This is a genomic window from Alcaligenes sp. (assembly GCF_050255915.1).
Lineage (GTDB): Bacteria > Pseudomonadota > Gammaproteobacteria > Burkholderiales > Burkholderiaceae_B > Alcaligenes > Alcaligenes aquatilis.
In genome coordinates this window covers 115,344-171,654 of sequence record NZ_JBFWIQ010000004.1, presented here as the reverse complement: position 1 = coordinate 171,654, position 56,311 = coordinate 115,344, and the positions used below count along the sequence as shown (strand labels likewise).

Annotated in this window: 57 protein-coding genes and 1 other RNA gene (2 of these 58 only partly in view); 19 read left to right on the top strand and 39 right to left on the bottom strand. The window is 55.4% G+C overall.

What is annotated here, in order from left to right; genetic code table 11:
• Window positions 1-177, bottom strand: partial view of a 1,2-phenylacetyl-CoA epoxidase subunit PaaA gene (gene paaA / locus AB7E06_RS06730; protein ID WP_094197106.1) — the start only. 816 nt of this gene lie to the left of the window's left edge; the window shows 177 of its 993 coding nt (coding positions 1-177); its start codon is at window positions 175-177; the stop codon falls past the left edge of the window.
• Between the two features lie 288 nt (window positions 178-465).
• A complete protein-coding gene (orn, locus tag AB7E06_RS06725) occupies window positions 466-1,011 on the bottom strand; it encodes an oligoribonuclease (RefSeq protein ID WP_094197107.1) in 546 nt (181 codons plus the stop codon).
• A 43-nt stretch (window positions 1,012-1,054) separates the two neighbouring features.
• On the opposite strand from orn, the gene AB7E06_RS06720 reads away from it, so the two are divergent.
• Both AB7E06_RS06720 and rsgA read left to right on the top strand, forming a co-directional pair.
• Complete coding sequence (locus tag AB7E06_RS06720; protein WP_321266947.1) at window positions 1,055-2,302, top strand: M48 family metallopeptidase; 1,248 nt, start codon at window positions 1,055-1,057, stop codon at window positions 2,300-2,302.
• Window positions 2,299-3,198 (top strand): ribosome small subunit-dependent GTPase A, encoded by a 900-nt coding sequence (rsgA, locus tag AB7E06_RS06715; protein WP_321266945.1) that lies wholly within the window; start codon window positions 2,299-2,301, stop codon window positions 3,196-3,198. Before AB7E06_RS06720 ends, rsgA begins: the two co-directional genes overlap by 4 nt.
• Before the next feature lie 87 nt (window positions 3,199-3,285).
• Here rsgA and AB7E06_RS06710 read toward each other — a convergent pair whose 3' ends face one another.
• Together AB7E06_RS06710 and rplS are read right to left on the bottom strand one after the other, a co-directional pair.
• Complete coding sequence (locus AB7E06_RS06710) at window positions 3,286-3,957, bottom strand: NUDIX hydrolase (protein WP_094198382.1); 672 nt, start codon at window positions 3,955-3,957, stop codon at window positions 3,286-3,288.
• 152 nt (window positions 3,958-4,109) lie between these two features.
• Complete coding sequence (rplS, locus tag AB7E06_RS06705; protein ID WP_094197110.1) at window positions 4,110-4,484, bottom strand: 50S ribosomal protein L19; 375 nt, start codon at window positions 4,482-4,484, stop codon at window positions 4,110-4,112.
• A 271-nt stretch (window positions 4,485-4,755) separates the two neighbouring features.
• Between rplS and AB7E06_RS06700 the strand changes: the two genes are divergently transcribed.
• Together AB7E06_RS06700 and AB7E06_RS06695 are read left to right on the top strand one after the other, a co-directional pair.
• Entirely contained in the window at window positions 4,756-5,031 is a 276-nt protein-coding gene (locus tag AB7E06_RS06700; RefSeq protein ID WP_162496894.1) for a biotin--protein ligase, read from the top strand.
• Window positions 5,028-5,798 carry a lipoate--protein ligase family protein gene (locus AB7E06_RS06695; RefSeq protein WP_162496895.1) on the top strand — a complete coding sequence of 257 codons (771 nt, stop codon included), beginning with the start codon at window positions 5,028-5,030 and terminating at the stop codon, window positions 5,796-5,798. The genes AB7E06_RS06700 and AB7E06_RS06695 overlap by 4 nt, the downstream gene beginning before the upstream one ends.
• 33 nt (window positions 5,799-5,831) lie before the next feature.
• Here the strand turns inward: AB7E06_RS06695 and AB7E06_RS06690 are convergent, their stop codons facing one another.
• The 6 genes from AB7E06_RS06690 to AB7E06_RS06665 form a co-directional block, all read right to left on the bottom strand.
• The gene (locus AB7E06_RS06690; protein ID WP_094197111.1) at window positions 5,832-6,026 is read right to left on the bottom strand and encodes a hypothetical protein; all 195 of its coding nucleotides are present in this window, start codon (window positions 6,024-6,026) and stop codon (window positions 5,832-5,834) included.
• Window positions 6,027-6,326: 300 nt separating this feature from the next.
• Window positions 6,327-6,968 carry a peroxiredoxin gene (locus AB7E06_RS06685; RefSeq protein ID WP_094197112.1) on the bottom strand — a complete coding sequence of 214 codons (642 nt, stop codon included), beginning with the start codon at window positions 6,966-6,968 and terminating at the stop codon, window positions 6,327-6,329.
• Between the two features lie 185 nt (window positions 6,969-7,153).
• A complete protein-coding gene (locus tag AB7E06_RS06680) occupies window positions 7,154-8,971 on the bottom strand; it encodes an acyl-CoA dehydrogenase (protein WP_427955833.1) in 1,818 nt (605 codons plus the stop codon).
• A 108-nt stretch (window positions 8,972-9,079) separates the two neighbouring features.
• Complete coding sequence (locus AB7E06_RS06675; protein WP_086060209.1) at window positions 9,080-10,009, bottom strand: electron transfer flavoprotein subunit alpha/FixB family protein; 930 nt, start codon at window positions 10,007-10,009, stop codon at window positions 9,080-9,082.
• Window positions 10,010-10,759, bottom strand: a complete 750-nt coding sequence (locus AB7E06_RS06670; RefSeq protein WP_094197115.1) for an electron transfer flavoprotein subunit beta/FixA family protein — start codon at window positions 10,757-10,759, stop codon at window positions 10,010-10,012.
• A gap of 85 nt (window positions 10,760-10,844) precedes the next feature.
• On the bottom strand, window positions 10,845-11,768 hold the full coding sequence (locus tag AB7E06_RS06665; protein WP_162496896.1) for a histone deacetylase family protein: 924 nt from the start codon (window positions 11,766-11,768) through the stop codon (window positions 10,845-10,847).
• Window positions 11,769-11,779: 11 nt separating this feature from the next.
• Here AB7E06_RS06665 and mltB point away from each other — a divergent pair, with 11 nt between their 5' ends.
• Window positions 11,780-12,973 (top strand): lytic murein transglycosylase B, encoded by a 1,194-nt coding sequence (gene mltB / locus AB7E06_RS06660; RefSeq protein WP_094197116.1) that lies wholly within the window; start codon window positions 11,780-11,782, stop codon window positions 12,971-12,973.
• Here mltB and cysM read toward each other — a convergent pair.
• The 14 genes from cysM to gyrA all read right to left on the bottom strand — a co-directional run bounded on the left by cysM (window position 12,970) and on the right by gyrA (window position 28,359).
• Window positions 12,970-13,875 carry a cysteine synthase CysM gene (gene cysM / locus AB7E06_RS06655; protein WP_094197117.1) on the bottom strand — a complete coding sequence of 302 codons (906 nt, stop codon included), beginning with the start codon at window positions 13,873-13,875 and terminating at the stop codon, window positions 12,970-12,972. The two genes, mltB and cysM, sit on opposite strands and share 4 nt — an antisense overlap.
• 99 nt (window positions 13,876-13,974) lie before the next feature.
• Window positions 13,975-14,361 (bottom strand): ComEA family DNA-binding protein, encoded by a 387-nt coding sequence (locus AB7E06_RS06650; protein WP_230017806.1) that lies wholly within the window; start codon window positions 14,359-14,361, stop codon window positions 13,975-13,977.
• Window positions 14,362-14,477: 116 nt separating this feature from the next.
• On the bottom strand, window positions 14,478-15,476 hold the full coding sequence (rfaD, locus tag AB7E06_RS06645; protein ID WP_094197119.1) for an ADP-glyceromanno-heptose 6-epimerase: 999 nt from the start codon (window positions 15,474-15,476) through the stop codon (window positions 14,478-14,480).
• Window positions 15,473-16,402: a D-glycero-beta-D-manno-heptose-7-phosphate kinase gene (gene rfaE1 / locus AB7E06_RS06640; protein WP_094197120.1), complete on the bottom strand. Its 930-nt coding sequence runs from the start codon at window positions 16,400-16,402 to the stop codon at window positions 15,473-15,475. The genes rfaD and rfaE1 overlap by 4 nt, the downstream gene beginning before the upstream one ends.
• Window positions 16,399-17,646, bottom strand: a complete 1,248-nt coding sequence (lapB, locus tag AB7E06_RS06635) for a lipopolysaccharide assembly protein LapB (protein WP_108727675.1) — start codon at window positions 17,644-17,646, stop codon at window positions 16,399-16,401. The genes rfaE1 and lapB overlap by 4 nt, the downstream gene beginning before the upstream one ends.
• A gap of 16 nt (window positions 17,647-17,662) precedes the next feature.
• Window positions 17,663-17,995 carry a lipopolysaccharide assembly protein LapA domain-containing protein gene (locus tag AB7E06_RS06630; protein WP_094197122.1) on the bottom strand — a complete coding sequence of 111 codons (333 nt, stop codon included), beginning with the start codon at window positions 17,993-17,995 and terminating at the stop codon, window positions 17,663-17,665.
• Between the two features lie 114 nt (window positions 17,996-18,109).
• Complete coding sequence (locus AB7E06_RS06625) at window positions 18,110-18,469, bottom strand: integration host factor subunit beta (protein ID WP_026482971.1); 360 nt, start codon at window positions 18,467-18,469, stop codon at window positions 18,110-18,112.
• 5 nt (window positions 18,470-18,474) lie between these two features.
• The gene (gene rpsA, locus AB7E06_RS06620) at window positions 18,475-20,193 is read right to left on the bottom strand and encodes a 30S ribosomal protein S1 (protein ID WP_022983279.1); all 1,719 of its coding nucleotides are present in this window, start codon (window positions 20,191-20,193) and stop codon (window positions 18,475-18,477) included.
• Between the two features lie 84 nt (window positions 20,194-20,277).
• Window positions 20,278-20,955: a (d)CMP kinase gene (gene cmk, locus AB7E06_RS06615; RefSeq protein WP_427955822.1), complete on the bottom strand. Its 678-nt coding sequence runs from the start codon at window positions 20,953-20,955 to the stop codon at window positions 20,278-20,280.
• On the bottom strand, window positions 20,952-22,274 hold the full coding sequence (gene aroA, locus AB7E06_RS06610) for a 3-phosphoshikimate 1-carboxyvinyltransferase (protein WP_094197124.1): 1,323 nt from the start codon (window positions 22,272-22,274) through the stop codon (window positions 20,952-20,954). The genes cmk and aroA overlap by 4 nt, the downstream gene beginning before the upstream one ends.
• Entirely contained in the window at window positions 22,271-23,155 is an 885-nt protein-coding gene (locus AB7E06_RS06605; RefSeq protein ID WP_427956021.1) for a prephenate dehydrogenase, read from the bottom strand. The genes aroA and AB7E06_RS06605 overlap by 4 nt, the downstream gene beginning before the upstream one ends.
• Before the next feature lie 326 nt (window positions 23,156-23,481).
• On the bottom strand, window positions 23,482-24,573 hold the full coding sequence (gene pheA / locus AB7E06_RS06600) for a prephenate dehydratase (RefSeq protein WP_094197126.1): 1,092 nt from the start codon (window positions 24,571-24,573) through the stop codon (window positions 23,482-23,484).
• Window positions 24,566-25,675 carry a 3-phosphoserine/phosphohydroxythreonine transaminase gene (gene serC, locus AB7E06_RS06595; RefSeq protein ID WP_094197127.1) on the bottom strand — a complete coding sequence of 370 codons (1,110 nt, stop codon included), beginning with the start codon at window positions 25,673-25,675 and terminating at the stop codon, window positions 24,566-24,568. The genes pheA and serC overlap by 8 nt, the downstream gene beginning before the upstream one ends.
• Entirely contained in the window at window positions 25,675-28,359 is a 2,685-nt protein-coding gene (gyrA, locus tag AB7E06_RS06590) for a DNA gyrase subunit A (RefSeq protein ID WP_094197128.1), read from the bottom strand. The genes serC and gyrA overlap by 1 nt, the downstream gene beginning before the upstream one ends.
• 440 nt (window positions 28,360-28,799) lie before the next feature.
• On the opposite strand from gyrA, the gene ompA reads away from it, so the two are divergent.
• From ompA to gph, 3 genes are all read left to right on the top strand, one after another.
• Window positions 28,800-29,396 carry an outer membrane protein OmpA gene (gene ompA, locus AB7E06_RS06585; protein WP_094197129.1) on the top strand — a complete coding sequence of 199 codons (597 nt, stop codon included), beginning with the start codon at window positions 28,800-28,802 and terminating at the stop codon, window positions 29,394-29,396.
• An 83-nt stretch (window positions 29,397-29,479) separates the two neighbouring features.
• Window positions 29,480-30,202, top strand: coding sequence for a bifunctional 2-polyprenyl-6-hydroxyphenol methylase/3-demethylubiquinol 3-O-methyltransferase UbiG (gene ubiG, locus AB7E06_RS06580; RefSeq protein ID WP_094197130.1), 723 nt, complete (start codon window positions 29,480-29,482; stop codon window positions 30,200-30,202).
• Between the two features lie 6 nt (window positions 30,203-30,208).
• Window positions 30,209-30,904, top strand: coding sequence for a phosphoglycolate phosphatase (gene gph, locus AB7E06_RS06575; protein WP_094197131.1), 696 nt, complete (start codon window positions 30,209-30,211; stop codon window positions 30,902-30,904).
• 6 nt (window positions 30,905-30,910) lie between these two features.
• Here gph and AB7E06_RS06570 read toward each other — a convergent pair whose 3' ends face one another.
• Window positions 30,911-31,777, bottom strand: coding sequence for a LysR family transcriptional regulator (locus AB7E06_RS06570; RefSeq protein ID WP_094197132.1), 867 nt, complete (start codon window positions 31,775-31,777; stop codon window positions 30,911-30,913).
• Between the two features lie 84 nt (window positions 31,778-31,861).
• Here AB7E06_RS06570 and AB7E06_RS06565 point away from each other — a divergent pair, with 84 nt between their 5' ends.
• Window positions 31,862-33,403 (top strand): MFS transporter, encoded by a 1,542-nt coding sequence (locus tag AB7E06_RS06565; protein ID WP_427955814.1) that lies wholly within the window; start codon window positions 31,862-31,864, stop codon window positions 33,401-33,403.
• Here the strand turns inward: AB7E06_RS06565 and fdxA are convergent.
• Together fdxA and AB7E06_RS06555 are read right to left on the bottom strand one after the other, a co-directional pair.
• Entirely contained in the window at window positions 33,400-33,732 is a 333-nt protein-coding gene (gene fdxA, locus AB7E06_RS06560) for a ferredoxin FdxA (RefSeq protein WP_094197133.1), read from the bottom strand. The two genes, AB7E06_RS06565 and fdxA, sit on opposite strands and share 4 nt — an antisense overlap.
• A 138-nt stretch (window positions 33,733-33,870) precedes the next feature.
• Window positions 33,871-34,944 (bottom strand): linear amide C-N hydrolase, encoded by a 1,074-nt coding sequence (locus AB7E06_RS06555; RefSeq protein ID WP_094197134.1) that lies wholly within the window; start codon window positions 34,942-34,944, stop codon window positions 33,871-33,873.
• Window positions 34,945-35,179: 235 nt separating this feature from the next.
• On the opposite strand from AB7E06_RS06555, the gene AB7E06_RS06550 reads away from it, so the two are divergent.
• A complete protein-coding gene (locus tag AB7E06_RS06550; protein ID WP_230017799.1) occupies window positions 35,180-37,192 on the top strand; it encodes a ligand-gated channel protein in 2,013 nt (670 codons plus the stop codon).
• Window positions 37,193-37,264: 72 nt separating this feature from the next.
• Here AB7E06_RS06550 and AB7E06_RS06545 read toward each other — a convergent pair whose 3' ends face one another.
• A complete protein-coding gene (locus tag AB7E06_RS06545) occupies window positions 37,265-37,594 on the bottom strand; it encodes a hypothetical protein (protein WP_094197136.1) in 330 nt (109 codons plus the stop codon).
• A 110-nt stretch (window positions 37,595-37,704) separates the two neighbouring features.
• On the opposite strand from AB7E06_RS06545, the gene AB7E06_RS06540 reads away from it, so the two are divergent.
• A complete protein-coding gene (locus tag AB7E06_RS06540) occupies window positions 37,705-38,511 on the top strand; it encodes a hypothetical protein (protein ID WP_427955809.1) in 807 nt (268 codons plus the stop codon).
• A 44-nt stretch (window positions 38,512-38,555) separates the two neighbouring features.
• Here AB7E06_RS06540 and AB7E06_RS06535 read toward each other — a convergent pair whose 3' ends face one another.
• Window positions 38,556-40,631, bottom strand: coding sequence for a catalase (locus tag AB7E06_RS06535; protein ID WP_427955806.1), 2,076 nt, complete (start codon window positions 40,629-40,631; stop codon window positions 38,556-38,558).
• A 523-nt stretch (window positions 40,632-41,154) separates the two neighbouring features.
• Here AB7E06_RS06535 and AB7E06_RS06530 point away from each other — a divergent pair.
• Complete coding sequence (locus tag AB7E06_RS06530) at window positions 41,155-42,279, top strand: metallophosphoesterase (protein ID WP_094197139.1); 1,125 nt, start codon at window positions 41,155-41,157, stop codon at window positions 42,277-42,279.
• A 22-nt stretch (window positions 42,280-42,301) separates the two neighbouring features.
• On the opposite strand, the gene AB7E06_RS06525 is transcribed toward AB7E06_RS06530, so the two are convergent.
• Window positions 42,302-43,078 (bottom strand): HEAT repeat domain-containing protein, encoded by a 777-nt coding sequence (locus AB7E06_RS06525; RefSeq protein WP_094197140.1) that lies wholly within the window; start codon window positions 43,076-43,078, stop codon window positions 42,302-42,304.
• Entirely contained in the window at window positions 43,075-43,563 is a 489-nt protein-coding gene (locus tag AB7E06_RS06520) for a MarR family winged helix-turn-helix transcriptional regulator (RefSeq protein WP_123049737.1), read from the bottom strand. Before AB7E06_RS06520 ends, AB7E06_RS06525 begins: the two co-directional genes overlap by 4 nt.
• Window positions 43,564-43,899: 336 nt before the next feature.
• Between AB7E06_RS06520 and AB7E06_RS06515 the strand changes: the two genes are divergently transcribed.
• Window positions 43,900-45,183 (top strand): pyridoxal phosphate-dependent aminotransferase, encoded by a 1,284-nt coding sequence (locus AB7E06_RS06515; protein WP_094197142.1) that lies wholly within the window; start codon window positions 43,900-43,902, stop codon window positions 45,181-45,183.
• 102 nt (window positions 45,184-45,285) lie between these two features.
• On the opposite strand, the gene AB7E06_RS06510 is transcribed toward AB7E06_RS06515, so the two are convergent.
• The 4 genes from AB7E06_RS06510 to AB7E06_RS06495 form a co-directional block, all read right to left on the bottom strand.
• On the bottom strand, window positions 45,286-45,879 hold the full coding sequence (locus AB7E06_RS06510; protein ID WP_094197143.1) for a TetR/AcrR family transcriptional regulator: 594 nt from the start codon (window positions 45,877-45,879) through the stop codon (window positions 45,286-45,288).
• On the bottom strand, window positions 45,880-46,335 hold the full coding sequence (locus AB7E06_RS06505) for a MaoC family dehydratase (RefSeq protein ID WP_108727686.1): 456 nt from the start codon (window positions 46,333-46,335) through the stop codon (window positions 45,880-45,882). It lies immediately after the preceding gene.
• Between the two features lie 287 nt (window positions 46,336-46,622).
• Window positions 46,623-47,126: a GNAT family N-acetyltransferase gene (locus tag AB7E06_RS06500; RefSeq protein ID WP_108727687.1), complete on the bottom strand. Its 504-nt coding sequence runs from the start codon at window positions 47,124-47,126 to the stop codon at window positions 46,623-46,625.
• A gap of 49 nt (window positions 47,127-47,175) precedes the next feature.
• Entirely contained in the window at window positions 47,176-47,793 is a 618-nt protein-coding gene (locus AB7E06_RS06495; protein WP_094197146.1) for a LysE/ArgO family amino acid transporter, read from the bottom strand.
• A 110-nt stretch (window positions 47,794-47,903) separates the two neighbouring features.
• Between AB7E06_RS06495 and AB7E06_RS06490 the strand changes: the two genes are divergently transcribed.
• Window positions 47,904-48,803, top strand: coding sequence for a LysR family transcriptional regulator ArgP (locus AB7E06_RS06490; RefSeq protein ID WP_427955798.1), 900 nt, complete (start codon window positions 47,904-47,906; stop codon window positions 48,801-48,803).
• 116 nt (window positions 48,804-48,919) lie between these two features.
• Here AB7E06_RS06490 and AB7E06_RS06485 read toward each other — a convergent pair whose 3' ends face one another.
• Entirely contained in the window at window positions 48,920-50,428 is a 1,509-nt protein-coding gene (locus AB7E06_RS06485; protein WP_427955795.1) for a PLP-dependent aminotransferase family protein, read from the bottom strand.
• 105 nt (window positions 50,429-50,533) lie between these two features.
• On the opposite strand from AB7E06_RS06485, the gene AB7E06_RS06480 reads away from it, so the two are divergent.
• Entirely contained in the window at window positions 50,534-51,187 is a 654-nt protein-coding gene (locus AB7E06_RS06480; protein WP_094197149.1) for an FMN-binding negative transcriptional regulator, read from the top strand.
• An 87-nt stretch (window positions 51,188-51,274) separates the two neighbouring features.
• On the opposite strand, the gene AB7E06_RS06475 is transcribed toward AB7E06_RS06480, so the two are convergent.
• Complete coding sequence (locus AB7E06_RS06475) at window positions 51,275-51,898, bottom strand: glutathione S-transferase family protein (protein ID WP_094197150.1); 624 nt, start codon at window positions 51,896-51,898, stop codon at window positions 51,275-51,277.
• A 116-nt stretch (window positions 51,899-52,014) separates the two neighbouring features.
• Window positions 52,015-52,376, bottom strand: a transfer-messenger RNA (tmRNA) gene (ssrA, locus tag AB7E06_RS06470).
• Window positions 52,377-52,520: 144 nt separating this feature from the next.
• On the opposite strand from ssrA, the gene sstT reads away from it, so the two are divergent.
• Together sstT and AB7E06_RS06460 are read left to right on the top strand one after the other, a co-directional pair.
• Window positions 52,521-53,747, top strand: coding sequence for a serine/threonine transporter SstT (gene sstT, locus AB7E06_RS06465; protein ID WP_094197189.1), 1,227 nt, complete (start codon window positions 52,521-52,523; stop codon window positions 53,745-53,747).
• 157 nt (window positions 53,748-53,904) lie between these two features.
• Complete coding sequence (locus tag AB7E06_RS06460; RefSeq protein WP_125276598.1) at window positions 53,905-54,537, top strand: LysE family translocator; 633 nt, start codon at window positions 53,905-53,907, stop codon at window positions 54,535-54,537.
• 3 nt (window positions 54,538-54,540) lie between these two features.
• On the opposite strand, the gene AB7E06_RS06455 is transcribed toward AB7E06_RS06460, so the two are convergent.
• Window positions 54,541-54,735 (bottom strand): hypothetical protein, encoded by a 195-nt coding sequence (locus tag AB7E06_RS06455; protein WP_094197191.1) that lies wholly within the window; start codon window positions 54,733-54,735, stop codon window positions 54,541-54,543.
• A 128-nt stretch (window positions 54,736-54,863) separates the two neighbouring features.
• Here AB7E06_RS06455 and AB7E06_RS06450 point away from each other — a divergent pair, with 128 nt between their 5' ends.
• Window positions 54,864-55,367 (top strand): nucleoside 2-deoxyribosyltransferase, encoded by a 504-nt coding sequence (locus AB7E06_RS06450; protein ID WP_094197192.1) that lies wholly within the window; start codon window positions 54,864-54,866, stop codon window positions 55,365-55,367.
• A gap of 208 nt (window positions 55,368-55,575) precedes the next feature.
• Window positions 55,576-56,311, top strand: partial view of a MurR/RpiR family transcriptional regulator gene (locus tag AB7E06_RS06445; protein WP_094197193.1) — the 5' portion only. 101 nt of this gene lie beyond the right edge of the window; the window shows 736 of its 837 coding nt (coding positions 1-736); its start codon is at window positions 55,576-55,578; the stop codon falls past the right edge of the window.

The following is a 56,311-nucleotide window of genomic DNA, read 5'->3' as shown; positions in this document are numbered from 1 at the left end:
GTGCGCGTGCTGAGAGATCTGGCGCACCAAGGTTTTGCGATAGGCTTCGGGCATCCAGTCCCTGGCTTCGATGCGGACACCCTCATCGATGCGCTCTTGGAACCGACGTTCTTCGTCGGACATCTGCTCGACATCCTGGACCTGCTTGACGCCTGTCTCTACAAGTTGTGCATACATGACCATCCCCGGTAAGAGTGCTGAAAGCGCCCAAACAAATTTTGTTTCGACGCAAACCATATACACTTCATTATTTAATACGAAAAATGTGATGTCAATCGCAAAACCGTATCATATGAGCCCAGAACAGATACTTTAAGGGTAAATACTTAGACGTAAAAAAACCGAGGAGCGACAAATCGCTATCCTCGGTTTTAATCCAGCCAAAGCGCCCCCACCTAGAACAGGCTGCCCGATTACCTATCTGGCTCGGACCCGCGCAACATCGACCTTGCCTGTTCTTGCTGCTTACAGACGGATGAAGTGCTCGCGGTAGTGTTTCAGCTCGTCAATGGACTCATAAATATCGGCCAAGGCCTCGTGACGGCTTTGCTTGACGAAACTTTTAACCACTTCAGGCTTCCAACGCAAGGCCAGCTCTTTGAGCGTACTGACATCCAGATTACGGTAGTGAAAGAAGGCTTCCAGGCGGGGCATGTAGCGGTACATGAAACGGCGGTCCTGACTGATGGTATTGCCGCACAAAGGCGATTTGCCAGCCGGTACGTGCTCTTTCAGGAAGTCCAGCAACTGGTCCTCGGCCTGCGCCTCGGTCAGGGTAGAAGCTTTGACCTTGTCGATCAGGCCACTGCGGCCATGCGTACCCTTGTTCCAGGCGTCCATGCCATCGAGCAATGCATTGCTTTGATGAACCACCAGAACCGGGCCTTCGGCCACCAGAGTCAAGTCTGCTTCTGTTACCACGACCGCAACTTCAATGATGCGCTCTTTGTCCGGATCCAGTCCTGTCATCTCCATATCGAGCCAGACCAGACGCTGTGTATGAACCGCCATATAATCATTCCTCAAAACGCCCATTTTACATATAGCCACCTACATGCTGACCTTGTTGTTCATTATCTTTCTGCTTGCAGACGTTTTGCTGCGCTTTTATCTAGGCCTGCGGCAGATCCGGCACGTTTATCGTCATCAAAACGAGGTGCCTGCCGAGTTTTCCGAACGCATTGGCCTGCATAGCCATCAACGTGCAGCGCGCTACACCATCGCACGCACCCGACTGGGCTTGAGCGAGCGTCTGGTCGAAGCCCTGGTGCTGCTAGGCTTTACGCTGCTGGGAGGCTTGCAATGGCTGGATGTCACGCTGGGCAACTGGATCAGCCATGAGCTGCTGCGTCAGCTCGCCCTGATTGGCGCGGTATTAGCGATTATGGGTGTCGTGGGCCTACCTTTTGCCTGGTATCGCAAATTTGTACTGGAAGCACGCTTTGGTTTTAACCGCATGAAGCCCGCGCTGTTCTTTGCCGATATCGCCAAAACGCTGCTTATCATCCTGATTCTGGGTACCCCCTTGTGTGCCGCCCTGCTCAGTCTGATGGATTGGGCTGGCCCATCCTGGCCCTGGTACGGCTGGGGACTGTGGCTGGTTTTCAACCTGCTAGTGCTGTGGCTGTACCCGCGTGTTATCGCCCCCATTTTCAATACGTTCAAACCGCTGGAAGATACCAGCCTGCGTGAGCGCATCAATGCCCTGGCGCAGCGTTGCGGCTTTCAGACCAATGGCTTGTACGTAATGGATGGCTCGCGCCGCTCCGCCCATGGCAATGCGTACTTCACCGGCCTGGGTCGCCAAAAGCGCATCGTATTTTTTGATACCTTGCTAAACAAGCTGCAACCCCAAGAAGTGGAAGCCGTGCTGGCGCATGAGCTGGGTCACTTCAAACATCGCCATATACAACGTCGCCTGCTGATCAGCGTGCTCACATCCCTGATCTTTTTCCTGCTGGCTGGCTGGGCCTGGGGCAAGGTGGGTTTTTATACCGGGCTGGGCGTCATTCCCCAACTGGGCCGCCCCAACGATGCCCTGGCTCTGATCCTGTTCTTCATGGTGGTGCCGACCTTCACCTTCTGGATGGGCCCCTTGAGCGCCCTGCTCTCTCGCCGGGATGAGTATCAGGCCGACAGCTTTGCCGCCCAGCACAGCCAGGCCCAAGACTTGATCAGCGCCCTGCTCAAGCTCTATAACGACAATGCCGCAACCCTGACACCCGACCCTGTGCACTCTGCCTTTTACGATAGCCACCCCAACGCGATTGATCGCATCCGACACCTGAAAAGCCTGGCATGACATCCAAATACATTAGCGGTCTTGTGACTGCCGCCCACGGTCGCCACTACTTTGTCGAGCTGCCTGATGGCGAAACCATCAAGTGCTTTCCACGCGGAAAAAAAGCCGGAATTGCGGTTGGCGATCAGGTCAATGTACTGATGCAGGCCAAAGGAGAAGGCTCTATTGAAGCGGTGCAGGAGCGACGCAATCTGCTGTATCGCTCTGACGATTTCCGCACGAAACAGTTTGCGGCCAATATCGATCAGCTTCTCATTGTGGTCGCGCCCGAACCTGCTTATTCCGAAGACCTGCTGGGGCGCGCCCTGGTCGCGGCCTGGAGTGTAGATATTGAGCCGGTGATTATTCTGAACAAGGCTGATCTGAGCACTCACCTGGAACGTGCGCGCGCCAAGCTGGCCCCCATCGCCGCTTTGGGCGTGCCTATTCTGGAAATGGTCGCACTGGAACCGGAACAGACACGGGAAGCCCTGGCACCCTGGCTGGCGAACAAACGCACCTTGCTGCTGGGACAAAGCGGCATGGGCAAATCCACCTTGCTCAATGCCCTGGTCCCGGATGCAGGCGCACTAACCCAGGAATACTCGCAAGCTTTAGGCGCAGGCCGCCATACCACCACCAGTACCCGCCTGTATCACCTGCCCAATAGTGGCGACCTGATCGACAGCCCCGGTTTCCAGGCCTTTGGCCTGTCGCACATGACACAGGAAGATATTGCGCACGGTTTCCCCGACTTTCGCAAAGCCGTGGAGTCCTGCCGCTTTTATAACTGCACCCACAGGCATGAGCCGGGCTGTGGCGTACTGGCCGCTATCGAAGCAGGCAGCATCCACCCTGAGCGGCACGCGCTATACCAACGACTACTGGCCGAGCACGAAAACAAGCCACGTTATTAAGGGAATGAGGGGCGAAACACAATGCCCCTTTTTTTTGAAGGCAGGATCCGCTGATCCGCTGCCAGAGTGCCCGCTTGACGGGCCTGATTACAGGCCGTTGGACCGAGTATCCCCGCCAGCGGACAACTGCACCCAGGCAGCCGACAAATGGTGGTAGAGATTGCGGATCAAGACCGCTGTGGCACCCCAGATAAAATATGAGCCCCAAGGAATCGAAAAGTAATAGCGTCCCGCCCCATCCGGCAAATCCGCGTGGTGCAACTGATGGCGCTGCGGGTCTAACAAGACCGACAAGGGCACTTCAAAAACCTCGGCCACTTCGGAACTATCGGGCAAGACCTGAAAGCCCTCTTGCAACTCGCCAATAATGGGGCGCATTGCAAACTGGGTACTGGTGACAAAAATAGGATGCTGACCCAGGTAACGCACAAAGCGCGGCTCAATGCCGATCTCTTCCTGGGTTTCACGCAGGGCCGCTTCTACAGGCCCCAGATCCGACGCCTCGATACGCCCACCAGGAAAACTGATCTGCCCAGCATGGTTATGCAAATGCATGGCCCGACGTGTAAAAATGACGGTGGGCCCCTCCGGGCGCTGCATCACGCCAATACACACGGCGGAGCGCACATTCATGGAACCGGGCAAAAACTCTGGATAAAAGGAGCCGCGAAACAACGGCTCGACCTGCCACTGGATGGGCTGGGCAAAGGCACTACGCAGAAAATCCAGTTGCTGGGCCTGAGCAGGCAATTCAGGCAAAGCGTCTAATGCAACCAGGGGCTGGCTGCGAGGGTCGAACCCAGGAACGATAACGGGCCTGATACGAGGCTTATCCATAAGAACGGGTAGTGATCCCACATAAAGACAAAGGCACCCGCCTGGGTGCCTTTGCATCGCTGTTCGCTAGGGGATTAGTTACCCGAACGACGAACGAGTTTTTCTTTGATGCGAGCGGCTTTACCCGAGCGTTCGCGCAGATAGTACAGTTTAGCACGACGCACAGCGCCACGGCGCTTGACTTCGATGCTGGCGATCTGCGGGGAGTACAGTTGGAATGTACGCTCAACGGCTTCGCCAGAAGAAATCTTGCGAACGGTGAAAGCAGAATTCAGACCACGGTTGCGACGGCCAATAACCACGCCTTCGTAAGCCTGCACGCGCTTGCGTGTACCTTCAACCACGTTTACGTTCACAACAACAGTGTCACCAGGACCGAACTCGGGAGGCAGCTTGCCACCGGTCAGGCGCTGGATTTCTTCTTGCTCAAGAATAGCGATCAAATCCACGATTGACTCCAAAACCATCGTATCAGCCGCACACATTATAAAAATCGCGCTGACAGAGGATGAAAAAATGATTAGCCAATAATTCTATCAGTAAAAGGCTTAAATCACCAAGCCTTTTGAGTGATTACGGCTGCGTTTCCAGGCGTTTAACTACGTTAAAATACGACACTTTGGGCATCATGCCCCTGTATTAAACGCAGTAAAAGCGCAGATTTACTCGCTTCGCCTCTCCCTTGGCAAAAAGGGCGGACCTTATTAAAGGACACAGTCTATGCATGCTGAATACAAAGTTCCTGGCGGCAAGCTGGTCGTGATCGATCTGGATGTCAAAGACCATATGATCGAACAAGCACGACTGAGCGGCGATTTCTTTCTGGAACCTCCCGAAGCACTGGGCCTGATCAATCAAGCCCTACAGGGCTTGTCCGTCAATAGCAGCGCCGAAGAAATTGCGGCTCACGTTAGCCGCGCCCTACCTACCAACATCGATATGTTCGGCCTGGACTCGCAGGCGATTGGCGTGGTCGTGCGGAGGGCCTTGGCATGATGAGCTGGAACGAGTTGCCTTGGGAGCTGATCCATATGGAGCCGCAGCCCGCTGCCCTGCATATGGCGCTGGATGAAATTATTACCCAGGAAGTCAGTGAAGGCACCCGCGCCCCTACCCTGCGTATCTGGGAGTGGCAGGAAGCTGCTGTAGTAATTGGACGTTTCCAGTCCCTGCGAAATGAAATTGAAGCCGAGGCCGCCGCCCATCACGGTATTCGTGTGGTGCGTCGCATCAGTGGCGGTGGCGCCATGTTTATCGAACCTGGCAATACCATTACCTATTCGCTTAGCGTACCCAAACAATTTGTAGCCGGCATGACCTTTCAGGAGTCCTACGAGTTTCTGGACTCATGGGTCATTGAAGCCCTGCGCGACATTGGTATTGATGCCTGGTACCAACCGCTGAACGACATTACCAGCGCCGGTGGAAAAATTGGGGGTGCCGCACAAGCACGACGTGGCAATGCCGTCTTGCATCATGTCACCATGGCCTACGACATTGATGCTGACAAGATGTTGGAAGTTCTACGCATCGGCAAAGAAAAGCTCTCGGACAAAGGCACCACCAGTGCCAAGAAACGCGTGGACCCTATCCGCAGCCAAACAGGTATGAGCCGTGAAGCGGTTATAGAAGCCATGCTGGATATATTCCGCAAAAAGACGGCTCTTAAACCCGGCACACTACCCACTTCAACATTGGAACAGGCCGAAAAACTGGCACGCGACCGCTTCCTGTCAAACGACTGGACACAACTGGTGCCCTGATCGCCCCCTCTGGAGCAGCACAAGGACGTGGCTTCAAAACCCGCCCATGCTGCCCAACCATAACAAGCCAGGAATACTGGCACCCCACACAGCAACCAAACACACATCCATGACCTTGGCTTTGAAAGACAAGGGCTTGTTAAATGGACTGGAAGAAGCTGCAGAGCGAACCGGGCCACGGAAACGTGGAGTGGCTTGCGGACGGTAATGACGGCTTGGACTAGACATGGCTAACTCCATTTACTGTTTTCTTATACAGTACTGTACTTAAAACCAGCAATCAGTGCAATCAGTACCTGTCATGATGTTGCGCTTGCCCCACTGAAACACTGCAAACCCAGTCCTGACGCCACTTACAGCCAATTGACCATAAAGCGTACCATCCCTGCCCTAACCGTCTTCGCGACTGAAAAGCCACTTGCATCCAGTGCTTTGCACAGTAGTTCCATACCGTAACGATGCCCACAAAAAAGCCCTCGTGCCATAAGCAGGAGGGCTTTCTGTCTGAGCCTAAAGGCCAAGTAGCAATTACTTGTTAGGCTGAGGCGTCACACGCAGGTAGGGACGAATCTCGGTGTAGCCTTTAGGGAACTTCTGCTTCAGAACTTCAGGATCTTTCAGGCTAGGAACGATAATCACATCGTCGCCGTCTTCCCAGTTCACTGGCGTAGCCACGCTGTGGCTGTCGGTCAGTTGCAGGGAATCGATCACGCGCAGAATTTCGTTGAAGTTGCGGCCCGTGCTGGCAGGGTACGTAATGATCAGACGCACTTTCTTGGCAGGGTCGATGATAAACACCGAACGCACTGTCACGGTGGTGCTGGCGTTGGGGTGGATCATATCGTACAGATCCGACACCTTGCGGTCCGCGTCAGCCAGGATGGGGAAATTAACGGTGGTTTTTTGAGTTTCGTTGATATCGTCAATCCACTTGCCGTGGGAATCAACATCATCAACGGAAACAGCAATTACTTTTACGTCGCGCTTGGCGAACTCGTCCGCCAGCTTGGCGGTATAACCCAGTTCGGTGGTGCACACAGGCGTAAAGTCGGCTGGGTGGGAGAACAAGACGCCCCAGCTATTACCCAGAAACTCGTGAAACTTGATGGTGCCGGCGGAGGATTTTTGTTCAAAATCAGGGGCCAGGTCACCCAGACGAAGTGTAGCCATTGCGTTCCTCTTTTTGAAATGCAGCCGCGATCAGGAGATCGTCAACTTAAATGATCAGGACTAGTCAGATGATTTTGTCAGTATAAAGAGCGCGTTTCAAATAATTTAAAGCTATATCAATATACCGAAAAAAGGCCCGGCAGCCAAACAACTGCACGGGCCTTGATGGCTTGAGCCAGGTCGGCTTACAGCAGTTCGGTCGTCAGGTAAGGCATCAGCTCCGCACCATCAGCCACGGATTGAGCCAAAGCATTAGCACGTGGCAACAAGTGGCTGGCAAAGAACACGCTGGTCGACAGCTTGCGGCGCAGGAATGGATCCTGATCACCTTCGCTCAGTGCTTTTTCTGCTGCCAAGGCGGCACGAGCCATCTGCCAGCCGGTCAACACATAGCCGGACAGCATCAGGAAAGGTACGCTGCCCAGGAACACGGCAGGCAGGTCTTTCTGAGCATTCATCAAGGTGAACATGGCAGCACGTTCCACACTCTTGACACCTGCCTCCAAACGATCAGCGATCAGGGTCAGTGCAGCTTTGTGCTCACCACCTTGAGCTGCACGTTCACGCAGCTTGGCAACAGTCGCGCCCAGCTCCGGAGCCAGGCCCTGGATCACAGCGCCGGCATCACGCAGCACCTTGCGACCGATAAAGTCGTTGGCCTGAATGGCAGTGGTGCCTTCATAGATAGGCAAAATGCGCGAATCGCGGTAGTGCTGGGCCGCACCGGTTTCTTCGATAAAGCCCATACCGCCATGCACCTGCACACCCAGGGAAGTGACTTCCAGAGACATTTCAGTGCTGAAACCCTTGACCACAGGCACCAGGAATTCGTACAGAGCCTGATAACGCTTGCGGGCATTTTCATCTGCACTGTGACGCGCCTTGTCGTTCACACCAGCGGCGAAGTAAGCCAACGCGCGGGAGCCTTCCGTCAGGGCACGCATTTGCACCAGCATGCGCTGCACGTCGGGGTGATGGGCAATCGACACGGCCTTGCCGCCAGTCAGAGGCGCACCCTGCACACGATCGTTGGCGTATTCAAGGGCCTGCTGGAATGCACGTTCGGCCACGGCGATACCCTGCACGCCCACCGCGTAACGAGCCGCGTTCATCATGATGAACATGTACTTCAGGCCTTCGTTTTCCTTGCCGACCAGGTAGCCGACAGCGCCCTCGCCCACATCGCCTTTGCCTGAGCCATACAACAGTACAGCGGTTGGGCTGCCATGAATGCCTAGCTTGTGCTCCAGCGATGCACACCAGACGTCGTTACGAGCGCCCAAAGAGCCATCGTCGTTCACCATGAACTTGGGCACGATAAATAGCGAAATCCCTTTCACGCCGGCAGGTGCGTCGGGCGTGCGGGCCAGCACCAGATGGACGATGTTCTCGGCCATATCGTGCTCACCGTAAGTGATGAAAATCTTTTGACCGCTGATGCGGTAGCTGCCGTCATCCTGAGGAACAGCGCGGCTGGCAACCTGGGCCAGATCCGAACCGGCCTGAGGCTCGGTCAAGTTCATGGTGCCGGTCCAGCGGCCTTCCAGCAATGGAGGCAGGAAACGTTCTTTCTGCTCGTCCGAGCCGACCATGGATACGGCTTCGATCACGCCGTCCGTCAGCAAAGGACACAGGGAAAAAGCCAGGTTGGCGGCATTGATGTTTTCACAAGCCACGGCACCGATCAGCTTGGGCAGGCCTTGGCCACCCAGTTCGGCTTCGTGCTGCAAACCCTGCCAGCCGGCTTTGGCAAATTCTTCAAAGGCTTTTTTAAAGCCAGGTGTGGTGGTGACCACACCGTCATTCCACTTGGCGCCATTCTGATCACCGGCGCGGTTCAAAGGTGCTACTTCCTGCTCAACGAAACGGGCGTTCTCATCAATAATGGCATCGATCAACTCGGCCGAGAAATCCTCAAAGCCAGGCAATTCCAGCACACCAGGTAGATCAGCCAGCTCTTTAAGTGCAAAGCGGATGTCTTGGGTGGGTACACGATACGTCATGAACACTCCTACACAGAAACAAAAAGGACCGAAGCCACAACCAGGCCCCTGGGGTATACGCACTGAAAAAAAGCCTGCTGGAAAAGTATCCAGCAGGCCGTTTGGCGCTTAGAGCGCTTTTTCTAACTCAGGCACAGCCTCAAACAGGTCCGCGACCAAACCGTAGTCAGCCACGCCAAAAATAGGCGCTTCGGGATCTTTATTGATGGCCACAATGACCTTGGAGTCCTTCATGCCAGCCAAGTGCTGGATGGCACCAGAGATACCCACAGCCACGTACAACTGAGGAGCGACGATCTTACCGGTCTGCCCCACCTGCCAGTCGTTCGGTGCATAGCCGGCGTCCACTGCAGCGCGCGAGGCACCCAGGGCAGCACCCAGCTTGTCAGCCAGACCGTCCAGCAATTTGAAGTTTTCGGCGCTGCCCATACCACGGCCACCGGACACGACCACACCGGCACCTGCCAGTTCAGGACGGTCGCTCTTGGCTACTTCACGGCTGACGAACGTCGAACGGCCCGAATCTGCCACAGCGCTCAGCTCCTCAACAGCGGCACTACCACCTTCAGCGGCCACAGCGTCAAACGCGGTGGTACGCACGGTGATCACTTTCACGGCATCGCTGGACTGAACGGTGGCCACAGCGTTACCGGCATAAATCGGACGGGTGAAGGTGTCTGCCGACTCGACGGACAAGATGTCCGACAATTGGGCGACATCCAGCTTAGCGGCCACGCGAGGAGCAATGTTCTTGCCCGAAGCGGTGGCAGGGAACAGGATGTGGCTGTAGTTCGAAGCAATGGCCAGCACTTGGGCTGCCACGTTCTCGGCCAGACCCTCAGCCAATGCAGGCCCATCGGCCAGCAGCACTTTGCTGACACCCTGGGCTTTGGCAGCCGCCTGGGCCACGCCAGCGGCCTGATTACCCGCGACCAGAACATGCACATCACCGCCGATCTTCTGAGCGGCAGCCAGGGCATTGAGTGTTGCAGCCTTCAGCTGCTGATTGTCGTGCTCGGCAATAACAAGGATAGCCATTTAAATCACCTTCGCTTCGTTCTTCAGTTTCTCGACCAGTGTGGCAACATCGGGCACCATGATGCCAGCAGCACGAGCTGGGGGCTCGGTCACTTTCAAGGTTTTGATACGAGGAGCCACATCAATGCCCAGTTCTTCAGGAGTCAGGGTTTCCAACGGCTTTTTCTTGGCCTTCATGATGTTGGGCAGTGTCACGTAACGAGGCTCGTTCAAGCGCAGGTCAGTAGTGATCACGGCAGGCAGGCTCAGTTTCAGTGTTTCCAGGCCACCGTCCACTTCACGAGTGACCGATACGCTATCGCCCGACACTTCAACTTTGCTGGCAAACGTGGCTTGTGGCCAGTCCAGCAAGGCAGCCAGCATCTGGCCGGTCTGGTTGGCGTCGTCGTCGATCGCCTGTTTACCCAGGATCACCAACTGAGGCTGTTCTTTGTCCACCACGGCCTTGATCAGCTTGGCCACGGCCAAAGGCTGCAACTCGACGTCGGTTTGTACCAAAGTGGCCCGATCAGCCCCAATGGCCAGCGCCGTGCGCAAGGTTTCCTGGCTTTGCGCCACACCGCAAGAAACAGCAATCACTTCAGTGGCTGCACCGCTTTCTTTGAGGCGGGTGGCCTCTTCGACAGCGATTTCGTCAAAGGGGTTCATGGACATTTTCACATTGGCAATGTCCACCCCGGTTTGGTCAGATTTCACGCGTACCTTGACGTTATAGTCAACTACGCGTTTCACGGGTACTAACACCTTCATGTAATGTTCTCCAGTGCAGTCTTAAATAAAAATTGTTCTGTTGAAATAAGGCTTTGGAAGAATTCCAAAGCCCGGAGCCAATCGCCTAAAGCCCGGCGAAGGCCTTGATATGGGCCACCACGCTACGTCCCAGGGACGAGGGATCGTACCCCCCTTCCAGCATACTGACCAGACGATGTCCGGCACTGGGCGCACAGGCCTGGACCACCATGGCAGTCAATTCCGCATAATCGGCTTCAACCAGGCTTAGCTGTCCCATCTCGTCTTCACGGTGAGCATCAAAGCCTGCCGAGAAAAAGACCATTTCAGGGGCAAAAGCCTCTATGCGGGGCAAACAAACCTGCTTGAACAGATCGATAATCTGAGCAGACTTGGTGTAGGCCTCAACCGGTATATTTACCATGTTTTGCGCTGCCGGGTCCTGAAAGGAATCAGGAAAAAACGGGGACTGAAAAAAACTGCACATCAGAACTCGATCGTCGCCGGCAAAAATCTGTTCGGTTCCATTGCCGTGGTGCACATCAAAATCGACGATCAGCACCCGCTTGAGGCCATATTTTTCCAAGGCATAGGCCACAGCGACAGCGATATTGTTGAAAAAACAAAACCCCATCGCCCGCGCCCGCTCGGCATGATGCCCAGGAGGTCGTACAGCACAAAATGCACCGGCCGCCCCTTCATTCATGACGCCATCGACGGCATCCAGACCCGCCCCGGCAGCGGCATAGGCAGCTTCCAGGGTATGGGGATTCATCAGGGTGTCAGGATCGATATTGAAATACCCCTGCTTGGGCAATTGCTCTTTTAGCTTTTGCACATAAGCAGCATCATGCACCCGCAAAATATCCTCATCCGTGGCCAGCCGAGCTTGTCGCTGAGCCAGATAGGATGCCAGACCGCTGGATAGCAGTTGATCATTTATGGCATCGAGCCGCTGCGGACTTTCCGGATGCCATCGACCCATCTCATGCAAATGGCACGATGGATGGATAAAATATAGTGTCTCCATGAGGATGGATTATGTTCAGACCCACTCGAATTTTGCAAGCAGTACTGATCGCGCTGAGCACTGCCGGCTGCGCTTCCACCACTTCACAAGCTCCGTCTTCGGACACCAAACCCAATAACGGCGCGGTTTTCCTGACCCCAACAAAAAATACTGAGGCCATCACAATCAAGGCCTTAGCCGAACCCCAATCCATTCAGGCTGGCCAGTCCCGTTCTGGCCGGACACAGTTTTTTAAATTAAACGGTGAATTAAACGATGATATTGCGGCCTACGCCCAGGAAGTGGCAACAGCACGCGACATCCCATTGGATCTGGTCACTGATATTTTGCAGCAAGCCCAATATAACGAGACCGCTGCCAGATTAATGCGTCCCACCAAAGGGCGCATCAAACGCAGCTGGGTAACGTATAAAAAACGCAATGTAGACCCAGCCCGCATTCAAGGTGGCGTCCAATTCTGGCAAAAGCATCGATTGGCGCTGGAGCAGACCTCCAAAGACTATGGCGTGCCACCCTCAATTATTGTGGCCATCCTGGGCGTGGAAACCGTCTACGGAAAAATCATGGGTGATTTCAAGGTGCTGGACGCCCTATTTACGCTGGGCTTTGCCTATCCGGACGACAGTCGGCCCGAGCGCGGTCAACTATTCCGCGATCAATTGGCTGATCTGATCGAACTTCACTATCAAGGGGAGCTGGATGCCCGGATTGCTCAAGGTTCGTTCGCCGGTGCCATGGGTATGTCCCAATTCATGCCCGGCAGCCTGATACGCTATGCCGTGGACGGTAACGGAGATGGCCGCATTGATCTGCGCAACAATCCCGCCGATGCCATGGCTTCGATTGCCAATTTTTTGCGGGCACATGGCTGGGAACCTGGCTTACCCGTTTTTGCGCCGGTTGAGTTGAGTAACGCGAACAAAGGCATGGTGGACGGCGGCATCTACCCCAAGCTGAGCTGGACGCAATTGACTAATGCCGGTGCCAAAATGAAGGGCCAGAGCCACAATGCAGGCCCTTGGCAGCAGGCCCAATTAGGTGTGGTGAACCTGGTGGATGAGCCACGCAATACCACGGAGTATCGTCTGGGTACGCCCAACTTCTTTGCCATTACCCATTACAACCGCAGTTATTTTTATGCCAGCTCGGTCGCCGACCTGGCTTCCGAACTGGCTAAGCAAATGGGTTATGGCAACCCTAATTAATTAAAGATGCCAGTAGACAGGTAACGGTCGCCACGGTCGCACACAATAAAAACGATCGTGGCGTTTTCTACGCGCTGAGCAACGCGCATAGCGGCCACCAAGGCACCGCCAGACGAAATGCCAGCGCAGATTCCTTCTTCAGCGGCCAGACGGCGCGTCATGATCTCGGCCTCTTGCTGGCCGATTTCCTCGAACAGATCCACTTTGGATGGATCGTAAATCTTGGGTAAGTACTCTTCTGGCCATTTACGAATGCCGGCAATTTGCGCCCCTGGTGCAGGTTGAGCACCCACCACCACAATGCCACTGTTCTGGCTGCGCAAGTAATTACCCACACCCATGATGGTGCCGGTCGTACCCATAGCGCTGACAAAGTGCGTGACCTGCCCGTCGGTTTGCTTCCAGATTTCCGGACCAGTGCTGTGCACGTGAGCTGCTGGATTGTCCTTGTTGGCAAACTGGTCCAGCACCTTGCCCTGCCCTTCGGCCTGCATCTTCAGCGCCAGATCACGAGCGTACTCCATGCCTCCTTGATCGGCGGGCGTCAGAATCAACTTCGCACCATACGCTGTCATGGACGCACGACGCTCCAGCGACAAGTTATCGGGCATGATCAAAATCATTTTGTAGCCACGTACGGCCGCAATCATGGCCAGCGCAATACCCGTATTGCCGCTGGTAGCCTCGATCAAGGTGTCTCCCGGCTTGATGTCGCCGCGACGTTCAGCCTCTTGAATCATGGAACTGGCCGCCCGGTCTTTGACCGAACCGGCAGGGTTATTGCCTTCCAGCTTGGCCAACAAGACATTACCGCGTGCCTGCCCAAACTCGCCCGGAATACGCTGCAAGCGCACCAAAGGGGTTTGGCCAACGGTATCTTCAATGGTGGGATAGTTTTTCATCGATCAATCTCTTACCTTGAACAAGAAGGCAGCCAGCTCGCACTGACTGCCCATGCAGACTCAACAAACCACTAGCTTAAAGCGAGTCTACGCCCAGAGCTACGGCTTTCTTCTTATATCCGCGCCGACCGTATTGGAAACGGCCTTGCTGGCCGCCTTGGCGGGCTCCACTTTCAAACCCGACTGCTCCATCGTAATAATCTTTTTGGCACCTATCCCTTTAACCCGGTCTGCCAAATCCTGTAGAGAATCAAAGGGGCCACCACGCTGACGTTCCTCAAGGATCAGCTCGGCCGTCCGGGGGCCAATGCCCTTGATTTGCTGGAGCTGCTGGGCATCCGCGGTATTCAGGTCGATTGCCGTCGCCAACCCCCAAGGCCCAAACAAACATAGGGCAAGCAGGACGCGCAAAACAGCACCACACCAGCGTTGCATCGAACGCAACTGGCGATTGGAAACAGGGGACGACTGGGCAGAGGTACACATGATAAAGGCTCCTTGAAAAGAAGCCTTTATGGTGCCGCCTAGATGATTGAAAAAGCGGCCAGAAGCGCGCGTTTAGCCATGCGTGGCAGCCCGCATGGACTTTCTTGTCCTGGCTCTTAACGCAGAGCGCCTGACTGAAGCAGACGACGTACGTACTCGGCCACGCCGGTCTGCACGTCATGGAAAGGCTTGTCGTAGCCAGCGGCACGCAATTGAGTCAAGTCAGCCTGCGTGTGGCTTTGATAACGGCCTTTCAAATCATCCGGGAATGGGATGTATTGCAGGAACTGTTGCGTCACCAAATCTTCCAATTCCAAGGCAGGCAAACCATCGTGTTCGCGCAAGGTGTTGACGACCGTTTGGGCCACATCATTGAATGGCTGAGCACGACCCGAACCGCAATTGAAAACACCGGACTGCTTGTCTTGACCCAGGAAATGCAGATTCACCGACACCACGTCATCAATAAAGACGAAGTCGCGCTGCTGGCCACCATCCACATAACCATCCCAACCACCAAACAGCAGCACATGACCGTCACGGCGGTATTGCAGCATATTGTGATAAGCCACCGATGCCATGCGCCCTTTGTGCTGCTCTTGTGGACCGTAGACATTAAAGTAGCGCAAACCCACCACGGGTGCGCTCAGTCTATCCAGATGACGACGCAGCACTTGGTCGAACAGGAACTTGGAATAACCGTAAACATTCAAAGGGGCTTCGTTACTAAGGTCTTCGGCGTACAGCGGGCCCGCACCGTAAACAGCGGCGGACGAAGCGTACAGGAGAGGGATGCGCTTGGCCTGGCAATACTCAAAGATTTCCAGTGTCACGCGATAGTTATTGTCCATCATGAACTGGCCATTGCGCTCGGTGGTGTCCGAACATGCGCCCTGATGCAGCACAGCTTCAATATTGGAGAACTCGTCCCGCGCCAAACGGGCACGGAAATCATCCTTGTCCATATAGTCGGCAATTTGACCATGCACCAGATTGACGAACTTGTCGCCATCGCTCAGGTCGTCCACCACCAGAATGTCGGTCACACCCTGCTGGTTCAGGCCTTTCACCAAATTGCTGCCAATAAAGCCAGCGCCACCGGTCACTACGATCATGCCAATTCCTTTGCCGTCACAATGGACGTACCCAATTTTCCGACCACGATACCACCGGCACGATTTGCCCAGCGCATGGCCTGCAACCAATCCAGGCCAGCCGCTCGCATCACCGCCAGCGTTGCCAATACCGTGTCCCCGGCACCCGAGACATCAAACACCTCTTGTGCCTGGGCATCCACATGCTCACGCCCCTGCTCGGTGAACAAGGTCATGCCTTGCTCGGAACGGGTAATCAGCAAGCATTCCAAATTCAGCTTGCGACGCAAATCCTGGGCGCGTCGCATGAGATCATCTTCATCTTTCCAAGCACCCACGGCTTCCTGCATTTCCGAACGATTCGGGGTCAGAATAGTGGCGCCCTGGTAACGCTCGTAGGTCTTGCCTTTGGGGTCGACCAAAACGGGAATATTCTTGGAGCGTGCCAAGGCAATCAGGCTTTCCACCTGCGCCAAAGCGCCTTTGGCGTAATCAGACAAAACCAGCACCTGATGCTGATCCAACAGGTCGCTCATATTTTGCTGTAGCTGCTCCAGAGCGCCGTCAGCAGGGCTTTCTTCAAAGTCCACCCGCAACAACTGCTGCTGACGACCCAGTACTCTCAACTTCAAGGAAGTGGGCATCAGAGGGTCTTGCACCCAGTGGGCCTGAACATGGTCGGCTCTCGCCAAGTCTTGCACTGTCTTGCCCGCTTCATCCTGCCCAATCACGCCAAGCAAGCTGGCTTGAGCACCTAAAGCAGCAATATTGCGCGCCACGTTGGCAGCACCACCCAAACGATCCTCCACCCGGCCCATCTTGACCACGGGAACAGGAGCCTCGGGGGAAATACGATCCACATCACCAAACCAGTAACGGTCCAGCATGACATCGCCTACTACCAGTACACGACTGGCGGCGACGGCTTCACCTGGAAACGTCATCATTTCAACTCCTCAAGGCGCCGAGGGGCATACGTCTCCCAGGAGTTGCAACCAGGACATTGCCAGTAAAAATGGCGAGCCTCAAAGCCGCAAGAACTGCAAGAATATCGATCCAGGCGCTGTGTATGCCTGTGAATCAAAGAACGCAGCAGACTTAAATCCGCGCCCGCAATAATTTGATCGACACCGACCGCTTCTGCGCCTTCGGCACCTTCCTTGCTCTGCCCTTGATCCTGGAGTTCGACTTCCAGCATCTTGTCCAGACCCAATAAAGAAGGATGGGCGCGCAAGGCATCGCGCGCAAAGGCCCAGGCCTGCAAATGGCCTTCCTGTTCACGCAGAACGCGGAACAGCACATTGAAAATATCCAGGCTGGGGTGCTGCTGATAATGACTGCGCAGCATGGCAACACCTTCTTCACCACGACCCAGCTTGCGATAACTGTCCAGCAACTCGGTAGCGTACAGACCCACATATTCGGGGGCACTGCTCAGGATGGACACCAGATAGGCACGCTCCTGCTCGTTCTGCCCTTGCATACGCGCAACACGAGCACGCAAACCAGCAACCCGAGCCTGGGAGGCATACATGCCCTGGCCAGTACCCAATTTGCGAATGGCATTATCAGCCTCGTCCAAGGCTTTGGCAGCACGTTCGAAATCAGGCTGCTTGCCCTGCAAGGCCCCCTCGGCCTGCTCACACTGGTAATGCACCAACTGCGGCACGGGCTCGTCGACCAGGGCTCGCAGGCGGCGCACCGCTTCGATCGCACGTGGCCAATCATGCTCGGACTCATAAATACGAATCAAAGCGCGCATGGCCGGTATCGCAAACCGCGTTTCACGCACCGCCTCAAAAGCGGCTTCAGCCCGATCCAGCATGCCAGCTTTGAGGAAATCCTGGGCAATCTGAAACTGGGCATTTTCACGATCTGCAACAGGCAGATCGGCACGCGACAGCAAACTTTGATGCACACGGATAGCGCGCTCCATTTCGCCTCGACGGCGAAACAGGCTGCCCAGTGCAAAGTGCAGCTCGGTGGTTTCAGGGTCCAGTTTGGCCACTTCCACAAACGCATCAATGGCACGATCCGGCTCTTCATTGAGCAGGAAGTTCAACCCCTTGAAATAGGAGTCCGGCAACGTGCGGGTTTCGGACATCATTTGCCGAAAATCCACCCGTGCTGCGACCCAACCCAAGGCAAAAAGAATGGGTACAAAAACCAACCACCAGGTTTCAAAATCCACTGTTTACTCCAACGGCTTACAAAGGCGCCAAGGGGGCGACGGTCTCGGGCGCAACAGCAGCCGTATTCACAGGCGCTTGCTGCACTTGCTCGAGCCTGTCTTGCAAACGGTCCATTTCGCGGCGCAAGCGGTTGACCTCGCGACGGCGACGCATGACTGCACCCACCATCAAAAGCAGCCCCAACACCAAGCCTAAAATAAACGCGGCCAGCATCACGACGATCAGCGGGACGTCTTGAATAATATGCTCGGCAAAGAAGCTGACCTGCACGGGTTCGGTGTTTTTCAGTGCGAACAGCAGCACGATCACAAAAACGAGCAGACGCAGTACCCAGACTAGATAGCGCATTTTTAGGGCTCCAACAGTGTTTTTATAATGTCTGATTGTACGTGCAAGCGGAATTTAGCGCACACGCAAAACAGGCCCTGTAAAGGGCCTGTGTAATCAGTGTGCAAGTAGGTCTTAACCGTGACGGACTCTCGCATTGAGCTGCTCGAAGGCTGAGGACTGGTCGTCCGCCTCGATTTGCTCTTGCTCAAGAAAGACAGAATCGACTCGCTCGCGCAACTCCTTACCCGCTTTGAAGTGAGGCACCTGTTTACCAGGCACCATCACTTTTTCACCGGATTTGGGATTGCGCCCTACCCGCGGCGAGCGGGTAGAGAGCGAAAAACTGCCAAACCCTCGGATTTCGATCCGCTGACCACTGGCCAGAGCCTGGGTCATCGAATCCAAAACCGTTTTCACGGCGAAATCCATATCGCGCAGAGCCAGCTGCGGATAGCGACTGGCCAACAACGCGATCAGCTCAGACTTTGTCACGCTGATTAACCGTCGTCACGTTGCTGCTGGTCCAGCTTGGCACGCAGCAGAGCACCCAGATTGGTCGTACCGGACGAAGCGCTGGCTTCGGTCAGGCGGGCCATGGATTGAGCGGTTTCGGCAGTATCACGAGCCTTGATGGACAACTGAATCGAACGGGTCTTGCGATCCACGCTCAAGATCATGGTTTCGATTTCCTGACCTTCTTTCAGAGCCGTCGTGGCATCTTCAACACGACCCGAGGAGATCTCGGAGGCGCGCAGGTAGCCTTCAACGTCCAGCGACAGAGTAACAACCGCACCCTTGGCTTCGACCGACTTGACGACGCCGCTAACCACAGCACCCTTGTCGTAAGTCGCTACGAAGTTGTTGAATGGATCGCCTTCCAGCTGTTTGATACCCAGGGAAATGCGCTCTTTGTCTGTGTCGATACCCAGAACCACGGCGTCAACTTCGTCGCCCTTCTTGAAGTTGCGAACGGCTTCTTCGCCCGTCTCGGACCAGGACAGGTCGGACAGGTGAACCAGACCGTCGATGCCGCCTGGCAGACCAACAAACACGCCAAAGTCGGTGATGGACTTGATGCCACCGCGAACCTTGTCACCGCGCTTGAAGTTGATGGCGAAATCTTCCCATGGGTTGGCACGGCACTGCTTCATGCCCAAGGAGATACGACGACGATCTTCGTCGATTTCCAGAACCATGACTTCGACTTCTTCACCCAAGGTCACAACCTTGCGTGGGTCAACGTTCTTGTTGGTCCAATCCATTTCGGATACGTGAACCAGACCTTCGATACCGTCTTCCACTTCAACAAATGCACCGTAATCGGTCAGGTTGGTAACCTTGCCGAACAAACGGGTGTTTTGTGGGTAGCGACGTGCCAGACCGATCCATGGATCTTCGCCCAGCTGCTTGACGCCCAGGGAGACGCGGCTCTTTTCCTGATCGAACTTGAGAACCTTGGCTTCGATTTCCTGACCCACCTGCAGAACTTCGGATGGGTGACGAACACGGCGCCATGCCATGTCGGTGATGTGCAGCAGACCGTCGATGCCGCCCAGATCCACGAACGCACCGTAATCGGTGATGTTCTTGACGATACCTTTGACGATAGCGCCTTCGGACAGGGTTTCCAGCAATTTCTGACGCTCTTCGCCCATGGAGGCTTCCAGCACAGCGCGACGCGACAACACAACGTTGTTACGCTTGCGATCGAGCTTGATAACCTTGAATTCCAGGGTCTTGCCTTCGTATGGCGTGGTGTCCTTGACAGGACGCAGGTCAACCAGCGAACCAGGCAAGAAGGCACGGATGCCGTTGGTCATGACAGTCAGACCGCCCTTGACCTTACCGGTGATGGTACCGTTGACCAGCTCGCCGGACTCAAGCGCTTGCTCGAGGGACAACCAGGCCGACAGACGCTTGGCGCGGTCGCGGGACAGGATGGTGTCGCCGTAGCCGTTTTCAAAGGCATCGATAGCCACGGAAACGAAGTCACCTGCTTGAACTTCCAGTTCGCCCTGATCGTTCAGGAACTCTTCCAGAGGGATCAGTGCCTCGGACTTCAGGCCAGCATTGACCAGAACGTAGTTGTGGTCAATACGCAGAACCTCGGCGGAGATAACTTCGCCGCTTTTCAGGTCTTGGTTTTTAATGCTTTCTGCAAACAAATCGGCAAAGCTTTCGCCGCCCGTTGCGTCTGTGTGAAGGTTAGTGGACATTAAATCAATCCGTTAGCCAAAATGGCCATAAAAAACACACCAGGCAGAACCCGGTGGAGTGAACAAAGCCCGATCAGCACGGGATTAGGCTGTCGGGACCGCAATACCCGACCAAAGGTCGAGCACCTTATTTACAACTTCCTGGATGCTGAGCTGGGAAGAATCCACAATGTGGGCACCCTGCGCAGGCACGAGCGGGGCATGGGTTCGAGAACGATCACGTTCATCGCGCGCACGCAAATCCGCCAAAAGACTCGTAAGATTAGCAGAAATACCCTTTTCGCTCAACTGTTTACAGCGTCTTTGGGCTCGCACTTCTGCATCTGCCAGCAAAAATATCTTTAAAGGCGCGTCCGGGAACACAACGGTGCCCATATCGCGCCCATCGCCCACCAAACCGGGCGCAACGCGAAAATCCCGCTGCCGTTGCAAAAGCGCCTCACGCACCAGTGGCAGAGCTGCCACTTGCGAAGCCAGATTACCTACTTCTTCCTGACGGATAGCATCACTGACATCGTCGCCGTCCATGTAGATATGGGGGTAGTCAAAACGCACGTTCAGGTTCTGGGCGGCGTGCTGGACCTGAGCCTCGTCCTGCACACCCACACCACGACGCAGGCAGGACAAGGCTGTCAAGCGATACAAGGCACCGCTATCGAGCGTATGCCAGCCCAGCCGCTGCGCAACCAGAGAGGCAATCGTTCCTTTACCGGAAGCCGTAGGACCATCAATGGTAATGACGGGAATGCTCTGTTCTGTCATGCCTGCACCAATTGTTCAAAAACAGAAAAATACTCGGGGAACGTCTTGCTGACGCAGGCAGGATCCAGAATAGTGACCGGCACCGGGCCAAAGCTGGCCAGCGAAAAACACATGGCAATGCGGTGATCATCATAGGTTTCAATGCTGGCTGAACGCCATTGATCGGCCGCAATAGGATGCACAGTCAGCCAATCCGGCCCGGATTCCACTGTCGCGCCCAGTTTGCGCAATTCGGCCTGCATGGCATCAATACGATCCGTTTCCTTCACGCGCCAGCTGGCGATATTACGCAAGGTGCAAGGACCATCAGCAAACATGGCCATGGCCGCCGCCGTCATGGCCGCGTCGGGAATGTGGTTAAAGTCCAGATCAAAGGCCTTGAGCTTGTCGCCCTTGGCCACGGACAAGCCAGAGACAATCAGCTCGTTGGCATGGCGTTCGATACGGGCACCCATAGCCTGGGCCACATCCGCAAACTGAATATCACCTTGCAGACTTTCTGTACCCACACCCTGAATGCGCAGCGGACCACCCCCAATCGTTCCCAATGCAATGAAATACGAAGCGGACGAGGCATCGCCCTCCACGGCATACAAACCGGGGCTGACATAAGTAGCATCGGCAGGGACCGTAAAGCTGCTCCAACCGTCGCGCTCTACCTGCACACCGAAACGCGCCATCATGGCCAGGGTGATTTCAATATAGGGCTGGGAGATCAACTCCCCTTGCACTTCAATACGTAAAGGCTGACCCGTACGAGCGGTCAACAAGGGTGCGGCCATCAACAAGGCTGTCAGAAACTGGCTGGATACCGAGCCTTTCACCGACACGTAACGCTGATCTGCTTGGGCCAACTCACCAATCGCCAGGGGAGGATAGCCTTCCGCACCCAGGTAGTGCACCTCGGCCCCCAGGCTACGCAGCGCGTCTACCAGATCACCAATGGGACGCTCATGCATGCGAGCAATACCGCTAAGATTGAAGCGCCCTCCCATCAAACCCAAGGCAGCGGTCAAGGAACGGAAAGCCGTGCCGGCATTCCCCAAAAACAGATCGGCATCGCGATGTGCAAAAGGAGCGCCACCGTCAATCACCACCACGCCCTGTCCAAGATCCTGCACCGCCACGCCCATTTGCTGCAAAGCAGCCATCATGACGCGGGTATCATCCGAGTGCAGCAAACCTTCCAGGCGGGTTTGCCCTTGGGCCAAAGCGGCCAGCAAAAGGGCTCGATTGGAAATGCTCTTGGACCCTGGCAATTGCAGTTGCCCGCTGGCACGACTGACCGGGTTCAAAACAAGACTGTCACTCTGACTCATTGCAAACCACTCCTACTTGCCCAAAAACGGCGCGCTAAAGCAGCGCGCTCTAAAAATTCGTATAAGGCCTGACCATCCTGATCCTGCAAGGCCTGTTCAGCCTGATCCAAAGCCTGACGTACTTCCTGTAACTGCCCCAGGACGGCCTCGCGATTGCTCAGGAAAATATCGCGCCACACCTCCGGTGAACCGGCGGCAATACGGGTGAAATCCCGAAAACCCGTCCCCGCCAAGGCAAAGCGTTGATCCGAGTTCGCACTGGAGGCTACCTGCCACATAAAGACCGAGGATAGAAAATGCGGCACATGGCTGACCGAGGCCAGCACTTCGTCGTGCGTAGCCGGGTCCATCAACATGACCCGCGCCCCGCAGGCCTCCCAAACCGCAATCAAACGTTCGCGTGCACTGACACTGTTTTCTTCCAGAGGGGTCAAAATGACATTACGGCCGTCGTAAAGATCAGCACGTGCGGCTTCCGGGCCTACGGTTTCCGCGCCCGCAATAGGGTGGCCGGGAACAAACTGGCCGATACGATCCCCCAGCGCCTCACGCGCCACACTGACCACATCGACCTTGGTGCTGCCTGCGTCGCTAATCAATGTATGGTCACGCAAATGGGGACGCAGGCTTTTCAATGTCGAGGCCATGGCACCAATAGGCGTAGCCAGCACAATCAAGTCTGCTTGCTGCGCGGCTTGTTCCAGCGTGACGACCTCGTCGATCAAGCCCAGCTCCTGAGCTCGTCGCAAGCTCTTCAGTTGCCGACCTACACCCAGCACTTTTCCAACAGCCCCGGAGCGCTTGAGCGCTAGAGTCAAAGAGCCGCCAATCAAACCGACCCCAACGACCGCCAGCACTGGAACCAAGGGCGGCGACGCCATAGTTTCTGATGACGCTATCATGATTAATTCCGTTCCCTCTCAGGCCGTCCATGCTGCGCGTATTGCGTGAAATAGCACCAGCAAAACCGGGATATTGATGCAGACTTTGCCTGACTGCTGCGTGAACGCCATCAAGGGGTTAAAGCAATGCGCAAAGCCTCTATTCTGCCTAGCCACGTCTTGATGAAACAGAGCATCAAACGGCTGCTTAACACATGCCAAAACAAGCCGATTTTGCACAAACCACCTGTCGCAGCCCGTCCCAGCAGGCAATCAGGCCTTGAGAGGGAAAATTTCCCCACTCAGGCCTTTCTTGTTTCCGATGCTTAAAAGTCGTTTACGGGGTAAGAACCCAGAATCTTGAAAAAGGCGACTTGTTTCTTCAATTCAGCCAAAGCCGCTGCCATGGCAGGCTCGTCACGATGGCCGATCAGGTCTACGTAGAAATAATATTCCCACTGCCCTGTCCGTGCAGGACGCGACTCCAGACGAGTCATGGAAACGCCATGTACCGCCAACGGAGACAGCATGTCATAGACAGCGCCAGCCCGGTTGGGCACGGCCAGAATGATGCTGGTCTTGTCGTTGCCGCTAGGCAAGGACTCGATGTTACCGATCGCCAGGAAACGTGTGCGGTTATGCGGATCGTCCTGGATACCGGCTTCCACCACGCCCAGATTCCAGGCAGTGACAGCGGTATTACCGGCAATCGCCGCCACGGTGGGGTCGGAAGCCGCAATGCGAGCGGCCTCCGCGTTGCTGGAAGCGGCTTCACGCAAAAGCTGGGGGTAGTGCTTTTGCAGCCAGTTCTGACACTGCGCCAAGGCCTGCGGATGAGCCATCACCCGAGTGACGCCTTCCATGGTGCCGGTCTGGGTCAGCAGATTGTGGTGTACACGAATCGAGCGCTCGCCCAGGACACGCAAGGGCGAGTTCAGCAAAAGATCCAAGGTGCGGTTAACCGCACCTTCGGTCGAGTTCTCGACGGGCACCATACCCACTTCTGCTTGCCCCACCTCGACGCTGCGAAAAACCTCATCGAAGGAGTCACACTGCAGGCCATCCAGAGCATGACCAAAATGTTCGTAAGCGGCTTGCTCGGAAAAAGAGCCTTGTGGACCCAGGTAAGCCACGCGCAATACGCTTTCCAGACCGCGGCAGGCAGAAATAATCTGCCCCCACACGGCTTCCACTGCGGCAGGAGTAAACGGGCCATCATTTTCAGACTGCAAGCGACGCACAATACGTGCCTCGCGCTCGGGCTTGAGGATGACTTCCTCTGTATTGAAGTCCTGCTTGATCTTGCCCACTTCCAAAGCCGCACGAGCACGCTCGTTAAGCAACTCCAGGATCTGGCGATCCAGCTCATCAATACGATTGCGCCAAGGGAGCAGGCGCTCAGTTAAGGTATTAGCCATTCCGTCGTTCAAAATCAGTCATGAAATCGATAAGTGCCTGCACACCCTCCAGCGGCATGGCGTTATAAATAGAAGCGCGCATACCACCCACGCTCTTGTGCCCTTTCAGGGAGGTCAAACCCGCTGCCGTGGCCTGCTCCAGGAACAAGGCGTCCAACGACTGATCACGCAACAGGAACGGTACGTTCATGCGCGAACGGTAAGCCGGATGCACGGTATTGGTATAGAACTCGGAGGCATCCAGAAAGCCATACAAGGCCTCGGACTTGGCCGCATTGCGGGCCTGCATGGCCGCCACACCACCCTGGCGTTCCAGCCACTTGAACATCAGGCCAGCCATGTAGATCGAGTACGTAGGCGGCGTGTTGAACATGGACTGTTGCTTTTCGATGTTGGCGTAATTGAACGCCGACGGGCACAGATCCATGGCATGGCCCAACAAGTCCCTGCGTATCATCATCAAAGCAATACCGGACATGCCAGCATTTTTCTGGGCACCCGCGTAAGCAACCGACACGCGCGAGAAATCAATCGGGCAGGACAAAATATTGGACGACACGTCGGCAACGACGGGGACATCCAGCTTGGGAATATCGTTGAACTCTACGCCACCAATGGTTTCATTGGTGCAGACGTGCAAGTAAGCTGCGTCCGGGCGTACATCCCATTGGGAAGGCTCGGGGAACCAGGTCCAGGGCGCCCACTCCTTGCCCTGGTCCTGCCAAGTCTGTCCGCTGGTGCCGGCAACGCGAATGTCACCGTAGCGCTGAGCCTCTTCGCAGGACTTGACCGACCAGCTGCCCGAAAGCACGTAGTCGGCCTTGCCACTACCATTGCGCTGGATCAGGTTCAAAGGCAGCAGGCCATTCTGGCCCTGTGCCCCACCCTGCACAAACAACACGGCGAAATCATCCGGCACGGACAGCAAAGCGCGCAAATCGGCTTCTGCCTCGTCACGCACCCCCATATAGTCCTTGCTACGGTGGCTCATTTCCATGATGGACATGCCTGTGCCGTGCCAATCGGTCATTTCAGCGGCAGCTTGTTCCAGCACCTCCAACGGCAGCATCGACGGGCCTGCCGAAAAATTCCATACACGCATTACTCGTTTTCCTCGCCAGAAGGGTCCGCCTGATCTTGGGCGGAATCAGTTTGATTGTCCTGCTCAAGACCTTCTGGCGCCTGACCGTCTTCGCCCAGCTCGGCGTCGACCTCGTCATCGGTCTCTACCACGCGGTACACACCAGACAGTTCGCTGTCGTCATCGACGCTGATCAAGGTCACACCTTGCGTTGCACGACCCATTTCACGGATCTCGGCCACACGCGTCCGAACCAGCACACCCGCGTTGGTAATCAACATGATTTCGTCGGTTTCACGAACCAGGACGGCACCTACGACCTTGCCGTTACGGGCCGAAGTCTGGATGGCAATCATGCCCTTGGTGCCACGACCGTGACGCGTGTATTCGCCAATCGGAGTGCGTTTGCCAAAACCGTTCTCGGTCGCGGTCAGCACGGATTGCGTTTCGTCCTCTGCCACCAGCAAGGCGATCACGGACTGCCCCTCTTCCAGAGTCATGCCGCGTACGCCACGGGCGGCACGGCCCATTGGACGTACATCGCCTTCATCAAAGCGCACCGCCTTGCCGGCGTCAGAGAACAACATGACGTCGTGAACACCGTCGGTTAGCTGAGCCCCGATCAGGTAGTCGCCCTCGTCCAGACCCACAGCGATAATGCCGGCCTTGCGAGGGTTGGAGAAGTCGGACAGCGGGGTCTTTTTGACCGTGCCGCGCGAGGTTGCCATGAACACGAACTGATCTTCGCTGAACTCCTTGACGGACAACACCACGTTGATCTTCTCGCCCTCTTCCAGAGGGAACATATTGACGATAGGCCGGCCACGCGAGTTACGTGAACCTTGTGGCACTTCCCAGACCTTGAGCCAGTACACACGGCCACGGTTGGAGAAGCACAGCAAGTAATCGTGCGTGTTGGCGATGAACAGCTTGTCGATCCAGTCGTCCTCTTTCATGGTGGTGGCCTGTTTGCCACGGCCACCACGACGCTGAGCTCGGTATTCAGACAGCGGCTGGCTCTTGATGTAGCCGGTATGCGAGAGAGTCACCACCATATCCATCGGGGTGATCAAGTCTTCGGTATCCAGTTCGGTCGCGTTGTGCTCAATTTGCGAGCGACGAACATCCTTGCCGGTCGCCGAGAACTCGTCGCGCACGGCGATCAGCTCGTCGCCAATAATGGCGGACACACGGGCGGGACTGGCCAGGATGTCCAGCAAGTCGGCAATCTTGTCCATAACCTCGCGGTACTCGTTAACAATCTTGTCCTGCTCCAGGCCGGTCAAGCGCTGCAAGCGCATGTTCAGAATTTCCTGGGCCTGAACGTCGCTCAGACGGTACAGACCTTCCGAGCCCATGCCGAATTCGGCACCCAGATTATCCGGACGATAAGCCTGACGGCCACCCACAATGGCGCTGGTATCAGCACGGGCCAACATCTCGCGCACCAGACCGGAATCCCAGGAACGAGCCATCAGCTCGACGCGGGCAACCGGCGGCGTAGGAGCGGCCTTGATGATTTCGATGAATTCATCAATATTAGCCAGGGCGACAGCCAGACCTTCCAGCACATGACCGCGCTCACGCGCCTTGCGCAGTTGAAACACAGTGCGACGGGTGACCACTTCACGTCGGTGACTAAGGAAGTAATCGACCAACTGTTTCAGGTTAAGCAAACGGGGCTGGCCATCGACCAGTGCCACCATGTTCATCCCGAAGGTCTCTTGCAACTGCGTGTTCTTGTAGAGGTTATTCAGCACCACTTCCGGCACTTCGCCACGCTTGAGCTCAATGACCAAACGCATACCGTCCTTGTCGGACTCGTCGCGAATATCGGAAATACCCTCGATGCGCTTTTCGTTGACCAGCTCGGCAATGCGTTCTTGCAGCGACTTCTTGTTGACCTGGTAGGGGATGGCGTCGACCACAATGGCCTGACGGTTGCCCTTTTCCATGTCTTCAAAGTGCGTACTGGCGCGCATGATGACGCGGCCACGACCGGTGCGATAGCCTTCACGCACACCGGACATGCCATAAATAATGGCGCCAGTCGGAAAGTCGGGAGCCGCAATGTATTCGATCAGTTCATCGACCGTGCACTCGGGGTGGCTCAGGCAATACAGACAGCCATTGACCACTTCAGCCAGGTTATGCGGTGGAATATTGGTAGCCATACCCACGGCAATACCCGAGCTGCCATTTACCAGCAAGTTGGGCAGACGCGAGGGCAACAGGGCCGGTTCTTTTTCGCTGCCATCATAGTTGGGCACGAAATCCACGGTTTCCTGGTCAATATCGGCCAGCAGTTCGTGGGCGATCTTGGCCAGACGGATTTCGGTGTAACGCATGGCTGCGGCGTTATCCCCGTCGATGGAACCAAAGTTACCTTGCCCGTCGACCAGGGTGTAGCGCATGGAAAAGTCCTGCGCCAGACGCACGATCGTGTCATAGACGGCAGAGTCACCATGAGGGTGGTACTTACCGATAACATCACCGACGATACGAGCCGACTTCTTATAGGCACGATTCCAGTCGTTATTGAGTTCATGCATGGCGAACAGAACACGGCGATGCACGGGCTTCAAACCATCTCGCACGTCGGGAAGAGCACGGCCCACAATCACGCTCATGGCGTAATCGAGGTAGCTGCGGCGCATCTCCTCTTCAAGCGAAACGGGAAGCGTCTCCTTGGCAAAGGAATCCATAGGTCAATTCTTTATAGATATGGGTTAAGCAGTAAGCCAGCCGTAAACGGACAAGGGGAAATTCTAGCACTTTCACATAGAGGGACGCAGCGTCGCGCGGCGACAAGGCAGGTGATAGGTGATTGAAAGGGTCGATCCATCAAAAATCCGCCATCCACTAAACGTATCGATCAGGAATTGGGGAAGCGACGCCACCCACCTCCTGTTGCCTAAAACCAACAATAACAGGAAAGAACAAGGCTAATTCCACGCATCTTCGCGAATCGTTCCTTGTCCCCCTCACGCATAAGGCCGAAATGTCTTAAGATTCGACCTAACACGCATGAAACCCAGCGCAAGCAAGTCTTTGTTCCGTTCAAAGGATTGCTATACTGGTTCCGTTAATCAGCGGCAGGGGTTCGCTGCGGTCACTTAACAGCATCAGCTCAACGAGGAGAAATATGAACAAACCCTCCAAAATCGCACTTGTACTCGCCATTGCCGCCGCATCGGCTACTAGTGCAGTTTCCGCACAAGAGTCCGGCGAAGTTAACAACTGGCGCAATCCGTTCGGCGACGTTTGGAAAAACGGCACCAACGAACTGTGCTGGCGCAACAACTTCTGGACGCCTGCTACAGGTATTCCAGGTTGTGACGGTGTGCCCGTTGCCCAAGCCCCCGAAGCTCCTGTCGTCGCTCCTACCGTCACTAAAGTGACCCTGAACGCTGACACTTTCTTCGACTTCGACAAATCCACCATCAAGCCAGAAGGTCGCCAGGTTCTGGATCAAGTGGCTGACACTGTTCAAGCCATCGATCTGGAAACTCTGATCGCTACCGGTCACACTGACTCGATCGGCGCTGAAGCTTACAACCAGAAGCTGTCCGAGCGTCGCGCCAATGCTGTTAAAGCATACTTGGTCAACAAAGGCGTACCTGCTGACCGTATCTACACCGAAGGCAAAGGCGAAGCCAACCCCGTGGCGTCCAACAAGACCCGCGAAGGCCGTGCTCAAAACCGTCGCGTAGAAATCGAAATCGTGGGCAACCGCAAGTAATTCTTGCTGCATCACGTATTTCTGTAGCTAAGGCTACAATTAAGGCTCCGCTTTTGCGGGGCCTTAATTTTTTTGGATAAGCCATGACCGCTTCCACTGCCACTAACCTCAATGTCGATCCCGCAGAGATCGATAAATTCAGTGCACTGGCATCCCGCTGGTGGGACCCAGACAGCGAGTTCAAACCGCTGCACGCCATCAACCCTTTGCGTCTGGACTGGATTCTGTCCTACACCGGCTCCCTGGCGGGCAAGCAGGTATTGGACGTCGGTTGTGGGGGCGGGATTCTGTCAGAAAGCCTGGCTCAGTCCGGTGCCGACGTCACCGGCATTGACCTGGCCGAACGCTCCTTGAAGATTGCACGCTTGCACAGCCTGGAATCGGGTGTGCCGGTCAAATACGAAATGATCAGCGCCGAAGACATGGCCGATCAGCACCCGGAGCGTTTTGACGTCGTCACCTGCATGGAAATGCTGGAGCACGTCCCTGATCCGGGCTCTATCATCGCGGCCTGCGCCAAGCTGGTCAAACCTGGTGGCTGGGTCTTTTTCTCAACACTGAACCGCAACCCCAAGTCCTTTTTGTTTGCCATTGTGGGCGCCGAGTATCTGCTGCGCCTGATCCCCAAGGGCACGCATAGCTATGAAGGTTTCATCAAACCCAGTGAGCTGATTTCCTCGGCCCGTCGCAGCGGTCTGGATGCCCTGGCCCTCAAAGGTCTGGAATACAACCCGATTACCGAGCACTACCGCCTGTCCGGTGACACCTCCGTCAACTACCTGCTGGCCAGCCGCCGCCAACGTTAAGCACTAATGAATAAACTGGTTCTATTCGATTTTGACGGCACCTTGGCCGATTCCGCGCCGGATCTGGCAGCTACAGCCAATCGTATGCGCAAAGAGCATGGCCTGCCTGAGCTGCCTTACGACGCGTTGCGTCCGTATGCCTCACACGGAGCCCGCGGTCTGCTCAAGGTAGCACTGGATATCAACACTGATCATCCAAACTATGCTCAGTTGCGAGCACAGTTTTTGCAGGACTATCACGATCACATGACAGAGTTGACCCATCTGTTTGAAGGCGTGGCCCCCATGCTCGCACAGCTGGAGCAAGCAGGTTACACCTGGGGCATTGTCACCAACAAGCTGGAATACCTGGCCTTGCCGCTGATTCATCACCTTGGCCTGACTCAGTCGTGTGCCGTTACGGTAGGCGGGGACACCACCCAACATACCAAGCCGCATCCCGAGCCCCTGCTGTACGCGGCAAAACAAGTCGGCTTTGCGCCGGCAGACTGCCTGTATGTGGGCGATGACCTGCGTGACATTCAAGCAGGTCAGGCGGCTGGCATGGCAACCATGGTTGCCGCCTACGGCTATTGTGCTGGCGACGACAGTATCAGCACCTGGCAGGCTGATCTGACCGTGCACCACGCCAGCGATATCTGGGAAGGCGTAGAACGCTGGGCGAACGGTCAATTGCCGACCCCCACCCCGCTGGCCTGCTAATCAGACTTAAGGCAGCAGCTCCGACAGGCGCTGCTGCATCCACACAGCCACCGGCGCCAACGATTGCCCCTGTCGCCACAACATCTGCACTGACAAAGGCGGCAAGGCTAGCTCCTTGCAATGTAGCTGCGCCAATTTATTGCGCAAGCTCTCGTACTCCGCAATATTCAAGGGCAAAATCGCCCAGCCCAAGCCGTCAGCCACCATATCGGCAATCACATAAAAACTGTCCGAGCGCCATACGCTGGGGCTGACCACCGTTTGTTCCACCCCTTCGATATGAATCAGCAACTGTCTATGCGCTGTCAGTTCCTTACGGCTGACCTGCTGTTGGCTGGCTAGCTGGTGCGTACGCGCAACACAAATCGCCTGAGGCACCGCCCCGATATAGCTCTGCGCAAAAGAGCTGACATCGGCCCCACGATCAAACTGAATGGCTACATCGGAGCGCCCTTCACCGAGATAATCCATAACCTCGGCCGCCGTCCCGTTCCAGATCGTCAATTCCAGAGCAGGCCAACGCACCGCCAGCTCTTTCAGCAATAAACGCAGTGGTCCTTGCGGCAAAGCCTCATCCAGACCGATTTCCAATCGGGCCGACTGCCCCTGAGACAAGTCCAGGGCACGGCGATTCAACCCGTCTGCCTGGCGCAACAAAGCCTTGGCTTCGAGCAACATGATTTCACCTGGTACCGTCAGGCTCAGGGTTCGGCGCGAGCGATCGAACAGCTCCAGGTTCAAGTCGGCCTCTAGCAGGGAAATTGAGGTGCTGACGGCAGACTGCACCTTGCCCAGCTCTTTGGCCGCTTGCGTCATGGAGCCAGTTTCAGCCACGGCCACAAAGTGTCGGATACGTTCTAAAGTCCAATCCATTCATCTATTTTATAGATGCTAATTAACTTTGTCTGTTGATAATATTGATAGATCATAGTGGCTTTCCTACCCTTCTGGCGTTCTATGCTGCACAGCTCGATTACCCATCAAGCCCAAACTGTCCCCCTGTCTCCAAGCCGTCGCTGGTTGATCCTGGCGATTGTGTCGGCAGCCCTTTTATTGATTGTGGTGGACATGACGGTGCTCTACACCGCCCTGCCACGCTTGACGCATGATCTGCATGCCTCGGCCTCGGACAAGCTCTGGATCGTCAACAGCTACGCCTTGGTCGTGTCCGGCCTGCTCCTGGGCATGGGCACCCTGGGCGACCGTCTGGGTCACAAACGCCTGTTTCTGTGTGGCCTGGCCACTTTTGGACTGGCCTCGATCGCGGCAGCCTATTCCCCCAACCCAACCGCCCTGATTGCCGCACGCGCGTTTCTGGGGGTGGCGGCAGCCATGATGATGCCGGCCACCTTGTCGCTGATCCGCATCACTTTTCACGATGAGCGCGAACGTGCCGTGGCCTTTGGTGTCTGGTCGTCAATTGCGTCAGGCGGGGCCGCTTTTGGCCCAGTCCTGGGCGGCTTCTTGCTGGAACACTTCTGGTGGGGATCGGTCTTTCTGATCAATGTCCCGATTGTACTGATCGCCTTGCCTATGGGCTGGCTACTGGTCCCCAGATCCGCGCCCAATACATCCCGCCCCTGGGACATCAAAGGCTCGTTGCTGATCATGGTGGGCCTGGTTGCCAGTACCTTGGCAATCAAAGAAATGGGCAAGTTGCACATCAACTGGGGGCTAGTCGCTCTCGCCCTGCTTATTGGCATTGCCTTTCTAAGCTGGTTTGTCCGTCAACAAAACCGCAGCCCTTTTCCTTTGCTGGATTTTTCCCTGTTCAAGGACGCCACACTAAGCACCGCCGTGCTCTCTGCCTTGACGGCCTCGGCCGCCCTGATTGGCATGGAACTGGTTTTTAGCCAACGTTTGCAATTGGTACTGGGTTTCTCGCCTTTAGAGGCAGGTCTGGCGATTCTGCCCTTGCCCCTGGCCGCTTTTGTATCAGGGCCCCTGGCTGGCCGCCTCTTGGTTGTCATTGGCAGCAAACATCTGTTGATCGGCTCTCTGAGCCTGGCGGGAACGGGCATGGCCGCCTATTTGCTGTGGCATAACAGCGCGCAGTATCTACAAGTGACCAGCCTTGTGATGCTTGGTCTGGGCGTTGGTGCGGCCATGACCGCCGCTTCCAGCACCATCATGCAAAGCGTGCCGCCTTCGCGCGCCGGGATGGTAGCTTCAGTTGAAGAAATGTCTTACGAGCTGGGTGGGGCACTGGGCGTGACCATTATGGGCAGTTTGCTGTCCTTCGTATACAGCACCAGCCTGATCTTGCCGCAGGAGTTAAGTGATCGCCCATTGGCCTACGACAGTCTGGACCAAGCCTTGCTGGTGGCAGAAACCATGCCGCAGAATCTGGCCCTCACCTTAAGTGAGTTGGCCCGCGATTCTTTTGACAAAGGCTATGTTGCCGTACTGGCCAGTTGCACGGCCTTACTGGTAATGGCGGCCTTGGCTGTCTGGTACTTCCAGCGCAACAAGAGCAGCCACGCGAGTTCTGCCTATTAGTCTTTTTGCAGCAGCGCCAACTTGTCAGTCTGAGTGGCCCAGTACTCATGGTCCGGCAAGGGCGCTTTTTGTTGACTGATGCGCGTCCAGGCCGGGTTCTCGCTCAAAGTTCGATTCAGCTCGACATAGACCTGCTGTTCGGACGTCACGTCCTGATCACTGACAATCGCCCCCACGGGGCATTCGGCCACACAAATGGAGCAGTCAATACATTCATCAGGATGAATGACCAGGAAATTCGGGCCTTCAAAAAAGCAATCCATGGGACACACCGTCACGCAATCGGTGTACTTGCACTGGATACAGGCTTCCGTCACTACATAGGTCATGACACGGCTACTTCAACAAATAAAGACGGGGCATAGCATAACAGCTGAACATGAATATCATGTGTTCGCTGTCGGCCATGCCCCGCCTATTCGGCCTGATTTCAGACCGTCCTGAAACGGCCCTAACCGCTCATGGCCTTAAACAGCAGGCCCCTTCGCTGGCAAGAACTGAAAGGGTTTGGCTGGCTTGAAGTGCTCCAGCGCTTCACCCATATAGACCGTGCTTTGCTCAGGTCCCAGATCCAGCTTCATGACCTTGCCCGTCTCGGCCGAAAAATCGACCTTCTTCATGTCAACCCAGAACGCACCGGGCGACAGCACCGAATCAAAGTAATACAGGCTGCGCTGGTGGTCGAACACCGTGCGCCAGCGTGTCGACGAGTTATTAGGCTGATCGGGCACCGTCATGCCGTAGGGGGTGGACGCATTGCGCATCACGCTCAGCACGCTGGCCACGGCCTTGTCATCGCTCAGATTGCGTGGCACGGCATCAATGTAGAAAGAAGCGCGAGCAAAGCGGTCGGCGGCACGGCTGGTGCCCGGCAACATATTCATGCCACCTACCGACTGCCAGTAATCACGAATAGCCAATTGCTGGTCAAAAGTCGGCGAGTTCGTCATCACCTGATACTTGCGGCTGTGATGGATATGCTGCTTGCCATCGATGTACTCAATAATGGCACTGTCACCAGAGGAGTCGGACATGGACAAATGCAAGGTCGCCAAACGCTCTTCATTGGGAACCTTGTCGCTGATCACCACGAAGGGGGTCTTTTCCAAGGCAGCCACCGCTTCAGCCACCGTTGCGAAGTTATCCAGAACATATTGCCCCCACAAGGACATACTCAAGGTTTTGTCACCTTTTTGAGGGGTGGGGTACTCCGACTCCACCAACCACAGCAAATTGACGTTCAGTCCCTTTTCATTTGCTCCGTCTGTCGAGGCCAGGTCGTAACCCGAAGCAATCACGCTGCCATATTTGGATGTCCATTCAATCGACGATGGACCTGCTTCACCGTTGCGCTTGGCGCCACGAGGAAAAATCCAAAGGTTGGTTCCAACGTCCAGCTTCCAGTCCATGGAACGACCGGTAATCACCTGACCGTTATCACCCAGAAAAACAGCTCGAGTACACGCCTGAGAGGCCGCAGGCACCAAAGCCAGCCCAACTGCGCAAGCCAGCAAAGTACGACGACATTTTTTTAGCAACATCTTTCTCTCCAGAGACGGCTAGCCGCCCAATCAATGAAACAAAAACCGACTGTTTAGACAGCCGATACATTGGACACGGGTGTAACAAAAACAGGATTAAGACAGCGCGTCAAGCCAAGTGACAAGTTGTGGCAGAAGACCTACAGATACATGAAAAAGAGCTCTCTTGATTTGAGAAACACAGTGTTTAGATAATAATAACTGTTCTCATTATTGTTTCTTATTCTGATTTTTTATGTCTCTCTTGTTCCCTCTTTCTCCGGCTGCCCGTGCCGTAGCCATTCTTGCTGGCTCCATCGCCCCCTTCTCCTGTGCCTTGGCTCAACAAAGCGTCAACCAGCTCGACAATATCGTGGTTACTGCTTCCGGCTTTGAGCAAGCGGTTCAAGATGCCCCCGCCTCCATCAGCGTCGTACCACGTGCCGAACTGGAAAAGAGAGCCTACCGTGACGTCACCGACGCCTTGCGAGATGTACCTGGCGTGGTGATCACAGGTGGTGCAAGTGGTAGCGATATCAGCATTCGTGGTATGGCTTCGGCCTATACCCTGATCCTGGTTGACGGCAAGCGACAAAACTCGCGTGAGACACGTCCCAACAGCGATGGTGCCGGTATTGAGCAGGGCTGGTTGCCTCCCATGCAGGCAATCGAACGTATTGAAGTGATTCGTGGTCCCATGTCCTCCTTGTATGGCTCAGAAGCCATGGGGGGAGTGATCAACATTATTACCCGCAAAGTTCACCAGGAATGGACCGGCTCGCTGCGCACCGAAGGCACCATCCAAGAGGACTCCAAGTCCGGCAATATTTATCAAGGCAATTTCTATCTGGCAGGCCCCATCAAGAAAGACATGCTGGGGCTGCAGATTTATGGTCAGGAATCCCGTCGCAATGAAGACGAAATTCTTGACGGTTTCAACAAGCAAAATACGTCCTCAGGCACCGTCAAGCTGACCTTGACACCTTCGGCCAATCACGACTTTACCGCCGAGTTCTCCCGGACTTTGCAAGAGCGAACCTCTACACCCGGCAAAAGCATGCCCGCCGAAACCTGCGGCAGAAACGGCAAATGCTCCCCCAACAGCATCTCCTCCAGCAAGTACTCTCGCAATGTGTTCTCCGTGGGCCACAACGGTCGCTGGGGTAAAGCCGTTTCCAACACCTACGTGCAGCGCGAAGAAATTGACAACCCCGGCCGTAGCATGTTCCTGAAAAACACCGAGTTCAATACGCAATGGAGCCTGCCTTTAGGCGACCACATGCTGACCTCGGGCTTTCAGTATCTGCATGAGCAACTGCGCGACAACGGCAACCAGTACAAGCCCGATGTCAATCGCCTAAGCCGTGAACAATGGTCGGTATTCGCGGAGGACGAATGGAGCATGACCGACAACTTTGCCCTGACCGGCGGCTTGCGCATGACTCACGACGAGAACTATGGCAATCACTGGACTCCACGCCTTTATGGTGTCTGGCATGCCACCGAGCAACTGACCTTGAAGGGCGGCGTATCCTCTGGTTTCAAGGCCCCTTCCCTGCGTTCGGCTGTGGCTGACTGGGGGCAGATCACCGGTGGCGGCGGCGTTCCTGCTGTGATCGTTGGCAACCCGAATCTGAAGCCAGAAAAGAGCCTGAGCCAGGAACTGGGCATTGTGTGGGACAATCAGAACGGTATGGTCAACAGCCTGACCTTCTTCAATACCAATTTCAAAGACAAGATCTCTGAAACTCGCCGTTGTACAGATCCGGATGGCCTGCCTAACTGCCACGTTTTCCCAGGCGATCAAGGCTACAAATTCGTAAGTGACCGCGTCAACGTAGACAAGGCCATCATGCGTGGTGTGGAGGCCTCCACAACCTGGTCGATTACCGATGACCTGCGTCTGGCCGCCAATTACACCTACACCTACTCCAAGCAAAAGAGCGGTGAGTTCTCCGGCCAGCCTTTGAACAAGATGCCCAAGCATATGTTTAACGCCACCCTGGATTGGGATGCCAATGAACAACTGGGCTTGTGGACACGTGTCAACTACCGTGGCAAGACTTCAGACTACCTGAGCCGCACCAGCATGGCGCAAGGCACCCCATCCTTCACCTTCCTGGATGCCGGCCTGAACTACAAGGTCAACAAGACCACCACGCTTGGCTTTGGTATCTACAACATCTTTGACAAGCGCGTCACGGATGAAACCTTTGATGCTGTGTATGATGGCCGCCGTTACTGGGCTCAACTTACTGTCGGTTTCTAAAAATACCGCTTCATGCAGAATCAAAAACGGCCCTTCACGGGCCGTTTTTACAGCTCAGTTCAAACCAGCCATTCAAAACTCCAGGCAGTCAAAAAACCCTGGCAATCTTGCATAGCTGTCCATGAGCTGATCAATAAGATACGCGCTGTCTCGAGTTTCCAGAGCCAACAGATTTTCCCGGTAGTCCTCATCAGCCAAACCAACCGCACTGCGGCCCGGATCAACTCGGGCACCGGCCAGAAGCTCGGACAGCTTGGGGTCTTGTAAACCCTCCAGAGCAGCGCGCAAGGCCAACTCTTGATCAGTAAAACCGACTTGCCCGCCTTGGCCAGCGTGTAACGCCGCTTGCACTAGGGGCAACAACTTATCAATATCTTGCTTGCTAAGGTAAAACACATGCATGACACGTTCTCCACGGATTGGTGATCGGCAGGTCCAGCATACCGAAAGAAACAAGGCCGGCGCTAGTACGCCATCATTTACAGAATTAAGAAAGGGGGCCCATGACAGTAATGCGTAAATTCACTTACTCCCGCTGGCTACTGTTGGGGCTGTTGCCACTGACCACCCTGGCACAAGCCCAAACGACGGATCTCAATTCGGCAGCACTGCCCGAAACCAACACCTGGGGCTCCACACCTTACGCATTACAGATCACTCCCTACGCCTGGATTACGGGCTTGTCCGGTAAATCTTCTCCATTCAAGCGCGCACCCTCGCTGGATATCGAAAAGTCCTTTTCCGATGTGCTGCACAATCTGCGTGCCGCCGCCTTTCTAAACACCTGGGCGCGGCGCGACCGCTATGTACTCAATAGCGACCTGCTCTACGTGAACACGCGTGAAAGCGAGGTAGTGGGAGGCTTGCCCTTGGTCGGCGCCGCCCAGGGAACGGTAGACACGCGCCTGTTCATGGCGACCTTGCAAGGCGGGTATCGTGTCTATGATTCCGAACAGGCCAGCCTGGATGCACTGGCCGGCTTTTCGTATTGGGATATTCGCACTCGTGCCCATCTGAGCACAGCGGGCCGGACCAAACACCACGAAGAAAGCTTTAGCTGGGTGGACCCCATGATCGGGCTGCGTGCGTTCTACCGCTTCACACCCGAGCTGTCCACTCATGCCCAGATCCATTTAGGCGGCTTTGACGTGGGCTCGCGTCTGAGCTATCAGGCCACGCTGACGCTGAACTACGACCTGTCAGAGCACTTCTCGCTTGCCGCCGGATACAAAGTGCTGGATGTGAATTACCGTCGCGCCGGTCATGTCTTCGATACTCGTATGTCCGGCCCCGTACTAGGGCTTAGCTGGCGGTACTGATTGAACGGGAAGGGGCGGCCTGGACCGCCCCTTTTCCCATCAGATCAAGCCATACCATCTACTTGATGACGACGTTCCCAGAAACGCGAGGCCACCTTGCCAAGCAGGTCATCCCCGGTTTTGATAACAAACACCCCTTTGTCTACGGACACGCCCGCCCGATCCAACAGAGGCTGGGCCGCACCGTTGTGGCCAATGGCCTTCAGGTGCCCATAGGCGTCTGCCACAAAATCAACTGCGGCCTTGTTATTACACAGCTTTGAAGCCTGCTCCTGTGTCAACAACAAGGCGACCGCATCAAACAGCACCGACGGGGCACCAGCGATCTTTTCATCAGCGGCCAACTGGGTGCCGTCCGACAAGGTTACGCCCCCAACTTGCGGAGCAATCAGCTTGACGGCCACACCGGCCTCTTGAGCGCCCGTCAGCAACATCTCCAGCAAGCCTTTATCCGCCCCATCCGTCACCAATATGCTCAGCATCCGGCCTGCAACAGGTGCTTTCTGAGCCAATATGGACAAGGCTTTAGAGGGCGGCATATCTACTGGTTTGCGGGCAGGTTTGGCAGGCGGCGGCAAATCCAGGCCCAAGCCCTGGGCTGCTCGCTTGGCCAGATCCTCATCAATCACACGCAGATGAGAGAGCACCCGCACACGAACATGATTGAGTTGAACCTTGGATAGCTCAAAGACCAAACCGGCAATCAGATGCTCTTGCTCGACTTCCGTCTGCGAACGGTAAAACAAACGGGCCTGACTGTAATGGTCAGCAAAAGACTCCGCCCTTACCCGTAGTTTCGCCCCATCGTCTACCGTGCTGGGCAAGCTGCGAAAACCATGGACCTGGGCACGGGGGCCAGCAGACTCGCCCGCCTCATCCAGGCTGTTAGGCTCGTAGGTCGCGCGGCCTTTGGGAACCTGAGTTTGCATCATGCCGTCGCGCTGCATATTACTGAACGGACAACGTGGCGCATTAATGGGAATCTGATGAAAATTGACTGTTCCCAGACGAGACTTCTGTGTATCCAGGTAGGAGAACAAACGGCCTTGCAGCAAAGGATCGTCCGTAAAGTCGATGCCCGGAATAAGGTTGGACGGCAAGAAGGCGACTTGTTCGGTCTCTGCAAAAAAATTATCGGGATAACGATCCAGCACCATGCGACCCACAATTTTGACCGGCACGCTTTCTTCGGGAATGAGCTTGGTCGCATCCAGCACGTCGTAGTCCTGCTTGTCGGCCCACTCCTGGTCGAAAACCTGCACGCCAAGCTCCCACTCCGGGAAGGCTTCGCTTTGAATGGCCTCGTACAAATCGCGGCGCAGGTAATCCGAATCCGCGCCGGAAATCTTGACCGCTTCGTCCCACAAGGTCGACTGCAAACCCTGTTTGGGCTTCCAGTGAAACTTCACAAAATGCGACTTGCCCTTGGCATTCACAAAACGGAAGGTATGCACACCAAAGCCCTGCATCATGCGAAACGAGCGCGGCAAGGCTCGGTCCGACATCAACCACATGACGGTATGCAAAGACTCAGGCATCAGGGAGACAAAATCCCAGAAAGTGTCATGAGCTGACGCTGCCTGCGGGAAGCCCCGGTCTGCCTCCGGCTTGACGGCATGGATCAGGTCCGGAAACTTGATGGCGTCCTGGATAAAAAAAACGGGCATATTATTGCCCACCAGATCCCAGTTCCCCTGCTCAGTATAGAACTTGACGGCAAAGCCACGCACATCACGCGGCGTGTCTTTGGAGCCTTTGGAACCGGCCACTGTTGAAAAACGGCAGAACACCGGCACCCGGTGTCCTTCCTTTTGAAACACACAGGCCTGAGTCAACTCCGGAATGGCCTGCGTACATTCAAAATAGCCATGTGCGCCCGTGCCGCGAGCATGAACAATCCGCTCCGGGATGCGCTCGTGGTCGAAATGGAATATTTTCTCGCGCAGGACAAAATCTTCCAACAAAGTCGGGCCGCGCGCGCCAAATCGCAAGGAGTTCTGATTGTCCGATAGGGGCACGCCATGATTGGTCGTCAAGCCAGTTTGGCCAAACTGATGCAACTCCCCGCCTTGACCCACGGCATCCTGATTGGTCCTGGTTGAGGATTTTTTCGTCACCATATGTCCTCCAGTCGAGTCACCTAACAAACCCCGCTCTGCAGGTTTGAATTCAGTAGTGATACGCAACGATGTGGTGTTCAGGCGAAAAAAACCAAACCAGACTGCCAGGGTGCGCCGGCACTCGGCACCAGAACCTCGCAAGCAGGGTTTGTCTGAACGATGAGCGTGAGCCTGCCATCACCGCGCGCTCCCAATAAACTACACACGTCAAACCCAGACGTGTCCTGTTTCAAGCTCACCCATTCCTTCGGGATGCACCCTATTGATCCTGCAAATCGTGCAACTTGAAACAAGGGGCAGGCACCCCGTCCTGCTGGGGTGCCCTTGGAAAAAGCCTAGGAGTTTTAATGACTTGATGTGCGAACCAATCTCTCGAAACGTAAACAAGCATGTCCACATTTTTTTCGTGACAAGCCGGTAACTGTCAGGCCCGCTCTGGCATCATGCGCATTTTCTCGCTCTATACTGAGCACGCTTTAGCGCATGCCCAAGCATGTGCTCCGTTTCTTTTTGGAATGATTTTGTGTTTCAAGCCACTGCCCTCGTCTTCGCTCTATATGTCGCTTGGCGACTAATCAAACCTTTACCGATCAAACCCTGGATCAAGTGGCTGTTAAGTGCCTTGGTCATTGCCGCCACCCTGCACCATTACACCGTCGCCCTGTTTTGGGGCACCCGCGCTTCTCCAGAAATTCCCGCCCCAGTCATCATGGTCTTGGGATGGGCTTTTGGAGCTGTCTTGCTGGCCACCTGCTTGACCTTGATCACCGATCTGGCAGGTTTGCTAATGCGCGTCCTGTACAAACCTGCCGGACAAGTGCTGCTGCGCTCCCCCACCTTGCGCGGTGTGCTAGGTATCGCCGCTGTCAGTCTTTCCGCATTGGGCGTGTGGCAGGCGGTGCAAGTCCCGGAAGTAAAATTCATCGACGTAAAGGTCAATGGCTTACCCCCTAGCCTGGATGGTTTCAAGCTGATGCAACTGACCGACCTGCACGCCAGCCGTCTGCTGCAAGGGCCGTGGGTACAGGCCATCGTGGACAAAACACAGGCCTTAAAACCGGACTTGATTGCAATTACGGGCGACTTGGTCGATGGCACGGTGAAAGCTCGTCGCGAAGATGTCGCCCCCTTGCAAGCCCTGTCTGCCCCCAAAGGGGTTTGGGTCATTGCAGGCAACCACGAGTACTACACCCAGTATCAGCCCTGGATAGAACACTTCAACAGCCTGGGGCTACGTTTGCTCCTAAATGAGCACAGCATTATTGAGCAAGGCGATGCCGCTTTTGCCTTGGCCGGCATCACGGACAAGTCAGCGGCCGTGCATGGGCAGCCCACGCCCGACGTGGCTGCGGCGGTCGCCGGCATCCCGGTCGGCATGCCCATCATCATGCTGGCCCATCGCCCCGATACCGCCAAAGAAAGCGCAGCGGCCGGCGTGGCTTTGCAACTGTCCGGCCATACACACGGCGGCCACATCTTAGGCATGCACAAGATCGTGCAAATGGCCAATGACGGCTATGTAGGCGGACTGTATCAAGTCGATGATATGCAGCTCTATGTCAGCTACGGCGCCGGGCTGTGGCCAGGTTTCCCCCTGCGTCTGGGGCGCGCCTCGGAAATCACCTTGATTACCTTGCGCGCCCCCTGAACCTGAAACGCAAACCGGAGTATCAAGATACGCTGCGCAGTGCCCGTCGACACAGGCGCTGCACAGCCGCATTATCCGGTGATTGCACCTGCCATTGAGCACATAAATCGCGCACCCACTGTGGCTGATCCTTGGCTGCATCATTCAAGAAGTTGGCCACCGAGTCTTGCACATACACGCTGTCATCCCGATACAAGGTTTCCAGAATCGGCAACATGCGCTCCGGTTCCTTTTTCAGAATAGCGATATGCGCGCACCACACTCCCCGAGGGCGCAGGGCTTCACACGCAAAGCGGCGCAGATATTCCGAGTCTGAACGTGCCCACTGCTGCAAGGTCTGAATCGATACCTCCAGCTCGGCCACCAGTTGAGGCCGTACCGCCATCCAGGCCCATTCGCGCACACCAAAATGCGGATCATCCGCCAAGGGACGCAGTGCGTCCAGACGCTGGGAGACACTTAGCGGCTCGCGCGCTCCCACCATAAAGCAAGCCCAGCCACGCACCACATCGGCCGGATGATTCAGGCAACGCATCCAGGCCATCTCACCATAGGTTTGCAGCAAATATTCCCCTATGGCTTTCATGCGCTTGAGAATGCCCAATTCGGCCAGGGCGTCGATGTGCTGCGCGCCCTGCTCATCCAGTTCCGGAAAAACAGTGGCCACCAGCACACGCTGATCAATCGCCAGCGACTCCGTCAGGGTAGCGCCCTGGATTTCCCCCTTGGACAGGGCCAACAAAATATCAGCGGGTATGTCCGCGACCCTGGCATAACCCTTGCGGTTTTCTGTACTCATGATGCTTGTTCTCCTGCGGCCGCTTTGTTCAACAAGGTGCTTAACTGCGCGCATTCCGCCTCGGACAAATGCCCGAACAGATTGCCTATCCACTGGGCATGGGTCCCTACCAGGGTCTTGGCCAGCTCCTCCCCCTGAGGACTGAGTTTCACCATGACGGAACGCCGATCCGCCTCGGCCGCAAAGCGTTGCACCCAACCCGCTTTAAGCAGTCCATCCACCAAGGTGGTGACCGTTGCACGCGTAACACCTGCCCGCTCAGCCAGGATATGCGAGGGCATGCCCTCGGGTGCCTCTTTGAGCAAAAACAAAAGCACAAAACGGGCTTCGCTCAAGCCATAGGGTGCCAACAAGGCGGCGCAGTCTCGATCAATACGAGCGGACAAGGACAAGAGCTGAAAACAAAGAGACATTCCCTGTACGTTAACGTCCTGGTGCTGCTGTGCATGCGAGAGCAAGGCCTGATATTTCGCTTCCAGTTTCATAGTTTGAGATCAAATTATTTGATATCAAATCTTAATAGTGGATTCCATCAAAAACAAGAAAAATAAAAGAGACGTACTCATCCGAAATGAAGGTACACGGATTTCATATCATGCCAATCCAAACCACAAAGCGAAATATGCCCAATGGTAAGGAACCTATCCATAAATACAGCCGATCTTCTGACAAAAAGAGTGTCGCCAAAACTCGACAATGCCACATTTTAAGCTTGATGCTTACCAAGCGAGCCCCTCGCATGCGGTAAGGTAGAAGGCTGGTCAGGCATCAGCCCTGCCAACTATCCTCTGCAGCACACATGGAATCCGAGTACCAGCATCATGAATAGCATCAAGAAATCGAACAAATTGGCGAATGTTTTGTACGATATTCGCGGCCCCATCATGGACCGGGCCAAGCAAATGGAAGACGAGGGTCAGCAACTGATCAAGCTGAACATCGGCAATTTGGCGGTATTCGGTTTTGATGCCCCGGAAGAGATCCAGCTTGATATGATCCGCAACCTGCCCAATTCCTCGGGCTACTCGGACAGCAAAGGTATTTTTGCCGCGCGCAAAGCCGTCATGCACTACACCCAGGAACAAGGCATCAAGGGCGTGACGCTGGAAGACATTTATCTGGGCAATGGTGCTTCTGAACTGATTGCCATGGCGACCAATGCCCTGTTGGATGACGGCGACGAGTTACTCTTGCCCATGCCCGACTACCCGCTGTGGACGGCTGTTACCAGCCTGTCCGGCGGTACGCCCGTCCATTATCTCTGTGATGAAGCCAATGGCTGGATACCTGATCTGGACGATATCCGCTCCAAGATCACCCCACGCACCAAAGGTCTGGTGGTCATCAACCCGAACAACCCCACCGGCGTGCTCTACCCCGACTCGGTGCTGCAAGCCCTGATCGATATTGCCCGCGAATTCAATTTGGTGCTGCTGGCCGACGAGGTCTACGACAAGGTCTTGTTTGACGACATGAAGCACACCGCGATGGCCAGCTTGTCCACCGACGTGCTGACCTTGACCTTCAACTCCTTGTCCAAAAGCTACCGCGCCTGTGGTTACCGCGCAGGCTGGCTGGTGATTTCGGGCGACAAGCAGGCCGGCGCTGACTATATCGAAGGGCTGAGCATGTTGGCCAATATGAAGCTATGCGCGAACGTGCCCGGCCAATGGGCCATTCAAACGGCCTTGGGTGGTTATCAGAGCATTAACGACCTGGTTTGCGAAGGCGGACGCCTGCGTCGTCAACGCGATCTGGCATACGAACTGATCACCGCCATTCCCGGGGTCAGCTGCGTCATGCCCCACGCTGCTCTGTACATGTTCCCGCGTCTGGATCCCGAAATTTACCCCATCAAGGACGACCGTCAGTTCTTCCTGCAACTGCTGGAAGCCACACGCGTGATGCTGGTGCAAGGTACAGGCTTTAACTGGCCTCATCCGGACCACTTCCGCATGGTGTTCCTGCCCCACGAGCCCGACCTGCGCGAGGCCATCGGCCGCATGGCCAAGTTCCTGAAAGACTACCGTATCAAGCACGGTACGGAACGGCCTGAGTTTGTGCAAGCAGCACTTCCCGCTGAGAGTACTGTGCAAACCGCCTAAGCAGAAAACGTTGCCAAGCAGGGACTGAGAAGTCAATAGATCTTGATGTAGTGACCAACGCCCGATACAGCACATCGGGCGTTTTTTATTCTGAAAATCGACTTATTGAGGACAAGATCCCCCACCAGGCAATGCGGCCAGAACAGCCGCCTGCATACTTTGCGTCAACGCGGTATCACCCATGGCCCGGCTGATCATCCCTGTCCCCAACATGGCGGCAAACAAGAGCATGACTTGCTCTTCGGACTGCTCGGCACAGGCTTGCAAGGCAAGGCGGCGAAACTGCTCAAACAAGTGCTCTACCCCTTCACTGTAAATTGCCGTGGTCTGCGCATCGGCAGGCAGGCCGCTAGCCAGGGAAGAAAAGGCCAAAATCGGGCAGCTTTGAGTTTGAGGACGATGCTTGAAGTAACGTCGCATCAAGGCTTGAAAACCTTGTACGGCATCTTCTTCATAGCGTTGGTTGATACGCTGCCAGGATGCCGAAGACTGCGTAAAGGCAAAACGGGAAGCCTCCTCAATCAAGGCCTCTTTGGAGGCAAACTGTTTGTAGAAGGCGCCAGCCGTCAGACCCGCATCGTTCATGATGTCCCCGATCGAGACCCCTTCCACCCCATGTTTGCGAAACAGCCGGCATGCCGTTTCCAGCACCCGTTCGCGGTTGCGTTCGGCCTGCTCACGCGAGACACGCCCCATTCAAACCTCCGGACGACGAAAAGCAATCAACTTGGCAATCAAGCGCTGACACACTTCATTATTTTGATTCATGGTGTGAGACTCCACCGTCACCATCCCCCTGTCCGCTTTAGAGCGAGAGGGCTGAATGTCGATGATTTTACTGAGCACATGCAAGACATCACCAGCACGCGTGGGCCGTGGCCAGTCTATCTGCCCGCCGGCACCAATAATTCCCTGACTGAATTCCAAGCTGTCCACCAACAGCTTCATGGTGATGGCAGCAGTGTGCCAACCGCTTGCAGCCAAACCTTGAAAGAACGTGTCCTTGGCCGCTTCCGCATCCAGATGGAAAGGCTGCGGATCAAACTGGCGGGCAAAGCTGATAATTTGCGCCTCATCCAGAGCATGCTCTGCGCTGCGAAACTCCATCCCCAGGGCCAGATCGTCAAGATAGACAACTGCGGTAAGACTCATCCGACTATTCTCCAGAAAGTGTGCGAGTGCGTATTGCTGCCTACATAAATAGATTATGAATAGCAGCTATCCTTGCACAAGCTTTTCTGAAAATCAACAATAGATTACAAACATACTCTATTTTGAAAATGGTGATTACTCTGCTTTGCTACCTGAAAGCCATTCAGTAGAGCGTTTGAGAAAATGCGCCTTGAATAGGGCACATCGCCCCACAGACCAGCAAGACATAAAGGAAAGCCACCCTTTGCTAGCAGACTCCTCAAGGGGCTGCCTTCATCTGCTGGGCTTTAGCCTGCTAAATCCAGTACCAAGGTCTGCGACATCAAAGACGAGCCTTCACGCAACGGCTCAGGTTCACCGCTAGGCGAAAAACCATACTTCTTATACAACTGGACGGCTGCCGCATTCGTCAGAGTCACACTCAAACGTATACAAGCCGCCTGCTTACTGTTTGCCCATTTCACTGACGCATCCAGCAGGCCATAGCCTACCTGTAAGCCACGCGCGGAGGGTGCCACCCACATCTGATAGATATCAGCCACGGCAGGTTCCGAGGCGGGCAGCTTGCACCAGACCAGACCACACGCTTGCCCCTCCTTGTCAGCTAACAAGACATGGTCTGCCTCGGATGCACAAGCGGTTTGGATCCGCTCCTGCCAGAAATGCTCAGAATGTGCGGACTCCACGGCATAGGTACTCCCGAAAGCATCGGGAGAATCACGCAAGGCACTGAGGCGCAATGCTTGATACGTGCGCCATTCATGCGCCTGAACCGGACGAATAGAGATCACAACACATCCTTTATAAAGAGAGTCAGGTACCGATCAGGGACCACAACGCTTAATGCAAGGGCCGCAACAGCAATACAGCGCACAAAGCCAGCATGAAAACAGCGATGCTGGCATCCAGCACACGCCAGGCCAAAGGCTGACGAAACACGGGTTGCAACAATCGCGCCCCATAGCCCAAGGCCAGAAACCAGCTGGCACTGGCTGCACAGGCCCCCAAGGCAAAGGCCCACTGCAAGTGGCCAGGATACGGCGTAGACAGGCTACCTAGCAGCACCATCGTATCCAGATACACGTGAGGATTCAAAAAAGTAAATGCCAGACAAGTGAGCAAGATACGACGACGGTTGCGCTCGCTACCCTGCCCAGCCATCAAGCTGCCCTTGCCCGTCCAAGCCCGTTGTGCGGCCAACAGCCCATACCAAGCAAGAAAAGCCGCGCCGCCAAAGCGCAGAACTTGCAGCAAGCCTGGCCATTCCTCTACCAAGGTACCAATGCCAGCCACGCCCCCTAGAATCAAGACGATATCGGCCAAGGCACAGATAGCGACCACCAAGCCCACATGCCTACGCTCCAGCCCTTGCCGCAAGACAAAGGCATTTTGTGTGCCTATGGCCATGATCAGGCCAGCACCCGTCAAAAAACCAGTCGCAAGCACAGAGAAGAACATGCCATCCACCCACGAAATTCAACAATTGCGATAGGATGCTGTCATTTACGATTTAAGAAAAGCTAATTATTCTGTACTTAATTAAGAATTTCTAAATACATAGGCGAATCATGAATCTGTTGCACCCGCAATTAAGAGCGTTTACGGCAGTTCTGGAGGAAGGCAGCTTTGAAGCGGCCGGACGCAAGCTATACATCACCACGTCGGCTGTCTCGCAACGTATCAAAGCGCTGGAGGACAGACTGGGACAGGTTCTGGTCCTGCGCCAACCACCTTGCCGTCCTACACCAGCAGGCGAGTTGCTGCTGCGTCGTGTACGTCCCATGCAAACCCTGGAAGCAGAGGCTGTCGCCGATTTTCTGCCAGAGCGAACTGGCCCACGTAGACCCATCGCCATTGCGGTCAACAGTGACTCGCTGGACACCTGGTTTCTGCAAGCCCTCTCCCAACTAAGCCAGGAACATGGCTACCTGTTTGATGTGCGCGTGGATGACCAGGACCACACGCTGGAACTGATACGCAATGGCTCCGTACTAGGTGCCGTCACCGCCGAACCGACACCCCTGCAAGGTTGCAAAGTTCAAGCACTGGGCATCATGCGCTACCAAGCCATTGCCTCTCCAGAATTTGTAGCCCAGTACTTCAGTTCAGAAGTAGACGCAGGCTCGTTGGCCCAAGCCCCCATGATTGTCTTTAACCGCAAGGACGAATTGCAGTGGCGTTTTATACGTCAGATCACCACTGAATCTGTCACCCCTCCCATCCACTATCTGCCCACCTCTACCGGCTTTGTGAAAGCGGCGGCTTTGGGCCTGGGCTGGTGTCTGGCACCGGACTCCATGGTCAGCAATGCCTTAGCCTGCCAGGAACTGTCCTTGATCGCCCCCGGCCTTTGGCTGGATATACCTTTGTACTGGCAACATGCTGCTATCCGCTCCGACACCTTGCACAATATGGGCAGGGCCCTTGAGCAGGCAGCCAGCACCTCATTACTGCCAGTTCCAGCGTAATGAGCTCTTTGGCGTCCTTCGCAGGAAAGCAATGGCCAGGGTTTGCCAATCGCAATAGATGGTAAAAAAGCGGGCTCACGCCAGCTTTTGCAACAGACTTATCAAGAGAATCGAACTCAAGGTTTTCTTTTGGTCTTGGAAGGTCGAGCCTGCTCAGAAATAATGCGCGCCAGTTTCTGCGCCGCTTCCTTCATTTGCTCTGGACTGAACGCACTCAGGCCCAAAATCAGCCCTGGGGGCCCCTCACCGGCGTGATACATGGCAGAGACCGGACGCACGGCCACGCCCTCTTTCATGGCCTGCTGCGCCACCGCCACATCGTCAATCTGTGCGGTCAACCACAAGACCGAGTGCATCCCTTGATCGCTGGGTTGCAGACGCGTCAAATCACCAGGCAAGACATCACGCACAATTTCAAAAAGATGGTTGCGGCATTGCGTGTATACCCCACGCATACGCCGAATATGCCGCTCCAGATGCCCCTCTGCAATAAAGCTGGCCAGGACATGCTGGTCTGCACTGGGCGGATGCCGATCCAGCAGGACTCGCGCTCCGCAAAAAGCCTGTACCAACGGTGGCGGCACAATCGCATAGCCCAGACGTAGCGAGGGAAACAGCACCTTGCTAAAGGTTCCAAGATAGATCACTCGCTCCGGGTCCAGGCCCTGCATGGCAGGAAAAGGATGGCCGCAGTAGCGGAACTCGCTGTCGTAATCATCCTCAACAACCCAGGCGGACTTATCGCGTGCCCACGCCAGCAAGGCATTGCGTCGTGCCATGCTCATGGGCATGCCCAAAGGGTATTGATGCGAAGGAGTCACAAAGGCGACCCGCGCATCGGCTTGCAAGCGTATGCCCGCAGCCACATCCAGCCCCTCTTCATCCACAGGCACACGAACCATACGTTCCGGCGAACCTACCGTATTCAAAATCGCGGTAATGCCAGGATAAGCCGGGTTCTCTACCCAGGCGAAATCCTGCCTACTCATCAAGACCAGACAAGCCAGAAACAAACCTTGCTGAGTGCCCGTTGTCACAATTACCTGCTCGGCCTCACAGCGTACCGAGCGGGAACGGCGCACGTATTCCGCGATGGCTTCCCGTAAAGGCAAGGCACCCTGAGGATCACCATAGCCACCTGGCGCGCCCTGACCATGTGCCCGCAAACGATTTCCCAAGCGTCGCCAGATAGGTCCGGGTGCAGCAGCACCCAAGGGAATCGACACAGCAAACGGGGCTGACGGCAAAGGCTGGAATTGAGCCGCAACCGTATTGAATGGCTGGGCAGCGGGTGGCGCAGGCTGGGCAGGCAGCGATGCCGCCCTGCGCTTCTTGGCGGCATCCTTGGGATGGCCCAGCGACGGGGCGATATAAGTACCTACGCCCGGCAAGGACTCCAAAAAACCTTCGGCAATCAATTGCTCGAAAGCTTCCACGACCGTGCCACGGGCCACACCCAAGGATGCCGCCAAGGCTCGCGTGGACGGTAAGGATTCACCCGGTTTGAGCGCACCGTTTTTTACTGCTTCGCGCAGCTTCTGCGCTAGCTGACGCCCCAGGGTGCCTGCGTTTCGATCCAGCTCACCAAGGGAAGGAATCTTCGGATTATGGGCGGTACGAGACATTGTTTGTGGTCCATGAAAATAGCACCAAACTGGCACAGTTCAATGAGCCAGAATAGACCAATAATAGACACATTGACCCTCAATCCCAAGCCCAGACAGACGACGATGTATATCCCCGCACACTTCAATGAATCCCGACCTGAACCACTGCACGAGCTGATCGCCCAGCATCCGTTGGGCATTCTGGTCGCCAATGGCAAAAGTGGTTTAAGTGCGAATCACCTGCCCTTCATGCTGCATCCTAAAGAAGGCGCACAAGGGGTATTGCACTGTCACGTCGCCAGAAACAACCCCGTATGGCAAGACCTGGAGAACGGCGACGAAGTGATGGTGATATTTCGAGCAGGGGACGCCTATATCTCTCCGCAATGGTTTCCCAGCAAGCTGGAAACACATAAGCAAGTCCCGTCCTGGAACTACATCGTGGCCCATGCCTATGGGCAGGTGACGATACGCGATGAGGAACGCTATGTTCGCGGTGCCGTGGCACGCTTGACCCGCATCCACGAAGCCAGCCAGCCCGTGCCCTGGAAGATGACGGATGGGCCCAAGGACTATATCGACGCCATGCTCAAAGCCATCGTCGGGATTGAAATTGAGATCACTAGCCTGATCGGCAAAACCAAGCTGAGTCAGAATAAAGAGGCTCGGGATGTGGAGGCAGCATCAGCAGCCTTAATCCGCCAAGGGGACGATTTCATTGGCAGCGCGATGCAGGCGGTGGCAGCAGAAAAACAGGTGCAGGAGAGCAAGGCCTAGAAAAACCGCTCCCCTGCAACGAATAAGCTTAGGTTTATTGTTTGAGCCCTGAATGAGCCTGTGAGACTCCCCAAGGTAGCAACGTGCTCAGGCAGCGGCCTCGGCCACGGCCTTACGCACAGCCTCGCGCGCGCCCACCCGCTCCAGATAGGCACTTAGTTTAGGGAATTGGCTCATATCAACGGCATCCCCCTCCAGCCAGCCACCCACGGTGTACAGATACGCATCGGCCACACTGAATTGCTCGCCCAACGCCCAGGGACCAACAATCAAGGATTCCAGATAAGCCGCACACGCCGTCATGTTTTGCGGAACCTTAGCGCGCATGGCTTCTTCCACAGCAGGATCATCGACCCAACGAGAGCCACGACGCTTGTGCGCGTGGGCCACGTGCACCGTAGATGCCAGGTAGCTGTGCAGCTCCTGCATACGGGCGAATGCAAAAGGATCATTCAACGGTGCCAGCTTGGCAGCCGGAAAGCTCTGTGCCACAAAAGCCAGCAAAGCCGGGGTTTCTGTCAATGTTCCCTGCTCTGTCACCAGTGCCGGAACACGCCCCTTGGGATTGACACGCAGAAACTCCGGGCTTTGCTGTTGATTGGCACCAAAATCCAGCTTGACCACATCAAAGTCTGCCCCTGCTTCATGCAGTGCAATATGGGTTGCGAGCGCGCAGGTCCCTGGCGCGCAATAGAACACCCAACGAGACATATTGATCCCCTCTTGTGTTGTAAATGAAGGGATTATTATGACCCTAAAGCGTTGTTGAGCAAGCAGAAAACAAAAAACCCAACAGCCGTTACGCTGTTGGGTTTCTTGGGATTTCTTGGTGGAGTCGGGGGGAATTGAACCCCCGTCCGCAAGCCGTCCACAGACAGTTCTACATGTGTAGTCAATTAATTTTAAGTTTTAACCTTGGACTATGCCAATTGACAGGCCTTTCCTTGGCGATCCACTAAGTTTTAGAACCGGACTACGTGGCACAGGCCGATTCGATTCTTTGTAAATAACACTGCTGTAGGTTGCCCTACCTAACCCAAAGACAAATTAGTGCAGTGGCCCAGCCTTAAGCGGCTAGAGCGAAACGCTCGTCGTTGGCGTTTGTAGTTTTCCAGTGGATTTACGAGCGTACTGGTGCTCGACACGCCCTGTGCTGCTTCTTGACCCACGTCGAAGCCATGTCGACCCCATGTGGATTAGTAACCATACCACATCGGCTACAAAATGTATAGCGCCTGGTGCTAGAATAACCGTCTTCCGCGCTCTGGCTGAGTCCTCGCCAGGGCGTTTTTCACGTACGTCACACCTACCCTTTTGTCTGGAGTCGCTTTCCATGACCCATCCCGCCAGTCAAGCCAGAGGCCCGTTAGGCTTTATCCTGCACGGCAGTCTTGTTACTCAAATTGTGATCGGTTTGATCGCCGGTATTTTGTTGGGGCACTTTGCACCGGCAGCTGCGCAGTCGATCGCCTTGCTGGGCCAATTGTTTGTCTCTGCCTTGAAGTCGGTAGCACCGATTCTGGTGTTTGTGCTGGTGATGTCCTCTATCGCCAATCAAAAAGCCCAGTCCTCCAGCCGCATGGGCCCTATTTTGCTCTTGTACGTGATGGGCACCTTTCTGGCCGCACTGGTTGCCGTGATCGCCAGTTTCGCCTTCCCCGTCAAACTCAAACTGGATCTGGCCGACACCACACTGAATCCGCCCAGCGATATCACCGAGGTGCTGCTGGATCTGTTGACCAATATTGTGGTGAACCCGATTGATGCCTTGCTTACCGCCAATTACATGGGCATTTTAGCGTGGGCCATTGCCTTGGGCCTGGCCTTGAAACATGGTTCACAAAGCTCTCGTGACCTGCTCACTGATATGGCCAACTCGGTCTCTTCCCTGGTACGACTGGTGATTCGCTTTGCGCCGTTGGGGATCTTTGGTTTAGTGGCTGTAACCGTTGCAGAGTCTGGCTTTGATGCCCTGCGCCAATACGGCCTGCTGCTGATCGTGCTGGTAGGCTGCATGTTGGCGGTGGCCCTGATCGTCAACCCCCTGATCGTATTTGCCAAGTTGCGTCGCAACCCCTACCCGCTGGTCTTTACCTGCCTGCGTGAAAGCGGCATCACGGCTTTCTTCACCCGCAGTTCTGCCGCCAACATCCCCGTGAACATGGCATTGTGCGAACGTCTGGGGCTGAATAAAGACACGTACTCCGTTTCAATTCCATTGGGTGCCACCATCAATATGGCTGGTGCTGCTGTCACAATTACGGTGCTGACACTGGCCGCTGTACACACACTGAACATTCAGGCTGACTTGCCCACTGCCCTACTGCTCAGTCTGGTGGCCACAGTTGCCGCTTGCGGTGCTTCTGGCGTGGCCGGTGGCTCGTTGCTGCTAATTCCATTAGCATGCAATATGTTCGGCATTACCGACGATATCGCCATGCAAGTTGTGGGCGTCGGTTTTGTGATTGGGGTGGTGCAAGACTCAGTCGAAACGGCGTTGAACTCCTCGACGGATGTGCTGTTTACTGCCGCAGCCACACTTGAACCTGGCCGTGCCTGATTTGACACCTTGACGCACAAGGGGCCAGCCAGTCAGGCTGGCCTTTTTTGTATGTAATCCGAACCCGATTGCCTCAGCCCAGACACCAGTCACCGTACTTTGGGGTGTGGGCATCTGCCAGATGCTTGCGCAGTCAGGCGCTTATCAAGGAGTCTTCGTGGATGTAGCCAGTCTTTCTCTGTATATCGTTGCCGTCGCTGCTGTCACCGTCATTCCGGGACCAACGATGCTGCTGGCCCTGAATAATGGCGCTCATGGGGGAAAACGAATCGCGGCCTGCGGTATTGCGGGTGCAGCGCTCTCGGACCTGATTCTGATCGCCGCCGTAGGCGGTGGACTGGGAGCACTGCTGCTTGCCTCTGAACAACTCTTCTCTGTCGTAAAATGGATCGGTGCGGCCTACCTGCTGTACCTGGCCTATGGACTGTGGCACGCCCCTGTCCGAACCATCCAGACAGGAGCTCCCTTGAGCAATATCCAGTCAGGTCGCACCGCCTTCCTACGCTCCTTGCTGGTTGCTTTATCCAACCCTAAAGGATTACTGTTCTTCTCGGCTTTTCTGCCACAATTCATCCGCCCAGAAGAGGCCATTGCAGCCCAGTACATCACACTGGCACTGGTCACGGCCCTCATTGATATTGCCCTGATGACGGTATACGCCGTAGGCGGTCATCACGCCATGCGGCTGCTTTCTGGCCAGGCCATGCGTTGGTTAAACCGGGGCTGCGCAGGCATGCTGGCAGGTCTGGGGATTGCTTTGAGCTTGTATCGACGCAGCAACTCCAACTAAGGCTCACAACGCTTTGCAAGGCAACAAGGGACCTGAACTGGTCCCTTTTTCTTGTGTGGCAACCCGGCCTTGCCAGCTACGAAGCGGCCCATCACCATCCGTGACGCCGCAGCAACAGGCAAAACGACAAAGCACAAAACCGGACCAGATACCTGCACCCAGCACCATGTTCAGGCCGATGGGATCGTATATCATCATTCAGGTGGCCACCCCGAATGCCCTGCTACGGTTCAATATCGCCATATCCTCACGAACTCCGGTATACCAAGGCTTAGCGCCTGGACCGGCATAGTTTTCCACTTAGCCCGATGCAACAAGGAGTCAAGATGAAGCGTATCTATTTAGCGGGTCCTGACGTGTTTTTCAGCGATGCCGCCGAGCGTGCCACACTGCACAAGCAATTGGTACGAGACTTTGGCTTCCAACCCTTGCATCCCGTTGATCAGGAAGAAATCGAAGCCTCCTCCATCTATCATCACAATATCCGCCTGCTGGATCAGGCCGATGCAGTACTGGCCAATATCACGCCCTTTCGAGGTGCGGAAATTGATACTGGCACCGCCTTTGAAATTGGCTATGCCGTGGCTCAGGGTTTGCCTGTTTTCACCTACCGTTCTACCGCCGATACGGTTCTGGATACCGTGCGCGAACACTACAGCCCGGTCGTACTGGACCCGGCCACCCAGATATGGCGCGATCGTAATGGCGCACTTATTGAGGATTTTGGCCTGCCCTCGAACTTGATGGTGGCAATCAGCACGGAGTTTGTACATGGCACGTTTACCGATGCCTTGATCGCTGCGCAGGACTATTTCAAAGCCATCGGCTGATTCACACGCAGAGAAAGTTCTGCTTAGCAATCAAGGACAAACTCTCAAACAGGCTTGAAATTAAACGAACCCCAGCGAAATTAAACGCCGTAGATTCTCTGGTAGGATGAGGCCTTGAGACCTACAAGCAATACCCACGAGCTGCATAATAAGCCCCCCGCATCACCCGCTTTTCTTGACTCAAAAAAACAGGGCTACGCCCAGTACCATGCCAGACACCAGCAACATCTCTTTTCTTGACCGCGTACGCGCCATCCTTAGTGACCTCCCCGCTTCCGAGCGACGTCTGGCCCAATTCACACTGGATTTTTCGGGGGATCTGTCCAGCTACAACGCCTCGGAGCTGGCCAGCCTGGCCCAAGTGTCCAATGCCACGGTCACACGCCTGATCCGCCGCCTGGAATACGCCAACTACGAAGCGGCACGCAAACAGATTCGCTCGGAAAGAACAGATGATTCTTTCACCCCCGTCAACTCGCCTCTGTCTCCGGGTGAGACAACCTTGCACTCGCACCTGCAGGAAAGCTATAGCAAGCTGGGCAACACCTACCGGCATCTGTCCCAGTCGGCACTACTGGAAGCCAGCCAGGCTATCAGTCGTGCGCGGCAGGTTTGGCTGATAGGTTTGCAGGCAAACTACTTTCTGGCCGGGCATTTCCATTGGCATTTGTCCAAATTCATGCCGGGGGTCAGACTCATCCCCGGAGCAGGTCAGACAGTCTCCGAATACCTGACTGACATCCAGCACCAGGATGTGCTCATTATTTTTGATTTGCATCCACGCGCCAGCCCAATGCCGGAGCTGATCCAGCACCTGGAAGCACGCTGTGCGGACATCGTGCTGATCACCGACCAGGATTACAAACAGCGGCCCAAGACCCGCTGGTCCCTGCCCTGCCAGCCCGGACGTGAACAGTTACCGGATAATTCGGTGGCCGTTGCCA

What these genes read in the sequence shown, in the direction of transcription:
- cysM (WP_094197117.1), bottom strand. Translation starts at nt 13,875, where the DNA reads ATGAAAAACTATCCCACCATTGAAGATACCGTTGGCCAAACCCCTTTG.
- AB7E06_RS06550 (WP_230017799.1), top strand. Translation starts at nt 35,180, where the DNA reads ATGTCTCTCTTGTTCCCTCTTTCTCCGGCTGCCCGTGCCGTAGCCATT.
- gph (WP_094197131.1), top strand. Translation starts at nt 30,209, where the DNA reads ATGAATAAACTGGTTCTATTCGATTTTGACGGCACCTTGGCCGATTCC.
- AB7E06_RS06570 (WP_094197132.1), bottom strand. Translation starts at nt 31,777, where the DNA reads ATGGATTGGACTTTAGAACGTATCCGACACTTTGTGGCCGTGGCTGAA.
- AB7E06_RS06475 (WP_094197150.1), bottom strand. Translation starts at nt 51,898, where the DNA reads ATGTCTCGTTGGGTGTTCTATTGCGCGCCAGGGACCTGCGCGCTCGCA.
- AB7E06_RS06515 (WP_094197142.1), top strand. Translation starts at nt 43,900, where the DNA reads ATGAATAGCATCAAGAAATCGAACAAATTGGCGAATGTTTTGTACGAT.
- orn (WP_094197107.1), bottom strand. Translation starts at nt 1,011, where the DNA reads ATGGCGGTTCATACACAGCGTCTGGTCTGGCTCGATATGGAGATGACA.
- ubiG (WP_094197130.1), top strand. Translation starts at nt 29,480, where the DNA reads ATGACCGCTTCCACTGCCACTAACCTCAATGTCGATCCCGCAGAGATC.
- gyrA (WP_094197128.1), bottom strand. Translation starts at nt 28,359, where the DNA reads ATGGATTCCTTTGCCAAGGAGACGCTTCCCGTTTCGCTTGAAGAGGAG.
- AB7E06_RS06505 (WP_108727686.1), bottom strand. Translation starts at nt 46,335, where the DNA reads ATGAGTCTTACCGCAGTTGTCTATCTTGACGATCTGGCCCTGGGGATG.
- AB7E06_RS06510 (WP_094197143.1), bottom strand. Translation starts at nt 45,879, where the DNA reads ATGGGGCGTGTCTCGCGTGAGCAGGCCGAACGCAACCGCGAACGGGTG.
- AB7E06_RS06480 (WP_094197149.1), top strand. Translation starts at nt 50,534, where the DNA reads ATGTATATCCCCGCACACTTCAATGAATCCCGACCTGAACCACTGCAC.
- AB7E06_RS06525 (WP_094197140.1), bottom strand. Translation starts at nt 43,078, where the DNA reads ATGAGTACAGAAAACCGCAAGGGTTATGCCAGGGTCGCGGACATACCC.
- rfaD (WP_094197119.1), bottom strand. Translation starts at nt 15,476, where the DNA reads ATGATCGTAGTGACCGGTGGCGCTGGCTTTATTGGCAGCAATTTGGTG.
- rpsA (WP_022983279.1), bottom strand. Translation starts at nt 20,193, where the DNA reads ATGTCCACTAACCTTCACACAGACGCAACGGGCGGCGAAAGCTTTGCC.
- AB7E06_RS06685 (WP_094197112.1), bottom strand. Translation starts at nt 6,968, where the DNA reads ATGGCTACACTTCGTCTGGGTGACCTGGCCCCTGATTTTGAACAAAAA.
- AB7E06_RS06700 (WP_162496894.1), top strand. Translation starts at nt 4,756, where the DNA reads ATGCATGCTGAATACAAAGTTCCTGGCGGCAAGCTGGTCGTGATCGAT.
- serC (WP_094197127.1), bottom strand. Translation starts at nt 25,675, where the DNA reads ATGCGTGTATGGAATTTTTCGGCAGGCCCGTCGATGCTGCCGTTGGAG.
- rsgA (WP_321266945.1), top strand. Translation starts at nt 2,299, where the DNA reads ATGACATCCAAATACATTAGCGGTCTTGTGACTGCCGCCCACGGTCGC.
- AB7E06_RS06565 (WP_427955814.1), top strand. Translation starts at nt 31,862, where the DNA reads ATGCTGCACAGCTCGATTACCCATCAAGCCCAAACTGTCCCCCTGTCT.
- AB7E06_RS06690 (WP_094197111.1), bottom strand. Translation starts at nt 6,026, where the DNA reads ATGTCTAGTCCAAGCCGTCATTACCGTCCGCAAGCCACTCCACGTTTC.
- cmk (WP_427955822.1), bottom strand. Translation starts at nt 20,955, where the DNA reads ATGACAGAACAGAGCATTCCCGTCATTACCATTGATGGTCCTACGGCT.
- AB7E06_RS06485 (WP_427955795.1), bottom strand. Translation starts at nt 50,428, where the DNA reads ATGTCTCGTACCGCCCATAATCCGAAGATTCCTTCCCTTGGTGAGCTG.
- AB7E06_RS06650 (WP_230017806.1), bottom strand. Translation starts at nt 14,361, where the DNA reads ATGTGTACCTCTGCCCAGTCGTCCCCTGTTTCCAATCGCCAGTTGCGT.
- AB7E06_RS06630 (WP_094197122.1), bottom strand. Translation starts at nt 17,995, where the DNA reads ATGCGCTATCTAGTCTGGGTACTGCGTCTGCTCGTTTTTGTGATCGTG.
- AB7E06_RS06490 (WP_427955798.1), top strand. Translation starts at nt 47,904, where the DNA reads ATGAATCTGTTGCACCCGCAATTAAGAGCGTTTACGGCAGTTCTGGAG.
- AB7E06_RS06675 (WP_086060209.1), bottom strand. Translation starts at nt 10,009, where the DNA reads ATGGCTATCCTTGTTATTGCCGAGCACGACAATCAGCAGCTGAAGGCT.
- pheA (WP_094197126.1), bottom strand. Translation starts at nt 24,573, where the DNA reads ATGGCTAATACCTTAACTGAGCGCCTGCTCCCTTGGCGCAATCGTATT.
- AB7E06_RS06540 (WP_427955809.1), top strand. Translation starts at nt 37,705, where the DNA reads ATGCGTAAATTCACTTACTCCCGCTGGCTACTGTTGGGGCTGTTGCCA.
- ompA (WP_094197129.1), top strand. Translation starts at nt 28,800, where the DNA reads ATGAACAAACCCTCCAAAATCGCACTTGTACTCGCCATTGCCGCCGCA.
- AB7E06_RS06605 (WP_427956021.1), bottom strand. Translation starts at nt 23,155, where the DNA reads ATGGCGTCGCCGCCCTTGGTTCCAGTGCTGGCGGTCGTTGGGGTCGGT.
- AB7E06_RS06545 (WP_094197136.1), bottom strand. Translation starts at nt 37,594, where the DNA reads ATGCATGTGTTTTACCTTAGCAAGCAAGATATTGATAAGTTGTTGCCC.
- AB7E06_RS06680 (WP_427955833.1), bottom strand. Translation starts at nt 8,971, where the DNA reads ATGACGTATCGTGTACCCACCCAAGACATCCGCTTTGCACTTAAAGAG.
- AB7E06_RS06495 (WP_094197146.1), bottom strand. Translation starts at nt 47,793, where the DNA reads ATGTTCTTCTCTGTGCTTGCGACTGGTTTTTTGACGGGTGCTGGCCTG.
- AB7E06_RS06455 (WP_094197191.1), bottom strand. Translation starts at nt 54,735, where the DNA reads ATGATGATATACGATCCCATCGGCCTGAACATGGTGCTGGGTGCAGGT.
- AB7E06_RS06450 (WP_094197192.1), top strand. Translation starts at nt 54,864, where the DNA reads ATGAAGCGTATCTATTTAGCGGGTCCTGACGTGTTTTTCAGCGATGCC.
- AB7E06_RS06720 (WP_321266947.1), top strand. Translation starts at nt 1,055, where the DNA reads ATGCTGACCTTGTTGTTCATTATCTTTCTGCTTGCAGACGTTTTGCTG.
- AB7E06_RS06670 (WP_094197115.1), bottom strand. Translation starts at nt 10,759, where the DNA reads ATGAAGGTGTTAGTACCCGTGAAACGCGTAGTTGACTATAACGTCAAG.
- AB7E06_RS06665 (WP_162496896.1), bottom strand. Translation starts at nt 11,768, where the DNA reads ATGGAGACACTATATTTTATCCATCCATCGTGCCATTTGCATGAGATG.
- AB7E06_RS06520 (WP_123049737.1), bottom strand. Translation starts at nt 43,563, where the DNA reads ATGAAACTGGAAGCGAAATATCAGGCCTTGCTCTCGCATGCACAGCAG.
- AB7E06_RS06695 (WP_162496895.1), top strand. Translation starts at nt 5,028, where the DNA reads ATGATGAGCTGGAACGAGTTGCCTTGGGAGCTGATCCATATGGAGCCG.
- mltB (WP_094197116.1), top strand. Translation starts at nt 11,780, where the DNA reads ATGTTCAGACCCACTCGAATTTTGCAAGCAGTACTGATCGCGCTGAGC.
- sstT (WP_094197189.1), top strand. Translation starts at nt 52,521, where the DNA reads ATGACCCATCCCGCCAGTCAAGCCAGAGGCCCGTTAGGCTTTATCCTG.
- AB7E06_RS06555 (WP_094197134.1), bottom strand. Translation starts at nt 34,944, where the DNA reads ATGTTGCTAAAAAAATGTCGTCGTACTTTGCTGGCTTGCGCAGTTGGG.
- rfaE1 (WP_094197120.1), bottom strand. Translation starts at nt 16,402, where the DNA reads ATGATGACGTTTCCAGGTGAAGCCGTCGCCGCCAGTCGTGTACTGGTA.
- aroA (WP_094197124.1), bottom strand. Translation starts at nt 22,274, where the DNA reads ATGAGTCAGAGTGACAGTCTTGTTTTGAACCCGGTCAGTCGTGCCAGC.
- AB7E06_RS06535 (WP_427955806.1), bottom strand. Translation starts at nt 40,631, where the DNA reads ATGGTGACGAAAAAATCCTCAACCAGGACCAATCAGGATGCCGTGGGT.
- fdxA (WP_094197133.1), bottom strand. Translation starts at nt 33,732, where the DNA reads ATGACCTATGTAGTGACGGAAGCCTGTATCCAGTGCAAGTACACCGAT.